Annotated in this window: 44 protein-coding genes and 1 riboswitch; of the genes, 16 read left to right on the top strand and 28 right to left on the bottom strand. The window is 47.0% G+C overall.

What is annotated here, in order from left to right; translation table 11 throughout:
* The first annotated feature begins 36 nt into the window (after window positions 1–36).
* A riboswitch (guanidine-I (ykkC/yxkD leader) is annotated at window positions 37–141 on the top strand.
* Between the two features lie 55 nt (window positions 142–196).
* The 4 genes from AS030_RS16985 to atzF are packed head-to-tail and all read left to right on the top strand — an operon-like array spanning window position 197 to window position 6,960.
* Window positions 197–925, top strand: a complete 729-nt coding sequence (locus AS030_RS16985; protein WP_061974187.1) for an urea amidolyase associated protein UAAP1 — start codon at window positions 197–199, stop codon at window positions 923–925.
* Entirely contained in the window at window positions 925–1,575 is a 651-nt protein-coding gene (locus AS030_RS16980) for an urea amidolyase associated protein UAAP2 (RefSeq protein WP_061973798.1), read from the top strand. Before AS030_RS16985 ends, AS030_RS16980 begins: the two co-directional genes overlap by 1 nt.
* Before the next feature lie 23 nt (window positions 1,576–1,598).
* Window positions 1,599–5,255, top strand: a complete 3,657-nt coding sequence (gene uca, locus AS030_RS16975) for an urea carboxylase (protein ID WP_061973796.1) — start codon at window positions 1,599–1,601, stop codon at window positions 5,253–5,255.
* Entirely contained in the window at window positions 5,215–6,960 is a 1,746-nt protein-coding gene (atzF, locus tag AS030_RS16970) for an allophanate hydrolase (RefSeq protein WP_061973794.1), read from the top strand. The genes uca and atzF overlap by 41 nt, the downstream gene beginning before the upstream one ends.
* A 49-nt stretch (window positions 6,961–7,009) precedes the next feature.
* Here the strand turns inward: atzF and AS030_RS16965 are convergent, their stop codons facing one another.
* The 11 genes from AS030_RS16965 to AS030_RS16910 form a co-directional block, all read right to left on the bottom strand.
* The gene (locus AS030_RS16965) at window positions 7,010–8,056 is read right to left on the bottom strand and encodes a dihydrodipicolinate synthase family protein (protein WP_061973792.1); all 1,047 of its coding nucleotides are present in this window, start codon (window positions 8,054–8,056) and stop codon (window positions 7,010–7,012) included.
* A gap of 1 nt (window position 8,057) precedes the next feature.
* Entirely contained in the window at window positions 8,058–9,074 is a 1,017-nt protein-coding gene (locus tag AS030_RS16960; RefSeq protein WP_061973790.1) for an NAD-dependent epimerase/dehydratase family protein, read from the bottom strand.
* Window positions 9,075–9,226: 152 nt separating this feature from the next.
* The gene (locus AS030_RS16955; RefSeq protein WP_141687112.1) at window positions 9,227–9,988 is read right to left on the bottom strand and encodes an alpha/beta hydrolase; all 762 of its coding nucleotides are present in this window, start codon (window positions 9,986–9,988) and stop codon (window positions 9,227–9,229) included.
* A 257-nt stretch (window positions 9,989–10,245) separates the two neighbouring features.
* A complete protein-coding gene (locus AS030_RS16945) occupies window positions 10,246–11,649 on the bottom strand; it encodes an MDR family MFS transporter (RefSeq protein WP_061973784.1) in 1,404 nt (467 codons plus the stop codon).
* 138 nt (window positions 11,650–11,787) lie between these two features.
* Window positions 11,788–12,588 carry an endonuclease/exonuclease/phosphatase family protein gene (locus tag AS030_RS16940; protein ID WP_061973782.1) on the bottom strand — a complete coding sequence of 267 codons (801 nt, stop codon included), beginning with the start codon at window positions 12,586–12,588 and terminating at the stop codon, window positions 11,788–11,790.
* 19 nt (window positions 12,589–12,607) lie between these two features.
* A complete protein-coding gene (locus tag AS030_RS16935; RefSeq protein WP_061973780.1) occupies window positions 12,608–13,939 on the bottom strand; it encodes a hypothetical protein in 1,332 nt (443 codons plus the stop codon).
* Window positions 13,940–13,958: 19 nt separating this feature from the next.
* Window positions 13,959–14,960, bottom strand: a complete 1,002-nt coding sequence (locus AS030_RS16930; protein WP_061973778.1) for a zinc-dependent alcohol dehydrogenase — start codon at window positions 14,958–14,960, stop codon at window positions 13,959–13,961.
* Window positions 14,957–16,378 (bottom strand): extracellular solute-binding protein, encoded by a 1,422-nt coding sequence (locus AS030_RS16925; protein ID WP_061973776.1) that lies wholly within the window; start codon window positions 16,376–16,378, stop codon window positions 14,957–14,959. The genes AS030_RS16930 and AS030_RS16925 overlap by 4 nt, the downstream gene beginning before the upstream one ends.
* Before the next feature lie 27 nt (window positions 16,379–16,405).
* Complete coding sequence (locus AS030_RS16920; protein WP_061973774.1) at window positions 16,406–17,218, bottom strand: carbohydrate ABC transporter permease; 813 nt, start codon at window positions 17,216–17,218, stop codon at window positions 16,406–16,408.
* 13 nt (window positions 17,219–17,231) lie between these two features.
* A complete protein-coding gene (locus AS030_RS16915; RefSeq protein ID WP_240482397.1) occupies window positions 17,232–18,110 on the bottom strand; it encodes a carbohydrate ABC transporter permease in 879 nt (292 codons plus the stop codon).
* A gap of 128 nt (window positions 18,111–18,238) precedes the next feature.
* Window positions 18,239–19,504 (bottom strand): sugar ABC transporter substrate-binding protein, encoded by a 1,266-nt coding sequence (locus tag AS030_RS16910; protein WP_061973770.1) that lies wholly within the window; start codon window positions 19,502–19,504, stop codon window positions 18,239–18,241.
* Window positions 19,505–19,895: 391 nt separating this feature from the next.
* Here AS030_RS16910 and AS030_RS16905 point away from each other — a divergent pair, with 391 nt between their 5' ends.
* Genes AS030_RS16905 through AS030_RS16895 form a run of 3 tightly spaced genes read left to right on the top strand, consistent with a single transcriptional unit; the run spans window position 19,896 to window position 26,338 of the window.
* Window positions 19,896–21,878 (top strand): NHL repeat-containing protein, encoded by a 1,983-nt coding sequence (locus AS030_RS16905; protein WP_061973768.1) that lies wholly within the window; start codon window positions 19,896–19,898, stop codon window positions 21,876–21,878.
* Between the two features lie 28 nt (window positions 21,879–21,906).
* Entirely contained in the window at window positions 21,907–24,414 is a 2,508-nt protein-coding gene (locus AS030_RS16900; protein WP_141687110.1) for a hypothetical protein, read from the top strand.
* Between the two features lie 31 nt (window positions 24,415–24,445).
* Window positions 24,446–26,338: a glycoside hydrolase family 84 protein gene (locus AS030_RS16895; protein ID WP_061973764.1), complete on the top strand. Its 1,893-nt coding sequence runs from the start codon at window positions 24,446–24,448 to the stop codon at window positions 26,336–26,338.
* A gap of 160 nt (window positions 26,339–26,498) precedes the next feature.
* On the opposite strand, the gene AS030_RS16890 is transcribed toward AS030_RS16895, so the two are convergent.
* Window positions 26,499–29,177, bottom strand: coding sequence for a S8 family peptidase (locus AS030_RS16890; RefSeq protein WP_061973762.1), 2,679 nt, complete (start codon window positions 29,175–29,177; stop codon window positions 26,499–26,501).
* Between the two features lie 91 nt (window positions 29,178–29,268).
* Window positions 29,269–29,493 carry a hypothetical protein gene (locus AS030_RS16885; RefSeq protein WP_061973760.1) on the bottom strand — a complete coding sequence of 75 codons (225 nt, stop codon included), beginning with the start codon at window positions 29,491–29,493 and terminating at the stop codon, window positions 29,269–29,271.
* A gap of 19 nt (window positions 29,494–29,512) precedes the next feature.
* Here AS030_RS16885 and AS030_RS16880 point away from each other — a divergent pair, with 19 nt between their 5' ends.
* The gene (locus AS030_RS16880) at window positions 29,513–30,262 is read left to right on the top strand and encodes a sulfite exporter TauE/SafE family protein (protein WP_061973758.1); all 750 of its coding nucleotides are present in this window, start codon (window positions 29,513–29,515) and stop codon (window positions 30,260–30,262) included.
* A 358-nt stretch (window positions 30,263–30,620) separates the two neighbouring features.
* Here AS030_RS16880 and AS030_RS16875 read toward each other — a convergent pair whose 3' ends face one another.
* Entirely contained in the window at window positions 30,621–31,919 is a 1,299-nt protein-coding gene (locus AS030_RS16875) for a S8 family peptidase (RefSeq protein ID WP_061973756.1), read from the bottom strand.
* 268 nt (window positions 31,920–32,187) lie between these two features.
* Here AS030_RS16875 and AS030_RS16865 point away from each other — a divergent pair, with 268 nt between their 5' ends.
* Window positions 32,188–32,859: a YetF domain-containing protein gene (locus AS030_RS16865; protein ID WP_061973752.1), complete on the top strand. Its 672-nt coding sequence runs from the start codon at window positions 32,188–32,190 to the stop codon at window positions 32,857–32,859.
* An 11-nt stretch (window positions 32,860–32,870) separates the two neighbouring features.
* On the opposite strand, the gene AS030_RS16860 is transcribed toward AS030_RS16865, so the two are convergent.
* The 3 genes from AS030_RS16860 to fdhF form a co-directional block, all read right to left on the bottom strand.
* Entirely contained in the window at window positions 32,871–33,563 is a 693-nt protein-coding gene (locus AS030_RS16860; RefSeq protein WP_061973751.1) for a DUF4396 domain-containing protein, read from the bottom strand.
* Window positions 33,564–33,631: 68 nt separating this feature from the next.
* Entirely contained in the window at window positions 33,632–34,120 is a 489-nt protein-coding gene (locus AS030_RS16855) for a helical membrane plugin domain-containing protein (RefSeq protein ID WP_061973748.1), read from the bottom strand.
* Entirely contained in the window at window positions 34,113–37,058 is a 2,946-nt protein-coding gene (gene fdhF / locus AS030_RS16850; protein WP_061973745.1) for a formate dehydrogenase subunit alpha, read from the bottom strand. The genes AS030_RS16855 and fdhF overlap by 8 nt, the downstream gene beginning before the upstream one ends.
* 498 nt (window positions 37,059–37,556) lie before the next feature.
* Between fdhF and coxB the strand changes: the two genes are divergently transcribed.
* From coxB to AS030_RS16830, 4 genes are all read left to right on the top strand, one after another.
* Window positions 37,557–38,561, top strand: a complete 1,005-nt coding sequence (coxB, locus tag AS030_RS16845; RefSeq protein ID WP_061974186.1) for a cytochrome c oxidase subunit II — start codon at window positions 37,557–37,559, stop codon at window positions 38,559–38,561.
* A gap of 32 nt (window positions 38,562–38,593) precedes the next feature.
* Window positions 38,594–40,540: a cytochrome c oxidase subunit I gene (locus AS030_RS16840; protein ID WP_061973743.1), complete on the top strand. Its 1,947-nt coding sequence runs from the start codon at window positions 38,594–38,596 to the stop codon at window positions 40,538–40,540.
* Complete coding sequence (locus AS030_RS16835) at window positions 40,541–41,146, top strand: cytochrome c oxidase subunit 3 (protein WP_061973741.1); 606 nt, start codon at window positions 40,541–40,543, stop codon at window positions 41,144–41,146.
* A gap of 176 nt (window positions 41,147–41,322) precedes the next feature.
* Window positions 41,323–42,264: an LCP family protein gene (locus AS030_RS16830; RefSeq protein ID WP_061973739.1), complete on the top strand. Its 942-nt coding sequence runs from the start codon at window positions 41,323–41,325 to the stop codon at window positions 42,262–42,264.
* Window positions 42,265–42,468: 204 nt separating this feature from the next.
* Here AS030_RS16830 and AS030_RS16825 read toward each other — a convergent pair whose 3' ends face one another.
* The 3 genes from AS030_RS16825 to AS030_RS24610 all read right to left on the bottom strand — a co-directional run bounded on the left by AS030_RS16825 (window position 42,469) and on the right by AS030_RS24610 (window position 44,582).
* Entirely contained in the window at window positions 42,469–43,359 is an 891-nt protein-coding gene (locus tag AS030_RS16825; protein ID WP_240482378.1) for an SMP-30/gluconolactonase/LRE family protein, read from the bottom strand.
* Window positions 43,360–43,364: 5 nt separating this feature from the next.
* Window positions 43,365–44,381: a Gfo/Idh/MocA family protein gene (locus AS030_RS16820; protein ID WP_061973737.1), complete on the bottom strand. Its 1,017-nt coding sequence runs from the start codon at window positions 44,379–44,381 to the stop codon at window positions 43,365–43,367.
* Between the two features lie 75 nt (window positions 44,382–44,456).
* A complete protein-coding gene (locus AS030_RS24610) occupies window positions 44,457–44,582 on the bottom strand; it encodes a hypothetical protein (protein WP_276203868.1) in 126 nt (41 codons plus the stop codon).
* 43 nt (window positions 44,583–44,625) lie between these two features.
* Here AS030_RS24610 and AS030_RS23740 point away from each other — a divergent pair, with 43 nt between their 5' ends.
* A complete protein-coding gene (locus AS030_RS23740; protein WP_141687109.1) occupies window positions 44,626–44,805 on the top strand; it encodes a hypothetical protein in 180 nt (59 codons plus the stop codon).
* Window positions 44,806–44,840: 35 nt separating this feature from the next.
* Here the strand turns inward: AS030_RS23740 and AS030_RS16815 are convergent, their stop codons facing one another.
* The 3 genes from AS030_RS16815 to AS030_RS16805 are packed head-to-tail and all read right to left on the bottom strand — an operon-like array spanning window position 44,841 to window position 48,786.
* Window positions 44,841–45,950, bottom strand: coding sequence for a GerAB/ArcD/ProY family transporter (locus AS030_RS16815; RefSeq protein ID WP_061973735.1), 1,110 nt, complete (start codon window positions 45,948–45,950; stop codon window positions 44,841–44,843).
* 20 nt (window positions 45,951–45,970) lie between these two features.
* Window positions 45,971–47,185, bottom strand: a complete 1,215-nt coding sequence (locus AS030_RS16810) for a Ger(x)C family spore germination protein (protein WP_061973733.1) — start codon at window positions 47,183–47,185, stop codon at window positions 45,971–45,973.
* Complete coding sequence (locus AS030_RS16805; RefSeq protein WP_061973730.1) at window positions 47,182–48,786, bottom strand: spore germination protein; 1,605 nt, start codon at window positions 48,784–48,786, stop codon at window positions 47,182–47,184. The genes AS030_RS16810 and AS030_RS16805 overlap by 4 nt, the downstream gene beginning before the upstream one ends.
* A 129-nt stretch (window positions 48,787–48,915) precedes the next feature.
* Here AS030_RS16805 and AS030_RS16800 point away from each other — a divergent pair, with 129 nt between their 5' ends.
* Window positions 48,916–49,140 (top strand): YczF family membrane protein, encoded by a 225-nt coding sequence (locus AS030_RS16800; protein ID WP_074440595.1) that lies wholly within the window; start codon window positions 48,916–48,918, stop codon window positions 49,138–49,140.
* A 25-nt stretch (window positions 49,141–49,165) separates the two neighbouring features.
* On the opposite strand, the gene AS030_RS16795 is transcribed toward AS030_RS16800, so the two are convergent.
* The 4 genes from AS030_RS16795 to AS030_RS16780 all read right to left on the bottom strand — a co-directional run bounded on the left by AS030_RS16795 (window position 49,166) and on the right by AS030_RS16780 (window position 55,122).
* On the bottom strand, window positions 49,166–53,272 hold the full coding sequence (locus AS030_RS16795) for a phosphodiester glycosidase family protein (protein ID WP_061973726.1): 4,107 nt from the start codon (window positions 53,270–53,272) through the stop codon (window positions 49,166–49,168).
* 191 nt (window positions 53,273–53,463) lie between these two features.
* Window positions 53,464–54,138, bottom strand: a complete 675-nt coding sequence (locus tag AS030_RS16790) for a DNA alkylation repair protein (RefSeq protein ID WP_061973724.1) — start codon at window positions 54,136–54,138, stop codon at window positions 53,464–53,466.
* Between the two features lie 95 nt (window positions 54,139–54,233).
* Entirely contained in the window at window positions 54,234–54,689 is a 456-nt protein-coding gene (locus AS030_RS16785) for a hypothetical protein (protein WP_061973722.1), read from the bottom strand.
* 22 nt (window positions 54,690–54,711) lie between these two features.
* The gene (locus AS030_RS16780) at window positions 54,712–55,122 is read right to left on the bottom strand and encodes a DUF4405 domain-containing protein (protein WP_061973720.1); all 411 of its coding nucleotides are present in this window, start codon (window positions 55,120–55,122) and stop codon (window positions 54,712–54,714) included.
* A 301-nt stretch (window positions 55,123–55,423) separates the two neighbouring features.
* Here AS030_RS16780 and brnQ point away from each other — a divergent pair, with 301 nt between their 5' ends.
* The gene (gene brnQ / locus AS030_RS16775; protein WP_276203867.1) at window positions 55,424–56,788 is read left to right on the top strand and encodes a branched-chain amino acid transport system II carrier protein; all 1,365 of its coding nucleotides are present in this window, start codon (window positions 55,424–55,426) and stop codon (window positions 56,786–56,788) included.
* Between the two features lie 246 nt (window positions 56,789–57,034).
* Here the strand turns inward: brnQ and AS030_RS16770 are convergent, their stop codons facing one another.
* The gene (locus AS030_RS16770; protein ID WP_061973718.1) at window positions 57,035–57,496 is read right to left on the bottom strand and encodes a hypothetical protein; all 462 of its coding nucleotides are present in this window, start codon (window positions 57,494–57,496) and stop codon (window positions 57,035–57,037) included.
* Window positions 57,497–57,671 lie beyond the last annotated feature (175 nt).

Genomic DNA, 57,671 nt, shown 5'->3' with positions numbered 1-57,671 from the left:
CAAACCAATAGACGTTTCCGCAAGATTGCCGGAAACAAAAAAGCTGTCTAGGGTTCCGTTTAAAGCGTCACTTTAAAGTCTGGTCCGAGAGAGAGCGTACAGCAGCCGCTGTATACACGGAAGGATAAAAGCCTGGGAGATGACCACCAATTCTCCCAGGCTTTTGTCTTTTTTTATTTCTAAAAAGGAGCTGTTCATGATGCAAACTGATTCCTATGTAATCCCTGCCGGAGGAAAGTGGTCGGTGACGATCCAGCGCGGAAAACAAATCACGTTTACCGCCCTTGGTGATGGTGCGAATGTTTCCTTGCTTTTATATAACGCCAGTAACACGGCAGAACGTTATAACATGCCGGATACCCTGAAAGCCCAGCATACTTCCCATTTAACCGCCGGACATGTCCTGATGAGCGATAACGGGCGTGTGATGGCCAGTATTACAGAAGATTCCCTTGGCTGGCATGATCCTCTTTCAGGATACGTTACCCGAAAAACCGTAGATGAGCGGTTTGGTAAGACCTCCTATCAAAAGAAAAGAAATGACTGGTACCGAAGCGGAGATGAAAATTTCAAGGTGGAGCTGTTCCGCCAAGGCATGACTGTAAGGGATCTGGTCCCTGTCGTCAACTTATTTTCCAAAGTATTCTGCAACGAGGATGGTGAACTGCATTTTGTTCACGGCCACTCTAAAAAAGGGGATGTCATTACTCTTAGAACAGAGATGGATGTCATTTTGATGGTTTCCAACACACCGAATCCACTCGATTCCTCCAGCAGCTATCCTTCAGTGCCGATTGAACTTCTGGTGACGGACGCGGCGCCTGTTGCCGAGGACGATCTATGCGTGAATCATTGTCCGGAAAACCGCCGTGCCTTTGAAAACACATGGAAGGATGAAAAGCTTACAAAAGGAGGAATTGCGTAATGGCTGTATTGCAATATGCTGCAAGCGAACGAAAAGCGGAGAATGCCCTATATGATGTAACCCTTCCTGCCGGTGAAGGCTGGACATACACGCTTGAACCTGGACAGGTTTTGAGAATTGTCGATTTGGAAGGAAACCAGGCGGCGGACACCGTTTTTTATGATGCAGATCATCCGTCTGACCACTATAGCGCAGTAAATACGATCCAGCGTCAAGGAAATGTTTACCTGACAACAGGCTCTGTCCTTGTTGCTGAATCCGGGAAAGAACTGGTACAAATCGTTGCCGATACATGCGGACGCCACGATACACTTGGCGGAGCCTGTTCGGCCCAGAGCAACACCGTCCGCTATTCACACGACACGCTTCCTATGCACAATTGCCGGGACACCTTTATGCTGCAGCTTTCCCAATATGGCAATGTGTTCAATAAACGCGACCTTGCGCCAAATGTGAACTTTTTTATGAATGTTCCACTAACTCCTGACGGCGGACTGACGTTTGAGGACGGCGTTTCAGCGCCGGGCAAGTATGTGGAGATGCAGGCGGTCAGCCGCACGCTAGTGCTCATCAGCAACTGCCCGCAATTAAACAATCCATGCAATGGCTACAACCCGACACCGATCCGGCTGTTAATCTGGGATAACTGACTTGAGAGAGGGAGGAATACACCATGTTTAAAAAAGTATTGATTGCCAACCGAGGAGCCATCGCCGTCCGGATTGAACGGACTCTGCGAAAGATGGGAATTTCATCGGTCGCCGTGTATACAAAAGCAGATCAGGACAGCCTGCATGTGGATCTTGCAGATGAAGCCGTTCTGATTGGCGAAGGCCCGGCGAAAGACAGCTACCTGAATGCCGAGCTTATTCTTAAAATCGCACAAGATACCGGAGCGGAAGCCATCCATCCGGGCTATGGGTTTTTAAGTGAAAATGCCGCATTTGCACGAGCCTGCGAGGAAAAGGGCATTGCGTTTATCGGGCCATCTCCCGAGCAAATTGAACAATTCGGCCTCAAGCACTCTGCTCGTGCTCTCGCTGAAAAAGCGGGTGTTCCTCTTCTGCCCGGCACATCGCTGATCACCAGCCTGGAGAAAGCGGTCGCAGAAGCAGAAAAAATCGGGTATCCAGTCATGCTCAAGAGCACAGCCGGCGGGGGCGGAATCGGCATGCGGGTGTGTGCTGACAATCAGGCATTAACGGACGCCTTTGACTCGGTGGGCCGTCTAGCCCAGACCAACTTCAGCAATGGCGGAGTCTTTCTGGAAAAGTACATTCAAAAAGCCAGGCACGTGGAAGTGCAGATTTTCGGTAATGCTTTTGGTGAGGTTGCGGCACTCGGAGAACGGGACTGTTCCATCCAGCGCCGTAATCAAAAAATTGTAGAAGAAAGCCCTGCCCCATGTTTGGCTCCTTCGGTTCGTGAGGAAATGCACGGAGCGGCCAAACGTTTGGCGGAGGATGTCGGGTACCGCAGTGCCGGAACCGTTGAATTTTTATACGATCCAAAGACGGAGCAATTTTATTTCCTTGAAGTGAATACCCGCCTGCAGGTCGAGCATGGCGTGACCGAAGAAGTGCTGAAGATTGATCTGGTGGAATGGATGGTTTGTGAAGCCGCTAATGAACTAAAAGGTCTTCATTCGCTGTATGATTCGCCAAAAGGACACAGTATTCAGGCACGAATTTATGCCGAGGACTGCCAGCAGGATTTCCGGCCAAGCGGCGGAAAACTTGATGGGGTCTACTTTTCAGACCAGGCGCGTGTGGAGACATGGATCCGAGACGGACTGGTGGTTACCCCTCTATATGATCCGATGCTGGCCAAGATTATCGTTCATGCCGACACCCGTGATGAAGCACTCGACCGGCTCGCTGATGCGCTTGCGGACACACGCTTTTATGGGGTCACAACCAACCTTCAGTATATCGGCGCTTTACTGGAGGACGAAGACTGCCGGTCGGGCAAAGTGTATACACAAATGCTGAAGAACTTCTCTCCTGCGGAACAGGCGATCGAAGTCATCGACGGCGGTATCCAGACGACCGTCCAGGATTGGCCAGGCCGCACCGGGCACTGGGATGTCGGCGTTCCGCCGTGCGGTCCGATGGATCCTTTCGCCTTCCGCATCGGCAACCAACTCCTCGGTAATCAGGATAACGCTGCTGGTTTGGAATTTACGCTGCGCGGCGGTTCGTATTCTTTTCGTTCGGAGACTGTCTTTTGCCTGACCGGGGCGGATATGCAGCCAAAATTGGATGGTAAGGACATCCCCATGTACCGCGTTATCAAGGCTCGACGCGGACAAGTGCTTATGCTGGGGGAAGCAGTGAAAGGCATGCGTTCGTATCTTCTCGTGGCCGGCGGATTGGATATGCCTCTCCACCTTGGCAGTGCGTCCACCTTTACACTGGGAGGCTTTGGCGGTCACGGCGGCCGTGCGCTCAGAACAGGTGACGTGCTTCGGCTGAATGAAGGTGGTGCGCCATCTGTTACATGGCTGCCTGCCGAAAAAAGCCCTCGGCTCACAAATGAATGGACGATTGGTGTCATTCCCGGTCCCCATTGCACGGAGGAATTTTTACAGCCTGACTACTTACAGCAGCTGACGGAAACGAAATGGGAGGTTCATTTTAACAGCTCGCGCACCGGTGTGCGGCTGATCGGACCTGCGCCGCTCTGGACACGTGAAGACGGAGGTGAGGCCGGTCTGCATCCTTCCAACATTCACGACAATGCCTATGCAGTCGGCACACTGGATTTGACCGGTGACATGCCAATCCTCCTCGGTCCCGATGGCCCAAGCCTGGGGGGATTTGTTTGCCCCGTAACAACGGCTTCTGCAGAGTTTTGGAAGATTGGTCAGCTTCATGCCGGTGACACGGTACAATTTCAGCTCCTGACATTGGAAGAGGCGGAACAGCTGCGTGCGTCACAGGAGGATTTCCTAGTCAGGATTGCTGATCCGTCCGGAGCTGCTGAACTTCCCGGATTGCCAACTATTGCAGAACGTCTTTCACAGAATTATCCGGTTCTCGCTCATCAGGAGAAAGGACGGATTCCTTTTACCATCCGGGCGGCAGGAGATGAGAACGTGCTGGTGGAATACGGCGAAATGGAGTTGGATCTTGTCCTCCGATTTAAGGTTCATGCGTTGATGGAAGCCATCGGTAAACGCAGTGATCTGCCGGTGCTGGATCTGACACCAGGCATCCGGTCGCTGCAGGTACATATTGATGCATCGCGAATGACCGTCTCCTTGCTTGCCAAGGAAATCGCGGCGATAAATGAGCAGCTTCCTCCTCTTGAGGAAATTGAAGTGCCTTCACGAATCGTGCGTCTTCCCCTCTCCTGGGATGACCCGGCCACACAGCTGGCCATCGACCGCTACCAGAAAAATGTCCGGCCCGATGCACCATGGTGCCCGAGCAACCTGGAGTTTATCCGGCGGGTAAACGGGCTAAATGATATTGACGACGTGAAAGAGATTGTTTTTAACGCTAATTATCTTGTACTTGGATTGGGTGATGTTTATCTCGGAGCTCCGGTTGCCACCCCGGTTGACCCTCGCCACCGGCTGGTCACCACCAAATACAATCCAGCACGGACCTGGACACCGGAAAACGCAGTAGGAATCGGCGGATCGTATATGTGTATCTATGGAATGGAAGGCCCTGGCGGCTATCAGTTTGTCGGCCGGACCGTACAGGTTTGGAACGGTAAAAGAGATACGGAAAACTTCCAAAAAGACAGGCCATGGCTGCTTCGTTTCTTTGATCAGATTCAGTTTTATCCGGTGAGTACAGAGGAACTGACAGACATGCGCGAGGAATTTTTGCGAGGCAGATTCCAAGTGGATGTGACAGAAACGACGTTTAAACTGAGCGATTACCTCAGCTTTTTGGAATCGATTGAGGAAAGTGCCCAGGAGTTCCGCGAGACACAGCAGGCTGCTTTCCGGGCGGAGCGCGAAAGCTGGAAAGCTCAAAATCTTGCAGAATACGTGTCCGTTCACGAAGCGGCCGAAATGACGGAAGAAGTGCTTCCGGAAGGCGCGGAAGCCGTTCGCTGCACACTGCCGGGCAGCATATGGAAAGTTCTTGTCGCACCGGGTGATTCTGTCAGAAAAGGCGACGTGCTCATTATCGAAGAAAGTATGAAAATGGAATTTCCTCAAGTTTCGCCGTTTGACGGAACCGTTCGATCCGTTGATGTTTCGCCGGGGGATGAAGTCCATGCCGGCCAGCTCATTGTGTCTCTATCAAAAGAAAAGGCAGGTACCGCTCATGAAAACCATGAATCTTCCAAAAACGTTATCCATTCTTGATTTAAGAGAGAAGTACCGGTCGGGCTTACTGACGCCTGAAGCGCTTGTCAGCGAAATTATTTCCCGGGCAGAAGCCGACCGGGACTACAACATTTGGATTACCCCTCCTGCACAGGAAAGCATCCAGCCCTTTTTGGACGGATTGAAGGAAAAAGACCCTGAAACCTCTCCTCTTTGGGGCATACCTTTTGCCCTAAAAGATAACATCGATCTGGCTGGCATTCCCACTACGGCGGGATGTCCAGAGTACACCTATCATCCAGATGAAGACGCCACGATCATTCACCGTCTCATTGAAGCCGGTGCGATCCCGCTCGGAAAAACCAATCTTGACCAGTTCGCGACCGGCCTTGTTGGAACAAGAAGCCCGTACGGCGAGGCAAAAAACGCATTGAACCCAGACCTTATCAGCGGCGGATCGAGCTCCGGCTCAGCCGTTGCTGTGGCCCGGGGCCAGGCTGCCTTTTCACTCGGCACAGACACTGCCGGCTCCGGCCGTGTTCCGGCGGGATTGAACCGTCTGATCGGTTATAAACCAAGCCTGGGTGCCTGGCCGGTAAAAGGGGTGGTCCCAGCCTGCGCCAGTCTGGATTGTGTCACCGTTTTTGCTCACTCCATAGAGGATGCGATGCTGGTGGATGAAGTGGTGCGCGGCTTTGATGAAAGTGATCCTTGGTCACGTTCGGTTAAACGCCGGACCTCTGCTCTTCCTGAAAAAATTTGTTTGCTGAAAGAACCATTATCATTTTATGGCCCTTTCGCAGAACAATACGAAAAAGCCTGGGAAACTGCCGTTACGGAGGTAAAAAAACTCGGACTTCCTGTTGAATATATTGATGGAAGCTATTTGTCCGAGGCGGCAGCTGTACTGTATGACGGACCATGGGTGGCGGAGCGCTGGGCGGCGCTCGGAGAATTTATTACAGCTCATGAGCAGACTGTTTTTCCTGTGACAGAAACGGTCCTTCGTTCAGGAGCAAAACCTGAATATACTGCAGCCTCTTTGTTCAAAGCGATGCATAAACTCCAGAGCTTTAAACAAAAAGCGCATCAGCAGCTCAAAAACGCGGTGCTCATCATGCCAACTGCCGGTGGTACGTGGACTCGGGAAGAAGTAAGAGAAAATCCGATTGAAACCAACAGCAAAATGGGCCTTTATACAAACCACTGCAATCTTTTGGATTTGTGTGCAGTGAACATTCCTGCCAAGGATGCCGGCAGCGAGCTCCCGTTTGGCATTACCTTGTTCTCGGGTCCTGAAAATGAACACTTGATCACCGGTCTTTCTAAAGCGTTCCTGACAGGCAAATCCCAGCCGGCAAACGAAACCTCTGTTCTTTTGGCGGTATGCGGACTGCACATGCGTGGCTTTGCCCTTGAAAAGCAGATGAAAGAACATGGCGCTTCATTTGTCCGGGAAGCCAGAACCGCACCGTTTTACAAGCTGGTTTCGTTAGATACTGTGCCAAGGAAGCCGGGCTTGATCCGCTCGGGAGTGGACGGTGCTTCTATTGAGCTGGAGCTTTGGAATATGCCGCTCTCTGAGCTTGGCTACTTTTCCTCGTTGATTCCCGCACCGCTTGGCATTGGAAAAGTCGAGCTTGAAGATGGAACCGTGGTCCCCGGATTTATTTGCGAAGGAGTGGCTGCTGAAACGGCAGATGATATTTCTCACCTTGGTGGCTGGCGTAATTATAAGCAGTAACAAACACAAAGGAGGAACCCTTTACGTAACGAAGGGTTCCTCCTTTTCCTTATGAAGAATGCATGCAAGCCTTAACGAAGTCATCATCGTTTAAATGGGGATAGTCTCTGTACACCCTGTCGATTTCCTCGGACTGGCCGGGACTTAAATGCTCTTTTTCAAGCAGACACCAATTGCCCTGTAGGAGTCCCTGGCGGGCAAGCACTTCATTGATGCCGGCAATACATCCTTTAAAACCATTCGCCGCATCAAAGAAAACGGCATTCGCATCTGTAATTTCAAGGCTTTTCTGCAGCAGCGAAGCAGGAATACTGCCACTATTACGCACCTGCTTGATCTCATCGAGCAGTTCGACCGCCTTTTTCGTCCAAACCGCCCAATGTCCAAGCAGGCCGCCTACAATTTCTTTTCTGACTGTCTGTCCCTCCACAATGATTTCATAGGAAGTGAGAAGGTCTTGAACGATATTATCATCGTTTCCTGTGTAAAGAGCGATCTCATCCCGCCTCTCAGAATGGCAGACCGCCCGGATCACATCCAGCGTCTGATATCGGTTGAACGGTGCCATCTTGATCGCATGTACATTGGGAATGTCGGCGAACGCCCGCCAAAAGTCGTATGAGAAGACGCGGCCTCCAACAGAGGGCTGAAGATAAAAGCCAAACACCGGCAGAATCTCTGAAACCCTACTTGTCCTCTCGAGCATCTCAGCCTCCGTTAAGTCATTCAGTCCGCCAGGGCTAAGCAGACCGAGATCATAGCCCATAGATCTTGCAATGAACGCCTCTCTCTCGGCCTGTTCGGTGCTACCGCAAATTCCGGCCACTTTGATAAACGGGTGCTGCAGTTCTCTTTTATCTACTTCTTCGGCCGCAAGCCGCAGCACTTTTTCATAGAGATTAAACATTGGATCCCTGATTTCAAATTGGGTCGTATGAACACCAACCGCTATTCCACCTGCACCGGAATCCATATAATAGTTTGTAAGTCTCCTCTGGCTCGTTTCATCAAGCTGACGGTTCCGATTCAGGGCCAAGGGATGGGCTGGAATGACCGTTCCGTCCAATAAAAGCTTCATAACCTTTGGCTCCAGCATATTAAAATGCTCCCTGCCTTTCCTGAAAATGGGTTGGTTTATCAATTGTCTGACCGTCCCCCTTTATCCAATCGGCGGTCCAGGCGATCATAGTATTTAAAGACACAGAAGGATATCCAAATAAGTGATGCGCCTTGGAAGAATTATTTAGCAGAGCTGTTGGCTGCTCTTCTCCGACAAAGGTGACCGGCTTGTTGAACCGTGCTGCAAATTGCTGTGCCAGCCAGCGGATGGACACCGTTTCAGGACCCGTAATGTTCAGCACAGCAGGTGGGCTTTCACTCAGAAGCAATGAACGAAGCGCATATTCGTTAGCGTCTCCCTGCCAAATCACGTTCACATGACCCATCCTCACATCGACCGGCTTTTCTTGATACACCTGTTTGGCAATTTCCAATAGAACTCCGTATTTCATATCAATGGCATAGTTCAGCCGAAACAACGTAACCGGTGTGCCATTCTTGCGGGAGAAGTAGGAGTAAATTCGTTCTCTGCCAAGACAGGACTGCGCGTACTCACCAACAGGATGGACCGGATGTGTTTCATCGCACCCTCCCTGCGCCAAGGGAACAAGGGGATATACATTTCCAGTGGAAAATACCACATGACGTGCATTGGGAAACCGCTCCGCCACACGGCCGGGCAAATACGTATTCATCGCCCACGTGTACTGTTCATTGCCGGTTGTGCCGAATTTATGGCCTGCCATGTAAATCATGTTCTCCGCGTCAGGCAGCCTTTGCAAATCCTCTTCTCTCAACAGATCTGCACTGATGGTTTCAATTCCCGCCTCCTCCAGTTCGGTTCGAAGCGTTCCCGAGGAAAAGCGCGAGACACCGATCAAGCGCTTTGATAGATTTCCTGCGTCAATGGCCCGTTTGGCAAGCTTCGCCATCGACGGCCCCATCTTCCCTCCGATTCCTAAAATCATAATATCTCCATTAATCTGCTTGATATCTTCAATCAGCCGCTCTGACGGCTTTGTCATCACTTCTTCCAGTTCCTGCATGGTGTTCATGGTTTCACCTCATTTTTAGTTTTAAATTAGAGATAATATTCCTTCCATACTTTCATGATATAATGCGCCATCCTGTAAAAAAACGACATAAATCCGTCCATAATTCATAAAAAAAGCCAGGCACCGCTTCATACGATACCTGGCTTAGAAATTTAACTTTTTAAAAAGAAACACAGTGCCCTCGGAAGGTCCTCCTTCCAGAAAACCCACCTGTGTTCCTCATCCTCGACATGATAATCGAGGGAAAGCTCCTTCTCTTCAAAAACCTCCATCATGCGCTGATTTCCGTCATAGATATGGGCAATCTCTCCCGTGACCGGTGACTTGAAGTTGTTTTCCCGCTCACCGACGACCTGATAGATTTTCCAGTCCGGCTGCCCGATCTGCCGGTGTGCTTCCTCTGCCATTTCTTCATTAAATGCTGAAGACTGCAACAGAAGGTGTGACCAGCGTTCAGGTTTTCTCATGGCAAGGTATAACGAAATAACCCCGGCCAGAGAATCGCCCATCAAGCCCATCTTCACCACATTCATATTGATGGCTTTGAGCTTTTGCTGTACATCAGGAAGCACTTCCTCATAAAAGAATTCGGTGAAATCGTTAAAGTGCTCCCCCTTGGGATGGTAAACCTCCCGCCGCTGTGATGGAGAACCCGGACTCACGGTAATCATCACAAGGTTGGACGCCAGCTCTGGCTTTTCCTCCAGTAACTTTTCAAACGTTTCCTGAAGCCCTCCAAGCTTCATGTAATAATACCCGTCCTGCACGAAGAGAAGCTGCACATCCCCTTCCTGCAGCTGGTCCGAAAACAGCCATTTCACCTCGATATCTCGGTTTAACTGTTTGCTGTGCATGCGGTTTTCATTGATTAATACACTAATGGGTACCCCTCCTGACTGCTCTATGTTATCCACCGTTTATCATAGCATGAAAGAGTTGGTCTTTTAAAATATGCTTTATTAAATCAGCTAAAATGGTATAATTAGGAAAAAATTGAAAAAGGCATATACGTATTACAACACAGGTCCTGAAGATGTAATCACTCAATATTTGCCCATTTCCATCGTGGTCTGCCTGGTTCTGTTCACCGTGTTTATCATTCGTTTTTTTATCAAATTTTCTCGAAAATAAGAAAAGCGTACGGCCCTGGTGGGTCATACGCTTTTGTTGATTATCTCTCCTCAATCGGCTCTTCTGCCATGCTTCGGTCCTTAATCAAGAACGTCAGAGCGAGCGCGATCAGGGAAAGCGCGGAAATGACCATAAAGGCCATGTTGGCGCCATAAATGTCGGCATGCTTCACACCTGGTGCCGCATTGGACTGGGTAGTGGTCATGACGGTAACAAGGATCGCCGTTCCGACCGAAGCCGCGATCATCCGCATCGTATTATCCATGGCTGCTCCATGCGGGATTAGCCGTTTTGGCAGCTGATTCAGTCCTGCTGTGGAAGCCGGCATCATGACCATTGATAAGCCAAACATCCGCACACTGTATAACACCGTGATGTACATAAATGAAGTGGAAGGACTCAAAAAGGACAGTCCGAGAGAGGATGCGGTGATGATTACCAGGCCGGTAAATGCCAGCCAGCGGGCACCGATCCGGTCAAAAACCCTCCCCGTAATCGGAGACATCAGCCCTGAGATCAAAGCGCCCGGCAGCAGGGCAAGACCTGCCTCAAACGCAGAGAATCCCCTCATATTTTGCATGAACAATGGAATGATCGTTTCCGAACCGATCAGCCCCATGAACGTGATCGCTCCAATCATTACCGTAAAAGGGAAAATCCCTTTCGTAAACACTCTGAATTCCAGCATGGGATGATTCATTCGCAGCTGACGTGTGATGAACAACACGAGAGCAAGCGCCCCCAAAGCGAGTGATATGATCGTCATTTGTGCCGACCAGCCGTTATTCCCTGCACTTGTAAATCCGTACAGCAAACCGCCAAAGCCGAGCGAGGATAGAACAATCGACAGGACATCCACTTGCGGCTTCGTCACTTCGGTCACATTTTTCAAAGCAAAATAAGCCACAACGATATCGATCAGTGCGATTGGCAAAATGATGAAGAATAAGACCCGCCATGAATAATGGGAGGTAACCCAGCCGGATAACGCAGGGCCGATTGCCGGCGCAAACGAAATGACGAGACCAATCAGTCCCATCGCCGCACCGCGCTTATTGACCGGGAAAATCATTAAAAATACCGTCTGCATGAGCGGCAGCATCACACCGGCTCCGCTCGACTGGATAACCCTTCCCAACAGCAGCATTTCAAAATTGGGAGCCATACCTGCCACCAGTGTGCCAAAAGCAAAAACGCTCATTGCCGTAATAAACAACTGTCTGGTTGTAAAACGCTGCAATAAAAAAGCGCTGACAGGGATCATAATTCCGTTCACGAGCATAAATACGGTAGTCAGCCATTGCGCACTGTTCGCTGTAATATGCATTTCCGCCATGACCGGAGGAATCGCCGTAATCATGAGCGTTTGGTTGAGAATCGCGATGAACGATCCCGCAAGAAGGAGTGTGACAATGGTAGACTGTTTGTAACTTGTAGTTTCCATCTATTTTGACCCTCATTTCCTTTCTAAATTAGTCCGATAAACCCCATATTACCTGAAAGAAAATGGGATAGCGAATTACGTGCCTCGAAATTCATTAGATTTTTTTCACATAAAAAAGCCTAAGCGGCCCCAAGCCGCTCAAGCCTTTTGCTGTTCCAGGTTCACAAACAATGGGTGATGATCACTTGCAAACCTTCCATTGATTCTGCCGTCCACAATCTCGGCATTTTTCACTCTCCAATGGTTGGTGACGAGCACCCAGTCGATCCGGTTTTCTTCTCCTCCACCACTTTCATCCGTATAGTCTGTAAATGTCCCAAGACCGGCTCCCTTTTTTTCTTCTGCTTCGGCCCACGTGTCCATAAATATACTGTTCTCTGTTAATATACCGTAAGTTTGACTGTCGGGAGAGCTGTTAAAATCGCCAGTCAGCACCAAGGGAGCTTGTTCAGAAAGGGTAGCTGCTCTTTCCAGCAACAAATGAGCGGCATTTCGGCGTGCGTCCTCAGAGATATGATCCAGATGGGTGTTCAACACGTAAAAGGACTCCCTGGTGCCCCTGTGTTCAAGAAGAACCCAAGTTGCCATTCGCGTACAGGCACTCCCCCAGGAAACCGATCCGATCACTTCCGGTGTTTCAGACAGCCAAAAATGGTCGTATGCCGCCACTCTATACACGCTATTCTTATAAAAAATCGCCATAAATTCACCATTTGATCCGCCTTCCCGTCCAAGGCCTATGTATCGATAATCCGGCAGATCCTCCTCCAGCCCCGAAAGCTGGTCATATGTTCCTTCCTGGGTGCATAGCACATCCGGTGAATACTTCTCCAGCACCTTTTTCATGACGGACCGCCGCTCCCTCCAGGCATGTTCTCCTGTATCATGCGGGCCAGCAACCCTTATGTTATAGGTCATCATCGCCATCGACACCTTCATCACTCCTTTCTCCCTTTCATTACCCTTTTCCCGACAAATAATCCTCGATAAAATGAAAGGAGTAGATTTGTCTTGGCCGCCCTTTGGATGCCAGTTTTTCTTCCCCTACGATTTGAATCAGCCCCGCATCCAGACATTGTAAAAGAATGCGGTGTGCGCTTCTTATGGTGACCCCAAGGATATCCGCAATTTCTTGTGCGGTGTAGGTAATACGCTCACTGCGTTTAATCTGGGCAAGCATTTTACCAAGATAAGCGGCGGTCATGCCTGTTTTTTCAGCCTTCAGAAGGAGTATAGAATCAGTCACCGATAAGCTGTAGATTAAAGGATTGGACATCTCCACCGGCCCGACCACACTTTTATCTTCGCGGACAATGAAGCACTGGTTACTGCCAAATTGCATGGACTGGCGCAGCGCAATCCAGGCGTGATTCCCAGCATCCTTGGCTGATAATCCAAATCCAATGCCTACCGAAAGAGAAAGCTCCATATCGTCTTTTAAAGACTGAAGAAGCGGAATACTTTTATAGCCTTCGGATACGCGTTCGAAAATGCCTCTGGTGGTGACGAGTAAAAACTCATCCTCTCCAACACTCATGAGATGAGCTTCAAGTGCCGCTGAATAGTCGCAGATCAATTGACGGATGTGGGATTTTTTCTTTTGGATGCGGTGGCCGTCCAGCTCACATTTCTCCTCGAAGCAGGGGACGATTCTGATCCGGCCCATTACGATTTGCGAGTCTTTATTCTGCCTCTTTTTGCATGACAGCAATGCACGTTCCATGGCGTTGATTATGTCCTGCTCAGTCGGCGTAATCCATTGATTGGGAACACCCAGCCTTTCAAGATCTTCAGCGATTTCTTTACTTCCCGTCAGCGCTCCTTGTGATTTCCCCTCAATAAAATACTGCTGATGCCTTTTGAGAATTTGGGAGGTGGTCTGGAACACCCTTTCCTCTTGGACGGGAATGACTGCGATCTCCTCTTCAACTTCCGAAAGGACAAGGCTCACATCACGGACGGATAATGTGTCTACAGAGATCCCTTTAACCTCAGTATGTTTTCTCATCAGCCGGTAGAGTGCGCTGTAAAGCCCTGAAGCTTTTAAAGGGATATAATGCGCGGGCACCTCAAAATCGATATGGTTCTTCACCAGCTTATAAACCTCATAGCTTGAAAATAGCAGAACGTCCACTTTATCTCCTAACTCCTTGGTGAGAGTGACGACATCCGACATATCCTCGGAGACTTGCAATACGAGCGTGAATGTCGGGAACCCCTTGATCACTCTTTGAATTCTCCGGGCAATAACACTCGGTGCAATCACCCCGATAAAGATTTGCCCTGACATTGCTTTTTCACCTCCGTTTTCAGTTATATTCAATCACCTTAGTAAGTACACTTGTGTTTTCCTGCTGCAGTTCCTCATACGCTTCTGAAATATTGTCGAAAAGGACCGATTCCTGAAAATAGGCATTCACCTGAATACGTTTTTCGCTCAGCAGCCTCAGGAACTCCCCCATATTACGGCCCTCTGTCCACCGGACATACGCATAAGGATAATCGACTGCCGCTTTCTCATATACCGGGTCATATCTTCCAGGACCACCGGCCCGTGAAATTAATATCTGTGCTTCCTTGCCAAACATGAGACTTCGTTTGAAATGGGGCTCAACATCACCGACAATTACAATTTTCCCCTTGTCTCTCACCCATTCCAGACTTTCATTCGTAAGCGGTGAGTGGCCTCCCCCCGCACACAGCAGGACAGCATCAGCGCCAAGGCCGTTCGTCTTTTTTTCAATGCGTCTGTTCAATTGTTCATTTGATGTGGCTACTTCAACACCTGTGCACGATTGGAACAATTGGGCCCGGCTCTCATTCACCTCATACGGAATGACATCATAGGCGCTTGCATGCGAAATTTGTGCGATAATCTGACCAAGCACACCAAGCCCTGCGATGACAACAGATTCACCAAATTGCAAAGTGGCCATTCGAAGAGCATGAATGGCTATAGCACCTACTCCCGCAAACGCTGCCTCCTTCGCCTGTACATTGTCAGGGACTGGGCTGCAAAGTGTTTTGGGAACAAGCAAATATTCGGAGTGTCTGACGTAAGGAACACCATAGCACGCGACCAGTTGACCTTTTGTAAATGGCTGCGTATCACCGCCGCATTCCACAATCGTTCCGGCAGCACTGTACCCGAGATAAGCGGTACGGTTTTGGCTGGAACGGATCACTGACAGCTCAGTTCCTGTACTGATGACGGAATATGAGGTTTTCACCAGCAGATAATGATCTTGAACCTTAGGGATTCCGCTCTCGATCATTGTTATTTTTCCTTCCTTTGCCGCTACACTTTTCATTGCTCTTTCCCCCTTTCACCAGCCATTAATGGAACAGCTCGCGACAGCTTCGTTTCTATTCTTTTTATGAGCAGCGTTTCATCCAGCAGACCAGACAAATAAAGGCGAAGCTCATCACGAATTTCCTTCAGTTCTTTAAAGGACAATCCCAGGTCACTGTACAAACGGAAACTCGGGACAATTTCACGGAACATTTTAAAGCGGGAAGGAAGACTGACGGATTCGCCGCCCGTCTTTTCGGCTGTTTTTTTGGCAGCAGGAAGGCTTAACGTATTCCTGCGGATTCTTTCCTGGCTTTCCTCAGACCCCAGGAAGTCGACCAGCAGCTTAGCGGCATCCTTCTTCATGGATTGCTTATTCACTGCAAGCCCGATCATAAGGAGCATCGTCCGCGCATCTCCAGAATACGGAAGTGGAGCAATATCATATTCAATGGCTGAATCGGTCATCTGATTCAAACTGAAATAAGAGCACATGATCATGGACGCCTTTCCCGCCTTAAACAGTGCTTCCGTGTCCTGGTCGCTGTCCGACAGATAGTTCACCCCCGCTTTTTGCTGCTCCACCACATGTTTAAACTGCTTGATGCTGCGGATAAAACGCGCATGATCAAAATGGATTTCACCGTGTTCGCCCCATGAAAAGACCACCTGATTCTGAAGGAGGAAAATGGGCCATCTATTCAGGGATAGAGGATGGAAATAGAACCCGCAGCGTATCGCTTCTTCATCTCCCCCAGTGAGCCTCTCCGCCGCATCCAGGGCATCTTCCCACTGCCACCCGCTATCCGGCAGGGCAATTCCCGCCTCTTCAAAGTGTTTGACATTGTAGCAAAGAATGATCGGTGAAAACAGGAAGGGTCTTACATAAGTGTTTTGTGCAGCAAACCCTTTATTCAGAAAGGGGTATACTTCATCATTTTCTGCCAGGGGCTCAAACACCTCGTTGTGGCAGGGTTCTAAATCCAAAAAATCATTGTAGTTAACCGTAACCACGTCCACCATGTCATTTTGAAAAAAATCATAGACCGTCTGGCTGTAGTGATTATAGGGAAGATTGATGGTTTGCACCTTGATCAATGGATATTTTTCTTCAAACCTCGCAATCAGCTCCTTCAGCACAGCTTCGTTTTGAATGCTGGGATAATAGCCAAACTTTAACGTCAGTGGCTCAAATGGCATGGCAGCGGCTACCATATTCCCGACCCTTGATTTTTTTACGATCAGTCCTTCCCTCACCAGCTGATCGAGTCCTCTTCTGACCGAGTTTTTACTCAGGTCATATCGCTCGGCAAGTGTAAGCTCTGACGGCAAGTAATCACCCACTGCCCATACCCCATCCTTGATTTGCTGTTTAATGGAATCAACAAATTGGTCAAACTTTATTTTGAATTGCTCTCGGTTTGTTTTTTCGCTCATAATACGTCTACCATCCTCTGAAAAGTTTTACTTTAGTCCGGACAACGCAATTCCTTTAACAAAATAGCGCTGGAAGAAAAGAAAGATTAAGAAGGTTGGAATAAAGGACAGCACAGAGCCTGCCATCTCCACCCCGAAGTTTCCTTCCTTTGTCAAAAGAGAAGCCAATCCTACGGTTACCGGAAACATATCTTCACTTGTTGTAAAAATTAGCGGGGTCAAAAGGTCATTCCAGTTGGAGATAAAAGCAAAGGTCCCAACCGTTGCGATAACCGGCTTTGACATGGGAAGCATAATTTTAAAGAAGACGGTAAAATCGTTTGCGCCATCCATGTGCGCCGCTTCCTCAAGGTCTTTGGGCAACGTTTGCATGTACTGCCGCACAAAGAAAACACCAAGTATGCTCCAAATTTCCGGAACAATCAGAGGCCAGTATGTGTTGATCCAGCCAAATTCACTGAACATAATGTACCTTGGAATGATCAGCAGCTGGCTTGGAAGCATGATGACTGCCATCATGACCCAAAAGATAAATTCCTTGCCCGGAAACTGCTTTTTCGCAAAGATATACCCAAGCACAGCGGCAAAAAACATCTGAGAAAATACCGGAATAATCGTAATGATCAAGGAATTGAGGATCCATTTTGTAAACTTCGCATTGACCAGAATGTACATAAAATTGGAGAGGGAAACGTGTTCCTCTGTTATCCATAAAAAAGGGTTGCCGCTGGGAACTTTCATCGGAATAAAGGAACCGCCCAGCATAATCAGAAAGGGGATAATAAACAATAGCCCCAGCAAGGCAAGAGGAACATATGTCCACCGGGATACTTTATTCATGGTGCACCTCCTTTTATTTGTAGTTCACTTCTTTTCCTAATGCTTTCTTTTGGATCAAAGAGATGCCAAATACGATAAAGAACAAGATATAGGCCAGAACACTGGCATATCCCAGACGCAAAGAAGTGAATCCTTCCTGATAGAGATAATACACAATGGTAGTAGTAGAGAAGTTCGGCCCGCCGCTTGTTAATAGAAAAGCAGAATCAAAGATTTGGAATGAACCAATTGTCGTAATGATCGCGACATAGAAATGGATAGGCATCAATAGCGGAAACGTGATTTTCCAGAACAAATGCCATCTGGAAGCACCATCAATCCTTGCCGCCTCATAAAATTCATCAGGGACCGATTGCAGTCCCGCGTAATAATAAATCATTGTACTGCCGCACACTTTAAACACACTCAAACCGGCAAGTACCATCATCGCCTGTATCGAATCGGACAAAAACAACTGGGGCTCGATACCGAATAAGCCAAGGAATGAATTGACAAACCCGCTATCGGTTCCTTTGAACAGCCACGCCCAAATACCGGAGATCACCACAAAGGATGTCACCACAGGCAAAAAGTAGATTCCTTTAAAAAATCCGGTTCCCCTTTTCCCGGTATTGATCAACAATGCCAAACACAATCCAAGCGCCATAGTCGGGACAATATAATAAAGTGAAAAGAGAATCGTGTTCCAGATGGCTTTCCACGCCAGCTGATCAGAGAAAAAGTTGATCCAGTTCTTCAAACCGATAAATTTCGGATCACCGATGATCGGCCAGTCCGTAAAAGTGATGTACAAACTGAAAAGGATCGGAAACAGATGGAAGATACTAAAATGAACAAGGATGGGAACTAAAAAGATATAAATCATCGCGTATTTGTTCCAATGCTTTTTCATTTTAAAAGCACGCGTCGCTGGCCGGGCCGCTGGATGAGGAGCAGTACCGCTTACTGACAAGTTGGAATTTCCCATAAACTCACCTCCCGTTTAAGCAAGGAGGGGAGAGATGCCTCCCCTTCCCTGCACTATTTATTCATCTCTTCCTGTATCGCCTTGGCAGCGCTATCTGCCGCCTGTTGCGGTGTCTTCTTTCCTTGCATCATTTCCTGAAGCTTCGCCTGTATTTGCGGCATGACCGAACGGGAAACAGGGTGAATTACGCCGGGCTTCGCGTACTTTGCATATTCCGTTAATATTTTCATGTCCTTGTCTTCATTGTAAATGGATGCTGCTGATTTTCTTGGTGGTACATATTTGGTCAGCTTGTTGAATGCTTTCAGGCTTTCCGTGCTTGTCATCGATTTGACGAGCTGTGCAGCCAGTTTTTTATTTTCAGAGTTGCCGGAAACAACGAACATTCCGGTTGTTCCAAAGGTTGCTATCTCTTTATTCTTAAGCGGTGAACCAATCGCATAGTCTTTAAATCCTTTTTCTTTCATCGTAGCAAGAGAAGCTCCGGTTCCCCAGTACGCTAGAGACTTTCCTTCCAAAAACAGTGGAAGGTGGTCGATGGTATTAATGGAATCTTTCGGGATCATCTTGTTTTTATACCAGTTATTGACCAGTTCAAATCCTTTGACGGCATCCGATTTGTTGATGGCGATTTTTCCATCATCGGTAATGACCTGACCGCCAGCCTGCCAGACATAAGGATAAAGCGTGGCATTTGGCGTATTTCCGCCTTCATAGTTTCGTGCATAATATCCTTTTTTCACAGCCTTTTCAGCCAAAGCATTGAATTCATCCCATGTTTGCGGCAAATGATTTGGATCCCCGCCAAGCTCTTTCAGGATCTTTGTATTGTAGAAGTAGGTTTGCACCTCTTTTAATAAGGGAAGACCATACATTTTATCTTTGTACGTAACCGCTTCCAATGACGTTTTGTCAAAATCGTCCTTGCCATAGTCGCCAAGCAGATCATCGATTGGTGCGAGCACGCCTTTGTCTGCAAACTGTGCCATCATGTCCGGAATGAGGTAAAAGACATCAGGGCCCTGTTTCGCAGCGAGTGCGGTCAGGATTTTTTGTTCCCGGTTCGCCCATGGAATTTCTTCAAACTTTACTTTTACATTCGGATACTCTTTCTTGAACCGTTCACCCATCTCTTTGAATACTTCGTTTTGCCTGCTCTTCAGTTCATCACTCACGTACGGATGAATCCATACCGTTAATGTTGCTGATTGTTTCTTGTCCGTGCTTCCTCCCGATGCGGCCTCGTCCTTGGAACAGGCAGTAAAAAGTAAAAGGAACGCACATAAAAGAACAATGACCCCGCTTTTTTTCCAGAACATTTCAACTTCCTCCCTTTTTCTGGTTCATAACTGGTACTCAAATTCAGAATAAGTGAGGTCTTTTTAAGTGTCAATATATTCTGTATTTTTGGACACTTTAAGGACATTGCCCAATTATTGGCATCTCCATTCCTCACGAAATCTCTCCTATTATTTATCGTCACATTAAAGACAGCCCCGAGTTTCCCGAGTGAAAAGACCTTTATCACCTGCCCCGCCTGAATTCTTGGACACTTTATCTATTGGTATATTAACGGAGTAAGTTTCTATTTAACTGAATTTTCTAAAATATCATTGGAGAAGAAGAGGTATTTTTGTATCATTAATAACGAACCAGATATGACCCAAATAAATACTGCTGTGTTTAATCCTTAAGAGGAGGTTTTTGCATGTGAAAAAGTGGTATATGAACCTGCTGCTCTGCTGTTTACTTGCCACGTGCCTTTTTCCATTTTCAATCCAAGCACATACTGCCGGTCACACAGAAAGACTTGGAACGGCTCACTTTAACATCGGCATTCATTCAAGTGCTTATGGAAAAGGACCAGATGGAAACCAGGTCATCTATGCAGCGGCCAGCGGGACCCCGACGATGCTGAACATTATTAATCCTGTCGATGGTAAAAAAATAGCCAGTCATCCATTGAATGGTGCAGCTTCAGCCTGGGGAATGGTTGTTGATCCAAATGGACTTGTCTACATTGCGGGAGGTTCTTTTTTATACCGGTACGACCCCAAAACAGATACCGTAACCAACCTTGGAAAACCCGTTGAGAGTGAAACAGCGCTTTGGAGGCTGCAGAGTGACCATTTGGGACGCATTTTCGGCGGCACCTATCCAAACGGAAAAGTGTTCATGTATGACCCAGAAAAGAAGTCATTTACAGACTTCGGGCAAGTGGCCCAAGACCAGGGCTACACACGAAGTGTCGCTGTAGCCCAAAGACATGTATATGCCGGGACAGGTGTAAAAAAAGCGCAGTTGATCGAAATCATGCCAGAAACCGGAAAGAAGAACAACATACCGCTTCCCGAAAAATTTGCCAGCGAGCAGGATCTATATGATCTTGACGCCTATCGCGGTTTCCTTTTTGCCCGGGTTACCCCGTCCAACACAATGCTTGTCTACGATTTGACGAAGAAGAAATGGGTGGATGAAATTGAAAATGTGAAAGGCTCTCGTGTGTCCCCGCCAGACGCCAAAGGCCTTGTCTATTTCAATATTGGAGATGAACTCTATTCGTACAGATTAAGTGACAAGGAGCTCACGCCGACCGGATACAAAGAGAGCTGGAGCAATAAAGGATTCGGATGGATGAAGCTGCCCGGGGCAGGACTTAAAGGAAAAAGCCTGCTCAGTATGCGGTATAACGGCAGCTTCTGGATATACAATCCAAAGACAGGACAATCAAAGAGCATTGAAGCTGACATTGAAGGACAGCCGGTTGAAATTCAGTCGATTGGCAGAGGGCCTGACGGAAACATTTACACGAGCGGTTACCCGACCGGAGGATTTACCAAGTATTCTCCTGAAGACCACGAGTTTACGAGATTCAGAGGTTTCGGGCAGGCGGAAAACATGCTGTCAACGGACCGGTTTCTTTATTTGGGAGTGTATACAGGCGGAGTGATCTATAAGTATGATCCTGAAAAACCGTATGACCATGATCCTGTAAATGTTCCGAAGGCTACTAACCCACGGGCACTGTTCTCGCTAAAAAGTGAGAGCCAAGACCGGCCATTTGGCTGGGCAAAGGGAGACCGAAACCTATTTATCGGCACGGTTCCTGACTACGGAAAACTTGGAGGGGCACTGACGGTTCTTAATGAGGAAACTGAAAGCTATGATGTTCACCCCAACATTGTCAGCAATCAAAGCATTATTTCCCTCTCTTATAACGGCGGTATTGTTTATGGAGGAACGAGTGTATTTGGCGGACTTGGATCAACACCTACAGAATCGGAAGGCAAACTGTTTGCCTATGATCCTGCTGCCAATAAAAAACTGTTTGAAATCTCACCGCTTCCTGGTGAAAAAGCCATTGGCGCCCTCTCATTCGACAAGAACGGTTACCTGTGGGGCATGAGCCCCGGCAAAATTTTCAAATTTGATCCTGCCACCAGGCAGGTGATCGGGTCCAAGGAACTCTTTCCGTTCAGCTGGAGCAGCATCGGCCACTATTGGAGAGGTGTATTCCTCGATTATGATTCCGATGGAAACTTTTACGGAACGACGCTTGGCAAGCTGTTCAAGTTCAATCCCGAGACATGGGAAACTGAAATTCTTGATGAGGATGCTTCTCTTTATGCGAAGGATCTGAGTGGGAACTTTTATTTTTCAAGAGGAACGGATTTATACCGGTACAGCCGGTAAGAGGATGTAAAAAAGGAGGAGATTTTTGTTGAAAAGGTGGATTTCACTCTGTTTATTTCTTGCGATTCTGTTTGGTGTAGGTCTTGGATTCAGCCAACATGCCTCCGCCAAAGGTACGAGTAAATTAGCGAGGACCTATTTTGGCGAACCTCAGAAACTGACTGCCCCTCTGAACCAGGCCATTTCCATTTTTAACGGTGCTGTCGGAACAGAAGACGGGCATCGTGTCATGTATACGACAACCAAAGGCTTTCCCGCCAAATTAAACGTGCTTGATATTGAAGACTACAAGCTAAAGCGGGTCATTGACCTTGAGGATTCAGAAAACTCATGGGCTCACGAAGTCGTCCCGAACGGTGACCTCTACGTTGCCACCGAGGGCGGCGGAGCGAAATTATGGAGATACTCTCCTGTCACCAAAAAGGCAGAATTGGTTTACAAGTTTCCCGGCGAATCGTTTGCTTTCTCCATTACCTCCAATGAAGAAGGAAAAGTATTTGTTGGAACCTACCCAAGCGGTAAAGTGTTTAAATATGATCCGGAAACCAAAAAGGTAACGGATTACGGACGGATGATTGGAGCTGTATCCCAGGAATATATCCGTTCACTTGCGGTGATCGGTGATAACATTTATTCCGGAACCGGGCATGGGCAAATCGTCCGCTACAACATGAAAACTGGCGAAAAGGAGGACATCTCCAAGTCCATCGGGGAACCCGGCCATATCTATGACCTGGAAAAGGTGGATGACCGCTACCTGTTCGCCCGCTATGAGCTTTCCAGCAACGGTTTTATTTATGACACACAGGAAAAGAAATGGCTCGATGTCACCATTCCGAATGTTCGCGGCTTGCATGTAGAAGAACAATCGCTCAACAATAAAGTCTACTTTATGACCACGGACAATAAATTGAGGACAGTTGATCTCGGCACCTTAAAAATTGAAGACACAGGCATCGAGTACGAAAGTGGGTTCCGAGGAGTGGATTGGGTGGAATTCCATACGCCTGAGCTCCCAGGGAAAAGCCTGGTAACCATCAACTTCAGCGGGTATGTCACCATTATTAATCTCGAGACCAAAAAGGTGACACGTCTTCCTTCTCTAGTTCAGTCGACTCCGACAGTCATGCAGGCGATCGAAAAAGGACCAGACGGCAATTTCTATATCAGCGGCATGCAGACATCAAAAGGCGCACAGTACAACCCGGTGACTGGAGAGGTAACTCCTTTTAATCTTGGACAGGGGGACAGTATGGCACCGCTTGGGAATAAAATGCTCATGGGTGTTTATCCGTCAGGTGACATCCGCGCCTATGATCCGGCTCTCCCGCCATCCAACGACAATCCTGAAAAGCTGTTTGTACTCGGAGAATCGCAGAACCGGATTAAAATGATCTCCACAGGCGGAGGGAAAGCCTTTATCGGCAGTATACCGTTTTACGGGGAACTTGGCGGTGCACTGACCGTTTATGACCCGGAGGCGGAAGGCGTGAAATATAAGGTGTTCCGGAATGTTGTTCAGGACCAAAGCGTTGTTGGCCTCGCCTATAAAGATGGGCTGGTCTACGGCTCGACCTCGATTACAGGGGGCCTTGGAGCTGATCCTACAGCTGAAGAAGCAAAGGTCTTTGTATGGGACGTAAAAAATGAAAAGAAAATCAAAGAAATATCATTGAACATCGAAGGAATTGAAAAACCCCATCTGATCGGAGAGCTTTCCATTGGACCAGACGGACTGTTATGGGGAGCTGTAAAAAATGCCATCTTCGCCCTGGACCCAGAAACACTTAACGTTGTTAAAAGCAAGAAGGTTTATCCTGATGGCGTACTCCCTGAGGATGCATGGGGATCCATCGATTTAAAATGGTCCGGCGGCCTGCTGTTTGCCAATTTTACGGGCGGCAATTTGACAGCCATCGATCCCGACACCTTAGACAGCCAAAAGATCACAAACGCTTATTCATTTTCCATCGGCGATGATGGAGATATTTATTACTCCTTGGCTTCCAACCGCACCTTACTGTATAAAATTGAGGTCGATCATATTGCAAAAGTAAAATCTGTTCATCTGACAAACAACGGATTTGAAATCCCCATGGTGGATGACCGTGTGCCAGGATGGGCTTCCCTGTTTGCCACTGACAGCGAGGTTCAGTTCAATTTAACCAATGAAAAGCATAAAAAGGGAAGAAACAGCTTAAAGCTTGTTGATGCTTCCCGCAAAAAGTCCGTAGCGCTGATGAGCCATCCGGTAAAGGTCAAGCCTGGCCAGGTCCTCAAAGCACAGACTCAGCTTTATTTAAGAGAAGGCCTTTCAAGCTTTATGCTGCGGTACTATGACAAAGATGGAAAAGAAGTTTCCTCCACACCTGTTCATACTGAATCCGGCTACAACCAATGGCAAAAAGTAGCGGTGACCGCAAAAGCTCCAGAAAAAGCAGCCACCGCCAAGGTGCTGGCGTATACAACCGCTTATGCGATGACTACATCTTATTATGACGACATCAAGCTTTCTAAATTAACGCTGGAAGAATAATGCCCATAATAGCAAAAGGAGTGGGTTAACTATGATCAGTCGAATACCGGAAAACGAAAGCAGCCTTTTATCCCCTGTCCCACAAGTCGTAAAAATTCACGAAGACGGCTTTGCCCTTTCACCTATCGTATGGCTTGTAACCGGTGTGGACACTCCCCCTGCGGCATTGCTGCACGTCGAAACTGCACTCTATCATGCAGGGGTAAAGGAAGTGGAAATCAGAAGCACGCCACCGGAAGAAGGCATAGCGGCCACAGCCATGCCAGTCATGATTTATATGGGGGAATTCCCGTCAAACCAGGCCGTTTCTGATGCGATAGAACTTCTTGGAGCTGCACCTCCTGAAGGTTTGAATGCTGAAGGATATGTGCTGGCAGCAGGCTCAACGGCTTCCGGCACCCATATGATTGTTTTGGCCGGAAGGGATGAGAACGGTACCTTTTATGCCGCTCAAACCTTCAGCCAGCTCATTATTAAGAAAGACCCTCTCGGATGGATCCCTTCGGCAGTTGTGTATGATTGGCCGTCCATGCCTGTCCGGGGTGTGATCGAGGGATTTTACGGCCCGCCCTGGTCTCATGAAGAACGTCTGAACCAGCTTTCCTTTTACAGCAAGCACAAGCTGAATGCCTATGTGTATGCACCAAAAGATGACCCCTACCACCGTGAAAAATGGCGAACCTCCTATCCACAGGACAAAATGGAGGAAATCAAGCAGCTGGTTGATGCAGCAAAAAGGAACCATATTACTTTTACATTTGCCATCTCACCAGGCAACAGCATCACCTTTTCAGATGATACGGAATTTCAGGCTCTCATGAATAAAGCGCAGGCAGTCTGGGATATTGGCGTGAGGTCATTTGCTCTTTATCTGGATGATATTGATCCCGCACTCCACTTTCCAATGGACAAAGAAAAATTCGGAGGAGATCATAATCCTTCTGCCGCAGCCCAGGCTTTCCTTCTCAACCGTTTTAATGATGAATTTATAAAAACACATCCTGAGGCAAAGCCGTTAATCACCGTACCGACCGAATATTATGAAGAAGGTACTTCTCCTTACCGGGAACGATTTGCGGCGCTCCTGCAGCCGGATATTATCGTACAATGGACCGGCATAGGGGTAGTCGCTCCATCCATCCGCGTCACGGATGCCCAATTTATTCATGGTATCTTCCAGCATCCGCTTTTAATATGGGACAATTACCCCGTGAATGATTTTGACCGCAACCGGCTTTTCCTTGCGCCGCTTTACGGCAGAGACGTGGAATTGTATAAGGAAGATGAAATCATCGGGATGACAGCCAATCCCATGAATGAAGCGGAGGCTTCAAAAATCCCGCTGTATACCATGGCAGAGTACATGTGGAATCCCTCGGGTTATGAGCCCGAAGCGTCGCTGCAAAAAAGTCTTTTAGAGTTTTCTGGCCGCAGAGAAATAAAAGCCCTGAGACTGTTTGTTGAAAGCTGTTATGGCAGTCTATTAAATAACCATGAAGAGCCGCTATCTCTACGGCTGGAGCCACTCGTGGAAACTTTTTGGGACCAGAAGGAAAAAGGAGCTGTAGCAGCGGAGGCAAAAGAGCTTCTCCACCAGTTCGTTGAACTGAAAAATGTACCAGATCAGCTCCAGCAGCTGGGTAATCCGAATTTCCTTCGAGAAGCAGAGCCCTATTTACACAAATTGTCCTTGTATGGTGCCGGTGGAGAAGCTGCAGTGCAGCTGGTTCAGATGGAGATTGAGGGTGATTCTTCCCAGGCGGATATTCAGAGAGTCATTCTTGAACGTCTGGTCGAACAACTGGCTTCTATTCCGCAAAAACTGAGTTTAAGCGTACTAAATTCGTTCATAAACAGGGTTCTTGGCCGTGAGGCATTGACTGAAGCAACAAAAGCGGACTCTCCGGCACCTACCATTTACTGATCGAGGGAGTTAATTTCAATGACTCTCAATTATTTTCAAAATCAGCTCTTATTTTCAAACCGTTTAAGTCCATAAGGATTCGACGTTATTCGACTTAATCAAATGGAAAAACCCCCTGTACGCACCGGAAGGACCATGTGCTACAGGGGGTTTTTTCTAATTAATTCACTATCACTTTGGTGGCTTTGCTCTCACGCTTGGCAAGGTCGGTTACGGTGACGTAAAGAATGGTGCCTTTCTTTTGTTTCTTGATTTTTGCGGAGAACGTGCCTTTTGAGCTGACTTTGGCGGTAGAAATTACTTTTTTCTTCTTATCTTTTACTTTGATGGTTCCGTCTGCAACTGAATTTCCTTTGACAGCTACAGACATCGCTGTCACTTTGCTTACTTTCGGCATTTCAGGTGCCGGTGCTTTTTTGACCACTGCCTTCAGGGCCGTATTTGCAACGCCTTTGGCCATTTCTACATGAAGCACCTGGTTGGCTTTTTGAACCGGCACGTTGACGGCGAATGTTCCTGTTTTTGAAACGGTTGCCTTTCCTAGTGTCTTGCTGCCGTTTTTCACGGTTACTTTTGAACCAATGCTTGCGACACCGGATACCTTGTTCATGTTATCAAGAACCGGGTCCACTTTTGCGTTTAGTTCTACGGCGCTAAGCGCTTTAAAAGCATTGAGTCTGCCATGTCCGGAAGCTGTGTCATAGCCCGGAACCGGTTTGGTTGGTTCTTCGTATTCATCTCCTGATTTATCCACTTCACCGAATGCAATGTCATCAGCGGTCTGTGTTAAAATCCGTTCAACATCCTTTGCTTTGAGACGAGGATTCTCTGAAAGCAGCAATCCTGCGACTGCAGCAACATGCGGTGTGGCCATGGATGTACCGGACATGAGTGTTACATTTCCGTTTGGCACAAGGCTTGGTATATTGGAGCCCGGTGCGACAAGATCCAGTCCGGATCCGTAGTTGGAATAGTCGGCCACAACGTCCAATTTATTGGTTGCACCTACACCAATCGCATATTTTGAAGAGCCCGGGTAGCTCACTGCAGACGTTCCATCATTACCGGTTGCCACCACGATGGCCGCCCCTTTGTCGGAAGCATATTTCATCGCATATTCAAGGACCCGGCTGTAGCCTCCCCCAAGACTGAGGTTAATGACCTTCGCGCCTTTATCCGCGGCATACATGATGCCCATGGCGATTTGCTCGGTATCACCGGAACCAGAAGCATCCAGCACTTTTACCGGAAGGATTTTCGCTTTTTGGTCAATGCCGGTCATTGAATATCCATTATCTGCCTGTGCGGCGATAATGCCGGAGACGTGTGTTCCGTGCCCCATATCATCCAGCGGTGCTGCATCTGGAGTAACAAAGTTCTTTCCAATATCGCTTCGTACTTTATTGCTCAAATCGGCGAGTGTGTAATCCACCCCGGTATCTACAACAGCGATCAATGTATCATTCGCTTTAGGGTCCACCAGTTTGGACATTGATTCATAGTTAACGTCGGCTCCCTTGATGCCCCCATCTTCGCCTTTGTTCTTTAGTGACCATTGATATGGATACTCTACGTCATTGGCCAGTGAGTGGTAACGCTGCACAGGCTCGGCAAATTCGACGCCAGGCAGTTTGGAAAGGGCAGCAGCTGCAGCCTTTGCAGAGGTTTTTGCGCTTGTAGAGGTTGCGCTGTATGTGCCGGAAGCTTTTGCTCCATCCACTTTAACCACATACATGTTGCCATTCATTTTCTTTTGAGATTGAAAGGCTGAACGGGAGGTGGACTCGATGCCGTACGTTTGCAGTTTTTGATTCAATGATTTGCTTGTGTATCCATCTTTCATTTTTACAATAAGCTTGCTGGTTACATCTTTCGTGCTCTCTGGAACAAGGTTATTTTTTTCCAGCAGGTCGGAAAGCTTTTTGCCTTTAAGGGCCTTAATGCCTGCCTGCTTGCCAATCTTTTCGATATCCTTTTTATACTTTTCCGGTGCTGCGTCCAGGGCGATTTTGTATAGCGCCTGAATGGCCGTCTGGTCTTTGCCGGATAACACATATGTGCTTTCTGCTCCGTTCTCGGCCAATTCATTGAATAAAGGCTTAAGCGTAACAAGGTGGTTGTATACATCTTCGCGAAGATCTTTGTGAAGCATCATTTTTCCTACAAGAAATGGTGCTGTTTTGTAATATAGCGAAGAAAGTGACTTTCCTTCGTCGGTTTGTGACAATAAGCCATCACGAAGCTGGCGGAGCTGGGTCAGCAGCGCGGATCCAGACTTTTTCTGGCCGGCACTCATTTCAACCGGACACTCTTCCCCTGCCTGTTCAGTGGCAGGCGGATGCTTTACACCTTTATAGCCAATCGTGTAATTGACCTTTTCCTGCTCATCGGCAGCAGGTGGTTCCTCAGTTTCGGGATCTTCACCAAGGGATTCCACCTTTATGTAATAAGGTCCCTTCCAGGCATGCGGCATTTCGAGTGTTACCGGCTCATCGGGAGTGGTAAATCCACGATATATATCAAATGTTTGGTCATTAGCCGCATTTTCAATGCTGGAATACGCGGAAATGTTGAGGCTGCCCTCACTCGCAAGCGAGATTTCCATATGGGAGTCCTTTTGGATCTCATCGTTTTCCGGGGTAATTTTGTACCATTGTGTTTGTTCAGGTGAATCAAAGGAATTTTCAACGTCTTTTCCTTTTGTCAGTGGTGCTGCATTTTCAAGCGATGTCGAACCTTGGGCATTGGCCACTTGTCCGGATGCCGGTGCAAAGAATCCTGCCACCAGCGCGAAGACGAGCAGCAGCGCTGTCCATTGTGCCGTTTTTTTCGCGTTCATTGCGTTACCTCCTCTTGTTTGGTGTAAAAAGGAACAGGCCGAATTTGGCCATAACGCTATTAAAACATATTTTCCTAGCTTAATAGGTAAATTATTCAAAAAGTACCAGAAAAGCATTCGAAGGTCCCAAACTAAAAAAGCGATACATTTTTTTCTGGTAGTTCCCGCCTAAAAGATTGCCAGAACCAGTCAGCATGCCGACCACATAAATGTTTCCAGTTGAAAGAACCCAATAAACCCCAGCCATTGATTTCTTCAGTCGTTTTGCTTTAGTATAATAAAGAAAGAACATCAAGAATGACGGATATTCCGCCAAAGAAAGGAATCCTTTTACCGTGCTTATTACCTTCACCATGCTTGTCATTGGGCTGATCTGTGGATTTATCGGCGTTGGCGGAGCAGGTTTTATTATTTCAATCCTTGTCCTTTTTCACATACCTATTCATACGGCACTGGGAACTTCCCTTGCCGCCATGGCCTTTACGACGCTATCAGGAACGTACAGTCATATGAGGGAAGGCAATATCGCCCTCCGTGCCGGTGTTTGGACCGGCGGGTTTGGCGCGATTGCAGCGTATTTCGGCTCAAGGCTGTCCTCTCTTATACCCGGCGAGCATTTGCACTATTTAACCGCAGGAATGCTGTTGTTATCCGCTGTACTGCTGATCGTCCGCTTCTTTATTACAAAAGGGAGAATCGAAGAAACCATCAACGAGAAACTGGGCTATCCCTCACTCCTCATGAAGGCGTTGATCCTTGGGATGACCACCGGACTGTTGTCAGGTGCGTTCGGCATCGGCTCTGCACCATTCATTCAGATCGGACTGCTGCTCATTTTCGGCCTTTCCATCCGGCAATCGATCGGGACGACCATGCTGGTTATCCTCCCCATTGCGGTTGGAGGCGGCTTCGGCTATGTGATGCAAGGCTATCTTGACTATATGCTGCTCCTGCAGGTGCTTGCCGGCACAATGATCGGTGCGTATCTTGGGGCAAAGCTGACAAAGTTCGCTCCGAAACCTTTATTGAAGACCGCTATGGTGGCAACCCCTGTTGTTGCCGCCTTGCTGATTTTATTTGAATAGCAATAAAAAGGAGCTGTCCTGAAAGTCAAAAATTGACCTTCAGGCAGCTCCTTGTTGCGTAAAAAACTTCCATGAAAGTTGATTGTAGTGGAAGGCGCGAGATCCTCGAAAATGAACACCGCATTTTCTTCGTGCGATGTATCGCTGGCGAAGCCTTCCTTGTCCTGTGGGACTAGCGTGACAGGTGAGACTAAGGAGGTGCTAGCACCGGTACCGCAGGTGCTTGCGCCAAAAGGTAGGCGTGAACGCCGGTAAGGCTCACCGCACGCCCCACGAAAGTATGCGCTCGCGTTGGTAAAAGCGAGCGGCCTGGAACGAAAATCAACGGCTTCCAGACTTCTTGGACAGCCCGTTTTTTTTATATCAACTTGCTGACATTGAGGTAGCCGTGTCCTTGTGAGTTGGCTGGCAGTCCCCAGTCTTCTGCGGCACTGATTAACTTTTCTTTCACTTGATCAGGCGTAAAATCCGGATTTTGCTCAAGCACCAGGGCGGCTACACCTGCACAAATTGGAGTGGCCATGGACGTTCCGGAAAGCGAAAAGTAATCGTTCGCTACACGGCTGTCCTTGGATACCTTGTCCAAATACGAGCCAGGAGAACGCAAGGATACAATGTTAACGCCAGGTGTTAGAATGTCAGGCTTGGTAATACCATCAATGGTCGGTCCGCGGCTGGAGAAGCTAGCGATCTTGTCGTCGCTGCGATCTAACGTATTTTGATCATCAATCGCTCCTACTGTTATGATCTTCGAACTGATTCCCGGACTTGAAACCGTATTGTCATCCGGTCCTTCATTTCCGGCCGCCACGCAAACCACAATTCTTTCTTGCCAGGCTTTTTCCACCGCTTTTACAACCGGGTCATCTGCCGCTGGCTGGGTAGCCCTGCTGCCAAGTGACATGGAAATCACTTTAATGTTGTATTCTTCCTTGTTATCAATACACCACTGCACACCTGCAATCACAGTGGATAAAGAACCGGATCCCATTTTGTTGAGCACTTTTACGCCTACAAGATTGGCTTCAGGCGCAGGCCCTCTGTACTTGCCGTCTGACAAGTAGCCGTTACCCGCTGCATCGCCTGCGCAGTGGGTGCCATGTCCGTTGTCATCATAGGCTTGACTTTTCTGGTTGACGAAATCCTGAAATCCGATAATGCGGTCTTTTATGTCTGAGTGCGGATAAATTCCAGTATCAACGATGGCAATCGTAATATCCTTTCCTGTCACCCCTGATTGATTCAGCACATCAGCATGAATCGACGGTGAAGCTTTATCCAGCAATGCTTTTACTTCACGGTCGTAATGTATTTTTTTGATATGAGTGCAATTGGTTAACAGATCTTCTACCGCATTGGCGGTTAGGGTTGCAGAGCAAAACGGAATACTGCCAAACTGGTGATGAACCTTGCACTTGCGGTGTGACGCTATGAGCTCATGAACCTGAGTCGCCCCAAGCACATTCGCTTCCTCTTCATGAAATTCAATCAACACCTTCATCTTATTGCGTTTTTTCAGCCATTTTTCTATGCTGCTGTGAAGAAAACAAGGTACCTTGCGCATCGGCCGATACAAATTCACTAGTTTAGAACGCATATGAAGGTCCAGCTTATCGGCATGCTGGCGCACTAGTTTTATCATTGAAAATCCAAACACCGAGATTCCCCCTTTTTATTAGAGTTGTATTAATCTATGAAAATAGCAGGAATGCGCAGCGGTGTTTGTCCTATGGTTTGCTAGATTCCATAAAAATGATAGATTTGCCCATAAAAAAACAGCCCTCCTTGGAGAGCCAAAAAACTGGCCTCCTTGGAGAGCCAAAAAACTGGCCTCCTTGGAGAGCCAAAAATGGCCTCCTCGGAGAGCCGTCCAGATGTTATATTTCTCTTCCTTTTGTCAAAAATGATAAAAAGGAGAGATGTGCATGAGTGCTTTTGAATTAATTATCCGTGTGGTGATTGCATATATTTTTTTGTTGCTGCTGACGAGGCTGATGGGAAGAAAAGAAATCAGGCAGATGACGTTTTTTAACTTTATTTCCGCGATTGTTTTCGGCACTTTGGGCGGTACTCTGATTACTGATCCCAACATGAGTATCCGTAACGGATTAATTGTTGTGGCCTGTTGGGGAGCTATCACCATTATTGCCGGCTATCTTAATCTCAAATCCAAAATGGCGCGAAACCTGATGACAGGAGAACCCGTCATTTTGGTCCGGGACGGATTAATAATGGAAGAAACGTTAAAACGGGTACGGCTGGATATAAACTCGCTTATGACCAAGCTTCGGGATAAAGAAGTTTTCTCTATAGCCGATGTTGATTACGCGATCTTTGAAACGGATGGAAAGCTTTCTGTTATGAAAAAAGGAAACGGACAACAATCCCCTACCCCCAAACCGGCGATTTTTCCATTTCCGACAGAGGTGATTTCTGACGGTAAAATCAATACGGCCAATTTAGATAAACTTCAGCTTGATGAAGCATGGCTTCGCCAGCAATTGCAGCAACAAAGCATTACATCGATCAGCGACGTATTTTTTGCACAAGTTCAAAAGGACGGAACGCTGTATATCGACAAACGCGATGACCGATAAGTTTTATCCCGTTACATCGCATGCTTGACGCCTTTTTTCACCAAATACCAATTCGCCGGATAGCTTGTGCCAAAGCCGATCATCATGGCAATTTGCATCATAAACCAGAACACCGGACCGTTTGGCTTTGGAGGTTCTGAGAAGAACACGTAATGGGACAGGGCCATCCAGGCAAACATTCCGATTTCAAAAGCAATCAAGGACCAGGTGTCGGCTTTGATCGCATTTTTGACCTTTTCTTCTGCCGGTTTTGGGCCCATTCCCATGCCGTAATACTGAAAAGCAATACCGAGAATGTAAGCCAAGACAAATTCGACCACATAATCGGCAAAAAGTGTGCTGCCCGCAATTGTCAGCCCGGTTAAAAAGACAATCGGAGCGCCGAGAAGATCGCCAAGCGAGCAGCCGCTGCTGCAATGTGTCGTGGATACGACCACACTCTGCCAGAACGGTTTATCACTGTGATGCATTTCTTTATGATCCGAATGGTTCATCTGGTGATCCATTTTCTGTTTCGCATCTGGAACACCCAGCTTGTAATACATCCATAAGCCAATCAATGGGAAGTAGAGCCCGGTAATGGGCCAAACCACTTTCATTACTTTCATCGTTTGCGGGTGGCTTATGACATGGACCAAAATAATGAGGAATTGCAAAACACCAATTCCAATTCCAATATATGACAGGGTTTCAAGCCACTGCATGTTTGACTGCACCTCTTTTTACAAAATGAGTGATTAGAAAAGCGGCTCCATAAATGAGCCGCTTTTGTTTATTTCCTTTCATCAGAAGGGCCATGCCCAATCCCACGGAGAAGCTGGAGCAAGATGTACACTCCGCGGCTGACTTCCGGATCCTTCAGCGTTTTGATCAGTTTAATGAATCCAACATCCTCTACACTCGGCACCTCTGTTCCCTCTTCCTTTTGCTTACGCGTGTACCGGGTGGTCAGTTCGTCAATGCCTTCAAGGTTCAGCATACCCAAAAATTCGATTAACCGGGTAAAGTTATGAAGAATGGTTGAATTCGGCTTATTGTTGGCTTCAAAGGCGAGATTCCCCATAATATGCTCCTGTTTGGCGACCATTGCATTCATCATGGCAAGGTTGCCGCTCTCATGCAAAAGACTGAAAAACCGTACAGTCTCAAGCATAGCCTCTTTATTATCTGACAACACATCAAGCAATTCAGTCAGATTGTCTTCCTTTATCTTTTCCTTGGGAATCTCCATTCGCTTTATGTCTGTGATCCGCTCAGCCATCTTGTTTTACCTCCTCATTTCCAGGAAAAATATAATCCTCCCGATCCCACTTCTTCTGAACATCCACGCCATACTGCGGATTGCGTTTTCCTCTTCTGTAGTTGTACAGCGGCAGCGGTGAATCTCCTTTTTTCTCCAGCACTTCGATTTTGGCTGGCACTTCTTTGTAAGCAGGGGTATTGGTATCTTTGTCCGTAACGTTGCTCGTTAAATAGTTGATGGCGCTTTTACCGTTGTCATTGAGCGGAAGGTAGGCCTCCTGTCCGAACACTTCCTTTGAAATATGCACTTGGGTGACCGCTTCTCCATTTTCATTGGAAATTTTTATCTTCGAGCCTTCTTCCATTCCATACTTTTCTGCCGCCTCCTCTGACACTGCAATCCATGAATTGGGCACTTTTGTACGGATTCCTTTTGTATGGTACGTCATATTGCCTTCATGGAAATGCTCCAGAATACGGCCATTGTTAATATGGAGGTGGTGCTCCTCATCGATATGATAGTGGCGGGCAAAATTAACCGGATGCAGCTTTGCTTTACCATCCGGGAACGGGAAACCGTCCGTGAATAAAAGAGGTGTATCTTTTCCCTCTTCATTTACCGGCCACTGCAGGCTCTCAAAGTCCTCGAGCCGCTCATAGCTGACACCGGCAAAGATCGGTACCAGACCTGCCGCCTCGGCCATAATATCGGCAGGAGAAGAATAGTTCCAGTCAAACCCAAGCCGTTTGGCAATCTCGCAATAAATCTTCCAGTCCGGCTTGGATTCGCCAAGCGGATCCATGGCCGGATACAAACGCTGGATTCTCCGCTCTGTATTTGTGAAGGTTCCTTCTTTTTCAAGACTTGGTGAAGCGGGCAGCACAACATCGGCATACTCCGCCGTGTTGGTTAAAAAGAGATCCTGCACCACAAAGAAATCCAGTTTTTCAAACGCTTGGGTCACATAATTAATATTGGAGTCGACCACACCCATGTCTTCCCCGGTAACATAGAGAGATTTCAGCTTGCCGTCATAGATTCCCTGTACCATCTCATGGTTATCCATTCCTTCATTCGTGGACAGCTTGACTTGCCAAGCCTGTTCGAACTTCGCCACCGCATCCGCATCACTGATTTTTTGATACCCTGGCAATGTGTTCGGCATGCTTCCGAAGTCACTGGCCCCCTGCACGTTATTGTGGCCGCGCAGCGGGTATGCACCGGTTCCGGTACGGCCATAATTGCCGGTAACAAGCAACAGATTGGAGATGGCAGTGGACGTGTCCGCGCCGATCTGATGCTGCGTGATTCCCATCGCCCAGCAAATACACGTTTTGTCTGAATCACGAATAGCTTCTGCCACTTGAATCAGTGTTTCCTTTGAAATTCCCGTAATCTCTTCGGCTGTTCCTAATGTAAAAGGCTTAAGGCTTTCAACATACTCTTCAAAATCATTCACTTTTTCTGCTATAAATGCTTCATCATGCCATCCCATGTCAATGATGTATTTAGCAATGGCTGAAATCCACACGAGGTCTGTTCCAGGCTCAGGATGGATGTAAAGATCCGCTCGTTCTGCCATTTCATGCTTCCGGAGATCGGCAACGATCAACTTTTGTCCAAACATCTTGTGGGAGCGCTTGATTTTGGAGGCAAGCACTGGATGAGCCTCGGCCGTATTGGAGCCTACAATGATCACGAGCTCTGCTGCTTCAAGATCATGCATGGACCCGGCATCTCCCCCGTATCCCACTGTCCGGGTAAGGCCTTCTGTGGCCGGGGACTGGCAGTAACGGGAGCAATTATCAATATTGTTCGTTCCGATGACCTGGCGGGCGATTTTCTGAATTAGATAGGACTCTTCATTGGTCGCTTTGGACGAAGCGATAAAGCCTAGAGCATCAGGGCCGTGCTTTTCCTTTATTTCCTTGAACTTATCCGTAATGTAGTCAAGGGCTTCGTCCCATTCCACTTCTTTAAAATATTCTCCTTCACGGATCAGCGGACGGGTCAGACGGGCTTCGCTGTTGATATGGCCCCAGGCGAATTTCCCCTTGATGCAGGACATGATGCCGTTGGCAGGACCTTCCGGAACCGGTTCCATCTTGAGGATTTCACGGCCTTTGGTCCAGGCTTCAAAGCTGCAGCCGACTCCGCAATACGTACAAACCGTTTTTGTTTTCTTGATCTGGTCTTCTCTCATCTTCGCTTCCGAATCCGAAATGGCAAAAAGCGGTCCATAGCCTGTTTCGGCTTCCTTCGTCACATCAATCATGGAACGCAAAAAATCGGGGCGGATATCAGTCAAATAACCGGCCTGGCCCTGCATGCTGTTTTCCATCAGTGCGTTGCACGGGCATACAGTTACACATTGTCCGCAGCTTACGCAGGAAGATTCTTCGATCGGAACATTGTCATCCCAGATCACCCGTGGCTGCTGCAGGTCCCAATCAATGGAAAGTGTTTCATTGACTTCAACCGTCTGGCATACTTCCACACATTGTCCGCACAGAATACACTGATCAGGGTCATATCTGTAAAATTGCCCTTTATCGAGGTCGTATCCTTTGACTTTAAAATTTTTGATTTGATGTTCCAGCCCCATGTCCTTCACGGTATTGTGAATGGTGCAGTCACCATTGTTGTTGTCACATACCGTGCAATACAATTCATGATTTTCAAGTATATTGTCCATCGCCTTAAACTGGGCATCCTTCACTTGGGGCGTATCCGTCTGGATTTCCATTCCTTCCTTGATAAACGTGCCGCACCCTCTGACGACCTGGCCATTCACAAGGACCGCACACGTATCACACGTTTCGATCGGGCCAAGACTCTCTTGGTAGCAAACGTGCGGAAGGTAAATATTTTTGTCCAGTAGAACCTGCAGAACACTTTGCCCTTGTTCAGCCTCGAATTGATCCCCGTTTATGACAACTGAAAGTTTGTTTTCCATCTGTCTCCTCCTCAACGTGGTTTAATGCGAAATAAAAAGTTTTAATATCCATTTTTTAAAAGAACAGGAGCACCGTACACGAAGTTAATTCCTTACATTGTAAAGTTTTAGTCAGAAAAAAGAAGAGTGGCAGGCAAACTGGCCACGAACAAAAAGCAGGGCTTGCACGCCGTCCTGTATGGTAACGGAAGCCGCAGCAACAGCATTACTCCTGGTTTTTCAATCATGGATTCACCTCACTCTTCCCTCTTTGGTTGCTTATACGTATCTTTTATTTTCTTCCCTGATCTACCGTAAACATAAACATCATGACAACAATTTTCTAAATATTTCCATGCGAAAGAGAAGATGACTACGTTTTAATCTAAAAAAAAAGGGGATTACATCTAAAAGAACGTTTACATACCTGCAGCTGAATGGATGTTCTGCTGCCATTTGCCGTTCCATGTCAAACAAATTTTTTTGGATTCTCAAAAAAACCAGCTGAAAGGAGAGACTATGAAAAAAATTGCAGGAATCTGGGGCAGCTGCCTTCTTTTATTGTCCGGTTGTTCAGCCATCCAAAATATGGACGTCCTGAATCCTGCCGGCAGCCAGGCAGAAGAACAATATTCATTAATTAAGCTAAGCATTTATATTATGTTAATCGTCATGGTTACAGTGGTTGTTCTTTTTATCCGGTTTGTTTACAAATACAGAGCACGGCCCGGCTTTACGCCCGAAAAGCATCAGGAAAACCGTAATAAAAAACTGGAGCTCACCTGGACTATCCTCCCCTTTGTCCTTCTGCTGATCCTGGCCGTCCCGATGGTAAAAAGCGTATTTGGAGAAGAAAAACAGGACAACACGGGAGCAATGAAAGTGAAAGTAACCGCAAGTAAATACTGGTGGAAATTCGAATACCCGGAAAAGGACATTGTCACCTCCCAGGAACTTCATCTGCCCAAAGGAAAGCGAGTGGTGATTGAACTTCACTCCAAGGATGTGATTCATTCGTTCTGGGTACCTCAATTAGGGGGAAAACAGGATTTAATTCCCGGAAGAACGAACAAAATGGCCCTTACTCCCGAGAAAGTCGGCACCTATCAGGGGAAATGCGGCGAATTTTGCGGAGCGGGCCATTCCTTTATGCGATTTCTCGTGAAGGTAGACAGTCAAAAGGATTATCAGCAATGGGTAAACCAAATGAAAAAAGAGAACGGTTCAACAAAACTCAGCGCCCAGGAATCCGAAGGGCAAAGAGTTTTTAAAAGTAACTGTTTAAGCTGTCACGCGACAAGCAGTACTGCAAGCGCCAATCAAGGAAAAGAAGGACCCAACCTGGCTGATTTCGGGGACCGGGAACGTGTAGCCGGCTTCATGCCCAACACAGAAAAAAATGTGTTGAAGTGGCTGAAGGATCCCAAAAAAGTAAAGCCGGGCACGGATATGCCCAAAGCCAAGGGACTCAGTGATAATGATTACGCTGCTCTTTCCGCTTACTTGAAGACGCTGAAAAAATGAAGAAGCTATAACAAAAGGCTGGGGGGATAGATATGCCGTTTTTCAATACACAAATCAAATTCGCTTCTGACATCGTTGCCGCCAATATTTCCATTCTTGTCATTTTGATTGCTGCTGTTATATATATCTCTTTGGCTAAAAAGTGGAAGATGACGTGGTCGCTGATTCGTACGATGGATCACCGCAAAATCGGCATCCTTTACATTGCCTGGGGATTCATTTTTTTCCTTCGCGCCGGTCTCGACGCCATGCTGATGAGGACACAGTTAGCCTTTCCGAATTTCCACTTCTGGGTTTTTCAAGGGGATAAATATGATCAGGTCATGACGACACATGGGACTCTCATGATCTTTTTTGTGGCGATGCCCTTTTTGATCGGTTTGATGAACATCGCCGTACCTCTTCAAATCGGGGCAAGGGAGATTGCCTTCCCCTTTTTCAACTCATTGAGCATGTGGCTCTTTGTGATCGGCGGCTTGTTGATCAACATGAGCTTTGTGATGGGCGGCGCACCATCTACAGGGTGGACTTCTTATGTTCCGCTGGCTGTGGACAAGGATATTGTGGGGAATGGGACAGCCTTTTATGACATGGGTGTCCAGGTTTCCGGGATCGGTACCATCATGACCTCGATTAACATGATCACCACCATCTTAAAGCACCGCGCACCCGGCATGGGATTCATGAAGATTCCACTGTTCACCTGGTCGGCCTTGATCACCTCGATCCTTATTCTTTTTGCCTTCCCGGTACTGAGTGCAGCTTTACTGATCCTGCTGTTTGATAATCAGTTCGGCACCCAGATTTTCAGTGGCGAACACGGTAACCCTGTACTTTGGCAGCACTTGTTTTGGGCCTTTGGCCATCCGGAGGTTTATATTGTGATTCTTCCGGCTTTCGGGGTGTTTTCCCAGGTCATCTCTACATTCGCTTCCAAACGGATCTTTGGCTATTCATCTATGGTTCTTTCGATGCTCGTCATCGGTTTTTTAAGCTTCATGGTTTGGATTCACCATATGTTTACCGTAGGTCTTGGTGCATTTGCCAATGTGGTATTTGCCATTACCTCCATGCTGATTGCCGTTCCGACCGGGATAAAGATCTTTAACTGGCTGTTTACGATCCGGGGAGGCTCTGTCCGTTTTACCACGGCGATGCTCTATTCACTTGCCTTTATTCCCTCATTTGTTATCGGGGGAGTAACCGGAGTCATGCAGGCCGTCGTGCCGGCCGATTACCAATACCATGACTCTTACTTTGTCGTAGCCCATCTGCATTACGTCATGGTAGGCGGTACGGTGTTTGGCGCCTTTTCCGGTTTTTATTACTGGTGGCCCAAAATGTTCGGATATATTCTCAATGACAAGATTGGTAAATGGCAGGCCTGGACGTTTATTATCGGATTTCATATGACGTTTTTGCCGATGCACCTTTCCGGTCTGCAGGGGATGCCTCGTAGAACCTTTACCTACCTGCCGGAGGACGGACTGTTCGAATTTAACTTTATCAGTACAATGGGCGCCTATCTAATGGCCATCAGTGTCCTTCTTTTCATCTGGAATGTGTTTTACAGCTACCAGAAAAAATCACGGCGGGGTGTGGCCGATCCGTGGGATGGACGCACCATGGAATGGGCGGTTTCTTCCCCTTCCTCTCATATGCGCTGGCCGTATTTGCCGGTCGTCAGGGATTTGGAAAACCTTTGGTATGCAAAGGAACATGGAAATGGCACCCTGCCGTTTTCCAAAAAAGAAGAAAAGCGGATCGTGGTCGAGAAGCCTACCATCATTCCTCTGTTGCTCAGCGGCGGATTTTTTACCATTTCCTTTGGACTGATCTTCGCGGTGCCGCTCATCACGATTACCGGGTTTGCAGGGACATTGCTCCTGATGGCCTGGCGCTCGATTACGTATGAGCGGAGCATCGATCTTTATACGAGTGAACAGCTTGAAGAAGCCATTCGAAGGGAGGAAGCGTAAATGGGCGTGGAAAGCAACGTAGAAAATTCAACCGAAACCCTTCTCGAATATTCTTCGCCAAGGAAGACATCCATGTTCTTGTTTATCTGTGCGGAGGCTGTCATTTTCGGATCCTTGTTTGCTACCTATTTTGTGATGCTCCACCATTTGGGAGACGGTCCCGGACCAAAGGAATTCTTTAAATTTAAAGAAATTATTCTTCCGACCATTTTGCTTCTTTCCAGCAGCCTGACCTGGTATCTGGCAGAAAAAACCCTGCATCTACGTGAAAAGGGAAAAACCTTGTTTTTCATCGGATTGACCGCCCTCCTGGCCCTTGGCTTTCTTTCCCTGGAAATGATAGAGTTTCTAAAGAATATAGGAGAAGGGTATACACTGAGCAGAAGCCCTTTTATCTCCTCCTACTACTTGCTTGTCGGACTGCACGGATGTCATGTGCTGTTCGGCATCCTGTGGATGGCCCTTCTGCTTATCCATGTGAAAACCAAAGGCTCTACAGTCGCTAACCATGGCCGGTTTGTTTCCTTTGGCATCTACTGGCACTTTGTCGATTCCGTCTGGGTCTTCATCTTTTTACTGCTCTATGCTTTAGGCCAGTTTTTGTAGACTGTCACTTTAATAGAATTTAAATCTAAAGCCCTCCTTCTATGAAAAGTTGAGAGGGCTTATTTTACTATCAACCTATATTACAATAGTAGAATTGCTGGGAATATGATTCCTTTCTTGATACAATGTGGTCAGTAACTATGTGACTGGGATAATAAAAGAAGCGGGGGTAGAAATTGGCTCGAGTTCAAAGACGCAAAAAGCGAAAGTTCCGCTGGGGACGATTCATATTGCTGCTCCTTATTCTCCTGATCGTTGCAGGGGGAGTGTACAGCTATGCTCAATATAAACAAGGATTGTCCCAGGCAAGGGATGGGAAATTTGAAGACGATAAGAAAAACGAAGAACAGTTTAAAGGGGATCTCCCGGAGAATGGGAAGATTAATGTTCTGATGCTGGGGAGCGATTCCCGTGGAGAAGCCCATTCCCGGACAGACTCCATTTTAATTGGACAGTATGACCAGAAGGGCAATCAGCCGAAAATTGTCTCTATCATGCGGGATACTTATGTTAATATTCCGGGCCATGGCATGCAAAAGATTAATGCTGCCTATGCCTTTGGCGGTCCCGAGCTGCTGCGCCAAACCATTAAACAAAATTTCGGGGTAGATATTAACTACTACGCGGTTGTTGACTTTCAGGGCTTTTCCAAAATTGCTGATACAATTGCCCCCAAAGGGGTTAAAGTGAATGTGCCACAGAATCTGATCGACGATATGAACTTGGACTTAAAGCCCGGATACCAGACTCTTCACGGAAAAGAGCTGCTCAGCTATGTCCGTTTTCGCCATGATGCCCAAAGTGACTTTGGCCGTGTCGCCCGGCAGCAAGAAGTGCTGTCCAAATTAAAAAATGAAGCCACCAGTATCAAAAATGTATTTAAACTGCCGAAAATCGTTGGCTTGCTGGATCCTTACATCGAGACCAATGTCGATTCCAAATCCAAGCTGATTGTAGGCAAAGATTTTATTACCGGCCAGGCTCATAACGTCAAAACGCTCCGCATTCCATTGGACAATTCCTTCCAAAACGAGCGCCACAATGTAGGGGATGTCCTTAGCATTGATCTTGAAAAAAATAAGGAAGCACTGCAGGAGTTTTTATCCGCTAATGATTGAATGGGGTCCAAAGCAGGCCAAATCACAGAAAACCATGTGATCTGGCCTGTTTTTTCGTGGATTTGAGGTGATAGGTGCATCTGGCCTGTGCGTTAATTGCCAGTTCGACAAGAAATACTTGCATATCACATCATTTTCATTTTTTGACAAAAAAATAAAGCACTGCTCGCTCAATCAGCAATGCTTTATTCGTGCGTACTCGTCCTACTCCCCCGCAAACCGGAACGATGGCCGTCCCTTCACACCCGGACGATAGCGGAAAAGGCCGCCGGCATGGGGCTGTTCCTTCAAATCGTTGTCGCTCAGCTGCTGCCTTGCGGTTGTGATGTACAGCTCATCAAGATTCTCTCCTCCAAAGGCACAGCACGTCACATTGGAAGCAGGCACGTCGATTTTTTGCAGCACTTTTCCGTCCGCCGGGTCGATTTGCACAACACCCCAGCCGCCGTAGAGTGCCACCCAAAGCATTCCTTCATCATCAATCGTCATGCCATCGGGTGCTCCGAGTTCATCGGTAAAGTCTTTTACAACTCTGCCCTCGCCCACTTCTCCAATATCAAGGTTGTAGGAGTACGCCTTTACCTGCATGGTTGGCGTATCAATAAAATAAAAAACCGTGCCATCGTCACTCCACGCCATACCGTTAGAGATGGTCAAATCGTTCATCAGTACATCCACTGTGCCATCCACATTCAGCCGGTACAGTGATCCTGCACCTTTATCCTCTTTTAAGGAAAGCGTCCCTGCCAAAAAGCGTCCCCGCGGATCGCATTTGCCGTCATTAAAACGATTTCCCGGGAGGTGCTCCTCAGGATCCGCAATTTTCTCAAGATCACTGGTTCCATCCTCATTTAACTCCAGGCGGTAAAACCCGTTCTGGGCGGCTAAAACAAACCCACCATCTTCCTTCAGTGCCAATGTTCCCGGATACTGGTCAAGCTCATAGACCTTTGTGTTTCCTGAACGCGGGTCAAACGACTGAATACTTTTCCCAAGGATATTCACCCAATAAAGCTTGCCGCTCCGCTCGTCCCAGATCGGGCCTTCTCCGAGTATCGCTTTTGCATCATGAACCAACTCCAATTTATCTGTCACTTCCTTCACCGTCCTCTTTGTATTTCAGAAAGCTCGACCCGCCGTCCTTCGCGATGAGAGAGCGCTGCCGCTTCGTTAACCAGTGTCAGGTTGCGAATATCCTCTTTATGAATAGAAGGTGTGCTCTGATTCAAAATGGTATCCACCCACTGTTCCATGGCAGACGGCAGCGCTTTAGGAATCTGGTCGGACATGATAAGCCCGTCGTCTTCCACGTGGATTGAAATCAGCTCTTTTGGCTGGCGGCTTTCAAAAAGAAGGGTGCCTTCTGTGCCGTAAAGTTCAAGCTGATCGGGACAGCCGTATGATAAAAAGCCGGCCTCAATCATCCCGAGGGCTCCTGATTCAAATTCCACAATTACCGCCGCATTGTCATCGACCTCGTGGCCTTTTGTCTGTTGAAGCCGTGCGGTGACCGCCTTTACTTTCCCTCCCAACCGGTTGGACAAGTAGATCGGATGGGCGCCAAGATCGATCAGGGCACCGCCTCCCGTTTCTTCCCTTTTAAAAAATTGGGAAGGCAGCCAGCCATGCTCGCTGTCTTCCGTCGGAACGGCACCATTATGGGCGACTCGGCAACGGAGGGAAGTCAACTCACCCAACAGGCCCTCATCCAGTATCTTTTGGGCATACAGGTAGAACCGTTCTGTCAGCCGGGGCAGTGAAACCATCAGCTGCACACCTTCTTCCTCTGCAACTGCCAGGATTTCGTCGCATTCCTTCAGAGTAGTCGCCAGCACTTTTTCTGTAAACACATGTTTCTTGTGCCGGGCACAAGTAACAATCACTTCCTTATGTATGGAGGTAGGAGTGGTAACAATCACCCCATGGATTTCCTCATCGGATAGAACGTTTTCAAGATCTGCCTCAAACGGCACGTTCAACTCCTTTGCCCATTGCTTCCCACGCTCCTGATCTTCATCCCAGACTTTCATAATGTTGATTTGTTTATTTTCGCTGGCTTCCTTTGCATAATCCTTTGCGTGGACATGCCATTTACTCAGCAGTGCAACATTCAACATAGACTCCGCTCCTCTACAATCGCATTGAATACTTTTTTATCCTTATTCTTTTCCCGCTATTTTTTGATCAAAAACTTATTTATCAAGCTCTTTCAGCCGCTTTTCCACTTGAACAATACGCACAATAATAACAAGGAGCATTAACCCCATCACACTGAACACGTAAGGCTCCCCACCATATGCCTTCCTAATTCGAAACAAATTCCAACTCTCCTTTTTTTCATCATAAAAAAGGATGACACCTATGCGCCATCCGTTCTTATTGTTTTACTTTTGCGACCATTTTTCTTTTCACGTGACGTTCAGAGAGACGAACGACCGTTTCGGGGAGCATCTTGTAAAGAAAGAGCTTTCCTTCTGCCATGAGCTTCAGCATTTGATCTCCCATGACGGCCAGGGCGTTCGTCCTGGTTACCCATATTAAAAAAGCTTACTAGGGAACAAAAGGTGCCGGTTCAGTTATCCGGTACCTTGTTTTTTATGTTTTCTGTTCTTCCAGTAGGCCACACCAAGAAGCAAGACAGGGAAAATGATCTGGAAGGGCAGATGGAGGAGGAGAGGTACGATGCTTACCCCTTCTTTTAGATGCTCCGGGAAACTGCTGGCCATCGTCATGGACAATATCAGAACAACAAGACCTATGGGATAACTCAGCCGAGAAGGAGGTGTAACAGTAAAGATGTTCGCTGTTCCTATGACAGCTGCATAGATAAACATAGCGACTTTAAAAAATCCCCCAACGATCAAAGCAATTACAAAATAAACATCCAGACGCTCAAGAAAATCAGCCACCTGTATCGTTTGAATCGTGCTGAGTAATGGGAACTGTGACCGTTCAGTAAGATCCACCCCAAGGATACTGATGTTGATCACCATCACAAGCGCAAGAGAGATTCCGCTTACGATAACACCGAAAATGCCTACATTTCTTATCTTCTTGGCATCCCTTAAATACGGCATGATCATCGTAAAGACGATAAGTTCCCCGAATGGGAAATAAATCGTTTCTCTAACCGTCGTCTTAATAATCGGTTTCCATCCATTTTCTAGGACAGGCTGAAGGTTATGCAAATCAATCACGCCTGAAAACAAGACAAGCAAGACGCCTGAACCCGCCAAAAAATAAATAAATACGAGAAACAATTCTCCGGTACGCGCCAACACTTCGATTCCTTTGGAGACAGAATAGACAATGACGAGAATCATCAGGGTGTTGGCAATAAAAAGCGGAGTTTCTATGTAAGCAAACGTCAGAAGCATGGCCCCAAAGTCCCTGAGCACCCTGGCCGCCAAATACACATTGTACAGCATGTACAAAAAAGCAACCGACTTGCCGAGACCTTTCCCCATAATTTTTTGTAAATATTCCGTAGGTAAACAATCCGGATAAAAGCAATAAAGGCGATAAAAGACAAAGAATATCAGCAATCCTCCAATCATTCCCAAAAGAATGACAATCCAGGCGTCCTGCTTGGCTTCAATTCCTAAGGCCACAAGAAGGGCGCTCCCCAGCTCGAATAAAAGAACCAAGGCAAACAACTGGTATGCCGTTATTTTTGCTTTTTCCATTTGTCTGCCCCTTTCGCTAATTATTTGACGTCGGATAAAAAGGAATTGCTCCTAAGCCCTGTTCTTCTTACAAATACATCTACTTTTATCTTCACGTTTGCCTTGGCAAAATAATCTTCATCCCAATTTTTTGATATTCTTTTCCACGTTTCTGGTTGTGACCGATGAACGGCATCTCCAAAGCCAAAAATATCGGTTTTTTTCTTCTGCGCAACAGTTATTGCGGATTTGATCTCTTTTTCTATGGCTCCTTCAAAACCATATTCCAAACGTTTAATAACCATCGGATCCTTCAAGTTGATCGGCACTTTCGTTTCACCGATATTTCCTTCCGTTTCAACCTTTACCATGAGATGGGCAGTCCCATCGATTGTTGTGGCCGATATTTTTGTATTCTGGCGGATCACTTCCAGGACAATGGCTGCCTTTTTTCCCTTTTTATTAATATTGATTTCTGTTTTCTTGATTTTGTTTAATGTCCATACTGCGCCTCTTGCCTTACTGCCATTAAGCCAGCCCGTAAGCTTTCCGTCTTTAAACAGGGCTAGCCCGCCAATCTGGGGTGCTGATTCCGGTGTGGTTTGCATGATGTTTTGCAACGTTTTACCTGTCTCGGCAGATCCTTTTAAATTTAAACCACTGATCACCGGTTGTTTGCCATCATCCGTTAAATCCCTGACCACATCCATAATCATCACGTTCATTGTTCCTCCATATACTCTTTCCGAGAAACGAAGCATTTTGATCATTTTATTGGCGGGAATTTTATCGATAGCTGTTAAGGTTTTAACCAGATCTGCTGCTTTTGCCTGATGGGAAATGACAACGGTTGCCGTATTGCGGAAGGTTGGATCCCGGTCAAACGCGTCCAGAATGGGAAGAATGCCTTTTTTCTTTGCAAGTTCTTCACTGATCACCAACAGGTTTGCGTGGGCATAGTAAAGGTTTCGGGAAACTTTGGTCGACATTCTGCGGCTGATTTCATCCATATTGTCTCCCTTAGCGGAATAGACAGAGACAGCATTTCCCTGCCCGCCACCGCCCCCCTGAAAACCGCCGGTGACATTTCCGGGATTAACGAACTGAAACGTTCCGATAAATCGCCCTTGTTTGTCCAGATCAAGGGCTACCGCAGACACGATGGCCAGATCATTCAGCTCTTTTTTGCTCCAGCAGCCGGCCAGGAAAGATAGAGAAAGGACCATGATAAAAAAAACTGCCACATGCCGTTTCATTGGGCATCGCCCTCGTTTTTTGTAACCATCTGCCTGCTTTTATCCGGTTCAGGTCTGCCTGTCTCCTCACCCTGCCTTAATTGGTTCTGGCCACTCATAAAGGATGGCCGTTTTCTATCGGCCCACAACGGACCTCGTATAACGGTATCGTTAATGTCAGCTGGAACAAAGGGAGCCAGCGGTGACATGTAAGGAACACCAAATGAACGCAGACCGCACAAATGAACGACCAGTATGATAAAGCCCAGAATCATGCCATAAAATCCAAACGTGGCTGCGCTGATCATAAATAAAAACCGGAGCAGGCGGGTTGAGATTGCAATCCCGAAAGAGGGCGTCGCAAAACTTGCAATGGCTGTGATGGCAACGATGATCACCATGGCCGCCGAAACAACACCAGCCTGAACGGCTGCCTGCCCAATGACCAGCGCACCAACGATGGATATGGCAGACCCGATCGCTTTAGGCATTCGAATACCTGCTTCCCTTAAAATTTCAAAGGTGACTTCCATAATTATCGCTTCAACAAAGCTCGGAAACGGAACGGATTCCCGCTGAGCAGCGATCGCAACCAACAGCTGGGTCGGAATCATTTCCTGGTGAAAGGTGGTGGCCGCAATATACGTTGCCGGACCGATGAGCGAAATAAAAAAGATCAGAACACGCAATAAACGCAGAGCGGTTGAGATGTAGAACCGTTCGGTATAATCCTCAATCGACTGAAAGAACTGTATGAATACGACGGGTCCCAAGAGAACAAAAGGGGATCCATTAACAAAGAGAGCAAATCGACCCTCAAGAAGGTTACCTGCCACCACATCCGGACGCTCCGAGTGATAAAGGGTAGGGAACACGGTGAGAGACTGGTCTTCGATGTACTGCTCTATGTACCCGGACTCCAGGACGCTATCAATATCAATTTTTTTCAATCGATTGCGGAGTTCCTCAATGATGTCATCTCTTGCGATTCCCTTGATATACATAATCGTCACCTTTGTTTTGGTGACTCTTCCAATGGTCATCGTTTCTGTCCAAAGAGTAGGATTTTGGATAATCCTGCGAACCATCGAGATATTGGTTTCAATCGATTCCGTGAACCCTTCCCTTGAACCACGAATGGCACGCTGAGTGCTCGGCTCCTCGATGGAGCGCTGTTCTCCCCCCTCTGTAGAGGTACTCATCGCTTCAGAAAACCCATCTACGAAAATAATCGTGTGGCCTGACATCAGTGCCTGAAACAACGTTTCCCAATCCTTTAGCGACTCCATAATACCCAAAGGGAGATACCCTTCAACCATTTCTTGCATGCTTGAAGGTTCTTGTTCAACAGGATCCGATTTCATGAGAGATTCTATCAATATTTCCTGAACCGTCTGGGTATCGGTCAGCCCCTTTAAATAAACGATAGCGGACTCTGTTTTAAAACGAGGCGAATGTTTAAGACGGCGGATAATGATATCTGTACTGTTTCCTGTCTTGGATGTTATGACTGCCAAGTTTTCTTCCAAAACTTCAGAAAGCGGTGAAGATACGGCCGGTTTCTTTTGTTTCTCTGCAGTCTTTTTGCCTTTTTGAGATTTCTTTTTAAAAAAAGACGGCATATGCGTACAACACCTTTCCTGCATGTTTTCTCTTATCGTTTCCGTCCGCACTTTTTACTATTCTAAATCTTTATCACAACATGAAATCGATGGGTTTGGAGAAACTAAAACATGGGAGGTGATCATGTAATGAAAATTTTTTTAATTACTTTTTTCATGTATTGTTTTTTGACCGTCTTTTCTTATGTTCTCGACCTTGTGCAAGGCTACAGCGCGAGGACCGCCTACATGATTGAGCTTTCTCCCTTTAAGGTAATGGAACTTGTCGAGATTACTGTGGCTGTTATCCTTATTGCTCTCTTTTTTCTCCAATCGGTCTTTCAACTTTTCACAAAAAAAAGAAGCCCGAAATAGTTGGGCTTCTCTTTCCTTGAATCTTTTATTTGCCTTCATACACATTATTTTTCACCGTGAACTCATCGATGTTCTCGCCATCCGATGTAATCGCTGAAATTGTCATCACATCTTTTTCCACTGTGGCCTGAAGGGAAATGGCGATGTTCTCCATATTTACATATTCGAATTTTTCATCAGCGACTGCGTCATAATGCTTGTTTCCTGTCGTGCCTGCCACAACATAGACCGTTCCATTGCTGTCTTCCTTTCCGGCTTTCAGCTTTTTTGTCCTTCCGTAGGAATGGTCATGTCCGGAAAATACCATATCGATACCGAGCTCATCTGCGACAGGAGGAATTTTCTCTTTTATGACCTCATTGCCGCCAAAAGGATTCGTGTAATATGGCGGCTGATGCGTTACGAGAATTTTCCACGGTTTATCGGTACTCCTCATATCCTGTTTCAGCCACTGCAGCTGTTGTTCCAATACCTCTTTTTCTGAAGTAAAACCAAGAACAGCAATGTGCATGTTGTTGTAGTCCACAGCGTATGTGCCCCCCTGGTCCGCTTGTGGCCCTCTTTGCGGAAGTCCTAATATGGATTTGGCCAGGTCCGCCTTGTTGTCTCCCATATATTCATGATTTCCCAGCACAGAAATCATATCGGTGCTCTGAATGTTTTTATATTTGCTTACCACACTCAATGTATCATCCCATTGTTTGAATTTGGATGCTTCATCGATCAAATCGCCGACATGGATGATAAACGGCATCTTTTTCTCGTTAAGATCTGCGAGGATCTTGTCAAAATGACTCAAATCCGAAGGCGACTGTGTATCTCCCAGGACCGCAAACTCAAACATTTTTTTCGGACGTTGGGTCTCGAATTCATGAAGCTCCGACTCGGCAGGCCCATTGCCGGTCCGGTAAACATATTGGGTACTCGGCTTTAAGCCTTTGAGCGTTACGGTGTTCACGCGGATGATTCCGTTTTTCTTGAGATCAAGCTCCCCATTGAACACGTTGTCCTTATACGTACCGGCACGCTTCCTGAAGGCTGCCTCCCCTTGTCTTTCATAGTCCGCCTTGATCGCGTACTGAACATAAGGAGCCTTTTCCTTTCCAAGCGGGCTGGACATCCAGGTCAATGCTTTCGTTGTCAATGGGTTTGCCGAAGGGGCAGCATGGATATTTTTGATTTCCTCTTCCTTCGCCAGCGGTAGATACGACTGTGTCGTTAAAGGAAAAGAGTACCTTCCATCCTTTACGGTATACAGGGAGATAGCATTGACTTCATTTGTAATGGAATCAACGGTCAATCCGCCGTTTGCGTCTGTTTGTCCAAGACGGGTCGGTTCCTTACTTCCACCAATCACCGCATAAATATCAGCTCCGATTACAGCTGAATCCTTGTTGTCTTTTACAGATAGGGTTGCTGGCTTTCCGATGAGAATCGGCTCAGCGTTTAACTGGTAAGCTGCTTTTACCGGCACCTTCGCGGGTTGGGCAGAAAACGTTGGATTGAACGTTTCTTCCACTGGTTTCTGATAGCTGATGGTTCCTTCCAGGAGTTCAACCATCATCTCGCTTCCTTCTTTTAGATCCGAAGGAACAGATACATGAATGGCTGCCGCATTCAGGGTTCCAGCTGCCGTGCTGTTTTTCAGGTTGAGGGTAAGTATCCCTGTATTTTCATCATAGTTTGATGAACTATCCGAAAAACCATCCGCGAACTCTACATCCTTTACAGGAAAATTCTTGTCCATCTGAACCTTTACGACGGATCCGGTGATTTCCTCAGCTTTTGTTACGTTAAGATCAAGAGTATAGGTCTCTCCTAAATAGGCTTCCTTTTGGGCAGTGTTCAGTTCCACTTTGGCGCTGTTCGTGCTCACCGTGAAATAGCTCGTATGAATCGCCTGATTTCCGAACTTATCCGGGATCATCAACATAACTTTATGGGTTCCGTCTGCCCACTGGTACCCGGTTAACGAAACCGAACCATCCATATCAAACGAAAAGTGCCCTTCTGCCTTTGAATAATCCCTTCCATCAACCATGACACGGATTTTTTCCCAATCGATGCCTGTTTTAAAAGGATCATCCTCGTATTCATGAACCTTCGCCGTGATATTTACCTCTTTCGTGGTATAGCTTTTGTCCTCCGTGCTGACCGATTCAATGACCGGCGAATTAAGATCATCCACTTTCTCTCCGTACACCGCCCGGATATTGTCCACATACAGCGTACCTTTTGTCATGGGTCCGGTGATGCCAGACTTTGTAGACATCATGCGGATGGCCTGTGAGCCGGAAAGCTTAAATGGCCCGGTAAAAGAGGAGGGAACTTCTGCTTCGATGTATTTCCAGCCCGTCCAGTTGATTCCCGGACTTTCTTCTGTCAGATTAATCGTCTGGTTCTTGCCATTCCCGTCTACAAGATACATTCTCAGCCAATACCCTTGCGCTTCAGGCGTGCCATACACCCACATGCCGATGCCGGTTGGATTTCCTTCAATCTTGGTTGGCGTTCCCGGGCCGGCATACACGCCAAGAGTTGTCCCGCTTTGGGCATTCGTCAGGTCAAAATCCAGCTTCAGTGCTTTGTCACCGAAACGGACTGGTCGGGGGTATTGAGATACTGACAAGTTTCCTTTTTCTCCGCGGTTGGCGGTAGAAACGTTCCAGGTACCCGCTCCCTGTTCAAAATCATGAAGAATGACCGGAAGCTGTCCCACCGAAATATGGATCTTTGCTTCTAAATGGGTGTTTTTGAACCTTGCCGTAATCGTTCCTTTTACGTTTTGACTGCCTGTATGCAGAACTCCATCCTCATCAATGGTGCCCATTCCCTCAGGGATATCAAATTCCACATCATTTCGGTTCCAATGCAGTTTTCTTTTATGAAATTCAGCCACCAGGTCCAATTTCGTTTTACTGTTTCGCCCGACCGTTAATTCAGTCGATGAGAAATATAGCTGATCCGGCGTTTCAATTTCAATCGGGCTGCGCCCCACCTCTTTCCCATCATGCTTGGCAATAACGGAAAGTTGACCGGTCTTGCCGTTTGAAGTAAACCTTCCGTGCTCATCGATATCACCAAAAGACGGATTGGAGAGCTCCCATGTCATACCGCTTTCGGGAAGCGGTGCCGAGGCCATTGACTTGTCCCTTCCTTTTGCTTCAAAATCAATCGCGCTCCCCTGGGTAAAAGACGCGTCATAAGGCTTGATATAAGCGGAATGGAAAATATGGTCCGAGGGTTCTGTGGCCGCCACCAGCCAGGTATTGGCGACACTTCTCTCGTTTCTGTCAGACGGCAGATTATCCACCTCAAGCGTATCTCCGCCAAGCTCCCGGGTGGCAAATGTCGACGAGCCTCCCCCGTCCAGGTTAAGTGCCTGAACCGCCCCAAGGTCAATCATGAGCTGGGCCAAATCTTTCATCGTAATTCCCGCAGAGTAGGGCTCCTGACGTCCGTCAATGACGGCAAAGAAAACATCTCCGTCTTCTTTGATTCCAACAGCGGTCCTGGGCTCCAGGTTCTGCCCGGTTTGGGGCGTCTGATAGATTTGTTTGTTTTTTACCAGGATGGCATTGCCTCCGAGAGCTTCCTTTAGTTCAGCCTTCAAACCTTCGTATTCGGAAGCGTTCCCAATTATGGCTTGACCACTTTTCTTGATGCCAAAAAAGTTCCAGCCGTTCATGTTCTTTTCTTTAACAGCTCGTCCATCTTTGTAGATCACGCCAAGCGGTTCCCCGGTAGCCATGTTGTAAAAGTCGGCATTCACGGCGGCTACGACTTTGTGATTCTCTGAATCGGCAGCCTTGGCCTGTGCCCTGACCGGCTGCAGGCCATAGGCACCCTTGTCATTTGGGGTTCCGGCTTCCACCGATACTCCAGGGTGCTGAAGGTCTACATCTACAACAAAGCTTTCAATCTTCTTTCCTTCTTGATTTTCATAGCTGTAATGTTTTTCTTGGACACCAGGGGCTAAATCTGCGGTGTACTCATTGATGGGTGTTTTAATCAGAGGTGAGGTCAGGTGAAATTCTCCAAGGGCAGTGACAGTATCAGGAATGATGGCAGAGGTGACGAGTGCCAGAACCAATGCGGAAGGGGCCATTTTCCTTTTCCAACGTATCTTCATTAAGATCGCTTCCTCCTGTGAACATATTTAGGCATACAGGAATACAGTAATGGAAAATTATTAAATGAATGTTAAAAATATGTAATATTGTTATATGGTTATACTAAATAACTAGAGTTCGAGAAACAATAGGCCGAAAGTTGTTCCGCTTGTAGGCCTTCCATCCTGTATGCCTTATCGTTCAAGGAGAATCAGGTTAACTGCAAGTTCTTAAGTGCCTCTTTTCGGCTTAAAGGCTGCAGTTCCGTACGATCTACAAACCGCACGACAAAGTCCCGATTGGTTTTTGCGTATTCCCGCAGTGCCCAGCCAATGGCTTTGCGGATAAAAAATTCCTTGTTCTCTTTTTCTTGCTGGATCACATAGGCAAGAATGTCGGTATCTGTCTCCTGTTTATAGCCAAGCTGGTAAAGAATGGCCGTCCGCTTCAGCCACATGTTGGGGGAATGGATCCATTTTTCTACCAATTCTTTTTCTCGGTGCTTATAGGTCTGGATGTAGTGCCCCATATGATGCTTCGCGATATGATCCACCGTATCCCACCATGACTTGTTCGTTATGGTTTGCTCCAGTGCGTCCAGATCTTCCTCCCGGATGGTTTGCTTCATCTTGTCCACGAGAAACATGCCAACATACTGCATTTCTCTTTCTTTGTAGTTCCAGCTTGCTTTCGTGATCTCTGGGATGCTCATTTCAGGCAATCCGTATGTTTTTACATGATTCTTCATAACGTCTTTGAGAATGGGTGACTTCAAGCCAGCGAAGGGAAATTTATTTTTCATGTATGCGGCCATTTTTAGAGCGTCTGCCGGGTTCTTCCGGCTCCGGATTTCTTCATGCAGCGTTTCCAGATACGTCATTGCCATGGGTCATCCTCCTAGGAAAGGCATTTTTTCTAAATTATAACAAATAAAAAAATGCTAGGCATCCTCTGCAGGTGTGCCTGGCATAATGGCCAATCTTATACGATTTTTCCTTTTCTCTTGGAATACCATTGGGTGAAATAGTATGCAGCGATCACGAATATAACGGACAACGGACTCACATTCCCGCCAAATTCATGCCCGCGTTCACCAAAGCCTTCCCTGCCTCTGTGTCCCTCTTCGCCAAAAGCCGGACGATCATGCTGGAATGAGCCCTGTTCAGGGGGTCCTTGCCCCTCCCTGTTCTCACTCGTGCCGTTGATTTGATCATTTTGGATCTGTCGGTTAAACGGTTTTCCACCGTCTCCATCCCCATCCCTGTCCATTCCTTTTCCAGCAGCAACTGCATTTCCCCCGGCCAAGCCGAAGGGGCTGGCTGCACGTGCCATAAATCCTGTTTCATAGATCTGAAAGAGGCCAAACACCAGGACCACCGCCATCGCTCCTGTGGCCGCCCAGTTCATCCAGGATTTCGGTTCCTTAATGGACAACATTTTTGTTCCAAACGGTGATGACCTATTTCCAATGCATTCCGACATGGATGCCAACAATGATTAAGGACAGGAACGACAAGGAGATGTGAAGCATTTTGAACCAGCCTTCATTTCCTATGTTCACGTTTGGAAAAAGCACTCTTGATACAAAAATTCCGCTGACCATGATCGTTGCCATGCAGAGGAGCAGCAGCAAATTCAAGCCGTAGCTGAAACGCGTTTTGCCCGGAAGCTTTTTATCAAAAAGTTTACGCGTTACATTCTTGATCCACCGCCAATTCATTGCCATGTGGGTTAAAAAAGCCACCCCGATGGCGGTACCCGCCACTTCATGAAACTTCATCCCGCCCAACACCCTTTTGTTAAAAAATAGCACGAACGTAACTGCTATGATCACATCAATCACAAACTTTACGTAGTTGATTTTCTTCATCTCTATACCCCTGTACATAGTTTCTGATTTCAATGTAATGGGGTTTCCTTAAGAAAAGCTTAATTTTAAAAAACTCATTTGATGGCTTTTTTATGTATAAAGTTTCTTCAACCGTTTAAGAATTAAATAAAAAAAGCTTTCAAAAGGGAAAAGTTGAAATTTACTAAATTCTTTTTGAATTTCCCCTTGATTTCTTCTGTGAGCGTTGTTATCATCGTATATTGTATTCGACAGTTTGATCGACAAAAATCGACATGTTATAATATAAATATTCACAATATTCTTATTCGGAGGGTTGTTTGTGTTTAACAACAAGACTCAGTCTTCACATACATTGGTTATTGGCCTTATGTTATTCGCTCTTTTCTTTGGGGCGGGTAATCTTATCTTCCCGGCCATGCTCGGACAAAGTGCCGGAAGCAACGTTTGGATTGCCAACGCTGGCTTCCTCATTACAGGTGTTGGCGTTCCGTTGCTTGGGGTATTTGCTTTCGGGATTTCCGGAAGCAACGACTTACGCGATATGGGAAACCGAGTTCATCCGTGGTTCAGTGCTCTTTATACTTTTGTTCTGTACCTGGCCATTGGTCCCCTGTTTGCTTTGCCACGTGCAGGCAGCGTTTCATTTGAAATTGGCGTAAAACCGTTTTTGCCGCAAAACAGCGGGCATTTGCCACTGCTGATTTTTACAATCGTATTTTTCAGCATCACCTGTTTGCTTTCGCTTAACCCTACAAAGATCGTTGATATTGTAGGTAAGATTTTAACACCGCTCAAATTGACGTTTATCGGTATTTTGGTGATTGCCGCATTTATTCATCCAATTGGGCCGATCCAGGCGCCGACCAAGGACTTTGCAACCAATTCCTTCTTTAAAGGGTTTCAGGAAGGATACTTGACGATGGATACACTCGCTGCCTTCGTTTTTGGCATCATCATCATCAATGCCATTAAAGAAAAAAGGGGCAGCGACAAGAAGGTGATCGCTGTTACCTGTGCGAAAGCCGCACTCATTGCTGCTTCCGTTCTCGCGATTGTCTATACCTCCCTTTCTTACATGGGAGCTTCAAGCGTTTCAAAGCTTGGCCAATTGAGCAATGGCGGTGAAGTTCTTTCCGCTGTAGCCAACTATTATTTCGGGTCGCTTGGAAATGTGTTTTTGGGCTTAATGATTACGGTGGCTTGCCTGACCACAAGTGTGGGTCTGGTGACAGCCTGTTCATCGTATTTCCATAGCATTTTTCCAAAACTATCGTACAAAGGCCTCGCGATTGCACTTTCTGTTTTCAGTGCATTGACCGCCAATCTAGGGTTAAATGAATTGATCGCCATTTCTGTTCCGGTACTGACCGCCATTTATCCTCTGGCAATCATGCTTATCGTTCTAAGCTTTGCACACAACCTGTTTAAAGGACGCAGACAGGTTTACCAAATCAGCTTACTGTTTACGTTTATTGTTTCTGTATTTGATGGTTTAAATGCAGCCAAGCTTTCTATCCCGGCTGTCAATTCCTTTTTCTCACATGTGCTGCCGCTCTATGATGCAGGACTTGGCTGGGTGGTTCCGGCCATCGTCGGAGCATTCGTTGGTCACCTCGTAGGCTTGATTTCGGGAGTACAATCGCAAGTGGCTGCCGGCCAGAATCGTGACAGGCAGGTTTCTTAACGATTATTAACTTTTTATATTTTTGAACAGCTAAAACTCTTTCGTTGCTAATAAGCATCGCAAGAGTTTTTTTGTTTACCTGCTATAAATTAATGAGAGTTTGAATCTTCTAAAAATATCAACAGAAGCTGTTTAAAAGTTTGGTTAATCGGGAAGTTATTTAAACTATAAAAATTTTAAATTACAAACAAGAAGATCTTTAGGTTTCCAAACGTCCTTGGTTAAAAACAGCTGAATGAGAAATTCTCATTCAGCTGTTTGCTGTCCTCTGTTCACCGCACCGTTCAGGTAATCGGAGGTGGTAAACGCTCCCACAGGAGGTATCTGGCTTTCGCCTTGTGGTATGCCGCCTCCCTGTCCAAGGGGCGCATTGGTGGAGGCCACCCATGTTCCATACTCACCGGCCATCATGGACGTTTGCTTCATCTGCAGCCGTCCGTTAATCAGAAAATGCCGGGTGTTGATAGAAGGATCGTCATAAATAGAGAGATTGCCCGAAAAAGTGGCGTACGGCGAATCAAACATAATATGCCTCGTGTTCTCCGTCCAGTAGCCTTGAATTGGAATCGGCACTCCCCTGAAATTGATGCTTCCTTCAATTTTTTGATCCATGATCGAATCGATTTCTACCGTTCCCCAGATAAGCGGCCTGCCGCCGACTTCTGCGCTGATCCCCCAGCGGGATGGGATGGGTAACGTGATATTCATTGCTGTCCGCTCCCCTTTTTATATCATTTCAGCCTGCGTACCAGTATATGAACGATTGGGAAAACGGGTCCCTAATTAGCTATCAATCCTGAGATAACCACGACGAAAAACATAACAATTCCAAGGATCCAACCTACTTTTTTATCCCTTTTCGACGGGGGCGGAGCTGAAAAAA

The organism is Fictibacillus enclensis (genome assembly GCF_001457035.1).
Classification (GTDB): domain Bacteria; phylum Bacillota; class Bacilli; order Bacillales; family Fictibacillaceae; genus Fictibacillus_C; species Fictibacillus_C enclensis.
This window is presented reverse-complemented; position numbering and strand designations above follow the sequence as displayed.

Coding starts and splice junctions, on each gene's coding strand:
- AS030_RS16985 (WP_061974187.1), top strand. CDS start 197: ATGATGCAAACTGATTCCTATGTAATCCCTGCCGGAGGAAAGTGGTCG.
- AS030_RS16980 (WP_061973798.1), top strand. CDS start 925: ATGGCTGTATTGCAATATGCTGCAAGCGAACGAAAAGCGGAGAATGCC.
- uca (WP_061973796.1), top strand. CDS start 1,599: ATGTTTAAAAAAGTATTGATTGCCAACCGAGGAGCCATCGCCGTCCGG.
- atzF (WP_061973794.1), top strand. CDS start 5,215: ATGAAAACCATGAATCTTCCAAAAACGTTATCCATTCTTGATTTAAGA.
- AS030_RS16965 (WP_061973792.1), bottom strand. CDS start 8,056: ATGCTGGAGCCAAAGGTTATGAAGCTTTTATTGGACGGAACGGTCATT.
- AS030_RS16960 (WP_061973790.1), bottom strand. CDS start 9,074: ATGAACACCATGCAGGAACTGGAAGAAGTGATGACAAAGCCGTCAGAG.
- AS030_RS16945 (WP_061973784.1), bottom strand. CDS start 11,649: ATGGAAACTACAAGTTACAAACAGTCTACCATTGTCACACTCCTTCTT.
- AS030_RS16940 (WP_061973782.1), bottom strand. CDS start 12,588: ATGAAGGTGTCGATGGCGATGATGACCTATAACATAAGGGTTGCTGGC.
- AS030_RS16935 (WP_061973780.1), bottom strand. CDS start 13,939: ATGTCAGGGCAAATCTTTATCGGGGTGATTGCACCGAGTGTTATTGCC.
- AS030_RS16930 (WP_061973778.1), bottom strand. CDS start 14,960: ATGAAAAGTGTAGCGGCAAAGGAAGGAAAAATAACAATGATCGAGAGC.
- AS030_RS16925 (WP_061973776.1), bottom strand. CDS start 16,378: ATGAGCGAAAAAACAAACCGAGAGCAATTCAAAATAAAGTTTGACCAA.
- AS030_RS16920 (WP_061973774.1), bottom strand. CDS start 17,218: ATGAATAAAGTATCCCGGTGGACATATGTTCCTCTTGCCTTGCTGGGG.
- AS030_RS16915 (WP_240482397.1), bottom strand. CDS start 18,110: ATGAAAAAGCATTGGAACAAATACGCGATGATTTATATCTTTTTAGTT.
- AS030_RS16910 (WP_061973770.1), bottom strand. CDS start 19,504: ATGTTCTGGAAAAAAAGCGGGGTCATTGTTCTTTTATGTGCGTTCCTT.
- AS030_RS16895 (WP_061973764.1), top strand. CDS start 24,446: ATGATCAGTCGAATACCGGAAAACGAAAGCAGCCTTTTATCCCCTGTC.
- AS030_RS16890 (WP_061973762.1), bottom strand. CDS start 29,177: ATGAACGCGAAAAAAACGGCACAATGGACAGCGCTGCTGCTCGTCTTC.
- AS030_RS16865 (WP_061973752.1), top strand. CDS start 32,188: ATGAGTGCTTTTGAATTAATTATCCGTGTGGTGATTGCATATATTTTT.
- AS030_RS16860 (WP_061973751.1), bottom strand. CDS start 33,563: ATGCAGTGGCTTGAAACCCTGTCATATATTGGAATTGGAATTGGTGTT.
- AS030_RS16855 (WP_061973748.1), bottom strand. CDS start 34,120: ATGGCTGAGCGGATCACAGACATAAAGCGAATGGAGATTCCCAAGGAA.
- fdhF (WP_061973745.1), bottom strand. CDS start 37,058: ATGGAAAACAAACTTTCAGTTGTCATAAACGGGGATCAATTCGAGGCT.
- coxB (WP_061974186.1), top strand. CDS start 37,557: ATGAAAAAAATTGCAGGAATCTGGGGCAGCTGCCTTCTTTTATTGTCC.
- AS030_RS16840 (WP_061973743.1), top strand. CDS start 38,594: ATGCCGTTTTTCAATACACAAATCAAATTCGCTTCTGACATCGTTGCC.
- AS030_RS16835 (WP_061973741.1), top strand. CDS start 40,541: ATGGGCGTGGAAAGCAACGTAGAAAATTCAACCGAAACCCTTCTCGAA.
- AS030_RS16820 (WP_061973737.1), bottom strand. CDS start 44,381: ATGTTGAATGTTGCACTGCTGAGTAAATGGCATGTCCACGCAAAGGAT.
- AS030_RS23740 (WP_141687109.1), top strand. CDS start 44,626: ATGCGCCATCCGTTCTTATTGTTTTACTTTTGCGACCATTTTTCTTTT.
- AS030_RS16815 (WP_061973735.1), bottom strand. CDS start 45,950: ATGGAAAAAGCAAAAATAACGGCATACCAGTTGTTTGCCTTGGTTCTT.
- AS030_RS16810 (WP_061973733.1), bottom strand. CDS start 47,185: ATGAAACGGCATGTGGCAGTTTTTTTTATCATGGTCCTTTCTCTATCT.
- AS030_RS16805 (WP_061973730.1), bottom strand. CDS start 48,786: ATGCCGTCTTTTTTTAAAAAGAAATCTCAAAAAGGCAAAAAGACTGCA.
- AS030_RS16800 (WP_074440595.1), top strand. CDS start 48,916: ATGAAAATTTTTTTAATTACTTTTTTCATGTATTGTTTTTTGACCGTC.
- AS030_RS16795 (WP_061973726.1), bottom strand. CDS start 53,272: ATGAAGATACGTTGGAAAAGGAAAATGGCCCCTTCCGCATTGGTTCTG.
- AS030_RS16790 (WP_061973724.1), bottom strand. CDS start 54,138: ATGGCAATGACGTATCTGGAAACGCTGCATGAAGAAATCCGGAGCCGG.
- AS030_RS16785 (WP_061973722.1), bottom strand. CDS start 54,689: ATGTTGTCCATTAAGGAACCGAAATCCTGGATGAACTGGGCGGCCACA.
- AS030_RS16780 (WP_061973720.1), bottom strand. CDS start 55,122: ATGAAGAAAATCAACTACGTAAAGTTTGTGATTGATGTGATCATAGCA.
- AS030_RS16770 (WP_061973718.1), bottom strand. CDS start 57,496: ATGAATATCACGTTACCCATCCCATCCCGCTGGGGGATCAGCGCAGAA.